The sequence below is a fragment of the Rubellimicrobium rubrum genome (assembly GCF_006152115.1).
Lineage (GTDB): Bacteria > Pseudomonadota > Alphaproteobacteria > Rhodobacterales > Rhodobacteraceae > Rubellimicrobium > Rubellimicrobium rubrum.
The window spans coordinates 1-57145 of sequence record NZ_VDFU01000017.1; the positions used below are offsets into that span (position 1 = coordinate 1).

Sequence of the window (57145 nt, forward strand, 5' to 3'; positions counted from 1 at the left end):
CAGGGTCAGGGGCAAGTGCCCGAAAAGTTGCTGTCAGACTGGACCAGGTTTCCGGGCCTGGCCAGCACCAGGCGGACGGTAGCGGACGGGACTGGACGTTGGAAGCAGCAAATCTCTAAGCCTGCTTGGCTATTCTGGACGTTTCAGGATTACGCTGGACGTTAGTTAGGCGGACTTCGTCTCCGCCACATGCTCGCATGCTAGCTAGGATGCTGCAAAGCAACCTGATATCCTGGGTGAGCTCTGTGGCGGAACTCGGCTTTAGGCGCGCTCATCCTGAGCTTTATGCCACGCATGCCATCTCGGGCATGGCTAGGGTGGTGAAGCGGTTGAGGAGGCCGGCCTGGATCTGGTGCTCGGCAGTTTGGCGGTCGAAGGGGCGGGCTGAGAGCCGCTCGCCCAGCAACTTCATGCATTTCGTCGTGGCGTCGATGAGACACCGCCGGTGGGTGCCGCTCCAGTGTCGCCAGATCGCCCGACCGATGGGACGGCTTGCGCGCAGGATGTCGTCGCGCGAGTTGGAGGACTTGGATGCATCATGCGGCGTCAAGGGTCACCGTCGGACCTTCTCGCCGAGATGGTGCCATGACGGCCCAGCCGAGTGAAGCACCTGACAGTACCGATCCCCACTGTCATGAAGCGCAGTGTGCTGGCCAGGAGCAGCCCAAGGCTTGGAAACAACCGGCTTGCAATCATCGACGCGGGGCCGATGCCTGCTTTGCGGGTCCGGTCCAGCTGACCTTCGTCGGTCGTTCCCGGCTTGGTACGGACCTTGGGCCAGGCTGCAATGGCAGTCCCGCGCAGATCTACTGCCCGGCGGCAGGGCCTAGCTAAGGACCCAGCAGCGCCCGACTTTCGAAGCCTAAGGTTCTACTGAGCCCCCGAACACCGGACCGCTCACCAACGTCACGATGTCGATCGGATTGTAGGGTTTCGACAGCACGGCGACGACGGCAGGGTTGAGGCCAACGGCCTCCGAGGCCGCGACATAGCCCGAGATGATCACCACCGGCAGGCCAGGCCGGCGGTCGGCGAGCCACGCTGTCAGCCCCAGGCCGTCCATGCTTCCTGGCATTCGCACATCGGTCACGACAGCCGTGACCTCCAGACCGGCCTCTAGCAGCGCGACCGCCTTGTCTGCGCTGCCGGCTTCATGCACCTCGAAGCCCCCGTCCTCGAACTCGCCCGCAAGCATCATGCGGATAAGGGCTTCATCCTCGACAAGGAGCACTGAACGTCGCTGATCCTGCATTTTCCGGTCTCTGTGGGTCATTGAGCCAGCCGCATGACGACTGTCGTGCCGCTCCCTGGCGTCGTCTGGATGTCCACCTGCACCGCCGCTTCCAAGGCGAGGGCGCGGGTGATCTGGGTGCCAAGGCCTGTCGGGGTGTTGCCCGTCAGGAAACCGACGCCGTTGTCGGAGATCCGAAGTTCGGCTGTGGGGACCGTGGCTCGGAGCCCGACCACGAGCCTGCCGGCCTGGCGGTCCGGCCAGGCGTGCTCGAGCGCGTTGAGGATTGTCTCGTAGCAGAGCAGACCAAGAGGCATCGCCTGGGCGACGTCCAGAACCAACGGCCCTTCAAGGTGGAGGGCGAGCTCCACATGGCCGTTGCCATGAATACGTGCGAGCTCGCCGGCCATATCGCTGAGCACGCCCGCAAAGTCGACATGCTGGAGAGACTCGGTGTCGTAGATGCGGGACTGGACAAGGGCCAGGGCCCGCATCCGTCCTGCGAGGTCGTTCAGTTCAGCGGCGAGCTCGCCGCCCCGGGCGCGGGCGCGAAGTCCCAGAAGGCTGATCATCGTCTGGAGATTGTTCTTCACCCGGTGGTGGAGTTCGCGCACGATCGTCTTCTCGTGCTCGAGAGCGTTCGCCAGCTGCCGCTCGCGGGCCGAAAGGGCGACCCGATTGCGCGCGCCCTCGACGACGATCTTCATGGACGCGCGCAACCGGGCCAATTGGCGCGCGGACTTGACCACGTAATCGTCGAGTCCCGCCTTCATCAGTTCGACTGCGGTCATCTCGTCGCCGGAGTCGGTGAACATGATGACAGGGCAGCTCGGTTGCAGCGCACGCACCCGGGCGAGGACCTCGCGCCCCGTGCCCCATTTGAGCTCGAGGTCGGTCACGACCAGACCGAACGGCGGACCAGCAAGAGCTGCCTCGAACTCCGCCCGCGTGCCGGCCTCGATGACCTCGCCTTTGGGGAACTGCGCTTCCGCCTCTCGCCGGACCATCGCCCGGTCATCCGGTTCATCGTCAACGGTCAGGACCCGGATGCGTTGCGGGCTCATGGTCCGACCACCCGGTTGAGCTTGATCCAGAACGCTTCCAGCGTCTGCACCAGAGCGAGCAAGGCGTCACGCGAGACAGGCTTGACGAGGTAGGCGTTGGCGCTGAGATCATAGGCCCGCTTGATGTCGGTGTTCTGATCCGACGACGTCAGGATGACGACCGGCGTGTGCCTGGCGACCTCGTTGTCGCGGATGACCTTCAGCACCTCCAGGCCAGAGCGCCGTGGCAGTTTCAGGTCCAGGAGAATGAGCGCCGGCAGCGGATGGAGAGCGCGATCCGCAAAGGGTCCGGTGCCCTCGATGTAGTGAACCGCAGCATCGCCATGGGCCACCCGGGTCACCGGGTTCTCGATCCCGGACTTCTTGAAGGCATAAAGAATGAGATCAGCATCGTCCTCGTTGTCCTCGACCAGAAGGATCGTGCTCAACTCATGCATGGTCAACCTCGTGGCTCTCGTCACGCTCTTGGGCCGTTCTGCCCGCGGCAAGCTCGATCCAGAAGCGTGCGCCGACGCCGGCCATCGACTCCACGCCGACGGTGCCGCCCATTCGCTCGGCGCCGGTCTTGACGATAGCTAAGCCAATCCCCGTTCCGGGATAGGTTTCCTGCCCGTGCAGGCGCTCGAAGGCTCCAAAGATCTTGGCCTGATGCTCGGGCGCGATTCCGATGCCGGCGTCCTCGACCCAGATGCGCACGCGCTTTCCGCGCGTCTCGCCCCAGATCCGGACCTGCGCCGGCTCGCCTTCCTTGTGGAACTTGGCCGCATTGGTCAGCAGGTTGGCGATGATCTGCCCGAGGATCACGGGCTCGGCCATGACGGACGGAATGGGTGCGTCGACCTGGATCGTGACGTCGCCGGCAGAGCTTGCTGCGGCGGCCTCGACCTCCTTGGCGCAGGACCGCGCGATCCTGGTCGGGTCCAGCGTTCTCAGCGCCACTGCGGACCGCTGCAGACGGCTGAACGTGAGCAGGCTGTTGATCAGACCTTCCATCCGTCCGGCTGCGGCGACGATCCGTTCGGCGTAACGCTTGCCCTGCGAGCCGAGGGAGTCGCCGAAATCGTCCAGCAGGATGCGTGCAAAGCCTTCCATGCCACGCAAGGGCGCCCGCAGATCGTGGGAGACGGTGTAGGAGAACGCCTCAAGCTGGCTGTTGGCGGCCTCCAGCTCGGCGGTGCGTTCGGAGATGAGGGTCTCGAGATGCTGGTTCAGGCGGCGCACCTCGGCTTCCGCCTGCCGCTGCTGCGCCTCGCCAGCCTCGGCCCGAAGACGCGCCATGCGCATTCGGCTGGCCAGGAGGGCCACGGCGAGCGAGGCCGCAGCGAAGACGAGGACCTCCAGCGTAAACTCGGCCGACTGGGGCAGCAGGGAACCGCGGGGCGGCACAAAGGTCCAGAGCGCGGCCACGGCGGATATCACCGTCGCCAGAATGCCGACCCGTGCCCCTCCGGTGGCCGATGCGGCGACGACCGCCAGCAGGAACAGCAGAAAGGGAGCCCGATCCTGGAGGACAGGATCGAGCGTCAGGCGAATGCCGAAGGCGGCCCCGACCGAAAGCAGCGCAACGAGGATGGATCTGAAGTTTACGGCACCCTCCGTCGCGGCCAGGCCCAGCATCGCATGCGTTGCTTGAGCCATGAATATGAGCCGAAGTTCGTAAAGTCACTCGGTTGAAGGCGAAAAGGGTTCCGCAGGTGATGGTGGTGCTGCGGCGGACGTGGCGGCCTTAGGCTGGACCTGCGGCGCGCTTACCGGCGGGCATCTCCCCTGACGGGTGAAGCCCCGTAGCCATGATGACGGGCCAGCTTGCATTCGAGGTACGGACCCGTGCCATACGAATGGCGTCGCGTCGAAGCCTCCCCGCCATCGGGTCGAACGACGGGTGAGGGAAGGCCTGAATGGCTCCACGCTCAGGCCGCCCTTATTGCAGTCCCATCCAGGATCGGATGCCTGGCACGTACCTTGAGCCAGTGGTCAGGGTGCTCTGTCCGCCGTCCGTCACCGACATTCCTCCGCAACGGCCAACATGAAGCCAGGGCGAAGCCGGTTTGGGGGGGGGCGGCGATCGGGATCAGCGATGCATTGATGGGCCATGCTGTGGAACACGGATCGGCTTGCCCCGCGTTGTCCACCCTGCCGGAGTCGCACGGAGATTGAGGGTATGGCCAATCGCGAGCAGATGGTGGCCCGCCAGAAGGCGCTGGCGGAGTTCGGCGACCTGGTTCTGCGCAGCGACGATCTGGACAAGGTCCTCCAAGAGGCCTGCCGCATCGTGGGCGACACGCTCGACACCGACCTCGCGAAGATCCTGGAAATCCAGCCCGAGAAGGAGGAGTTGCTGGTCAAAGCGGGTGTGGGTTGGAGGCCAGGCATCGTTGGCCAGATGCGCTTGCCGCTGGGAGAGCGGTCGTCCGAGACCTTCGCCATCGATCTCGCCGAGCCTGTCATCATGAAGGATATCCACCACGAGGACCGCTTCGACATCCCCGAGTTCCTGAAGGAGCACGGCGTCCTAGCCCTCGTCAACGTGCCCATCTTCCTGCCTGGGAAAAGGCCTTACGGTCTCCTCCAGGTGGACAGCCGCGAGCCGCGTGAGTTCGGCCCGGAGGACATCGCGTTCCTGCAAACCTATACGACCATCCTTGGCCCCGTCATCGACCGTCTGCACAAGTCCCACAGCCTGGAGCAGGCGCTCCAGACCAACCAGCAGCTGCTTCAGGAACTGCAACACCGGGTCAAGAACCAGTTTGCCATCGTCACGAGCCTGCTCCGCATGGGCATGCGTCAGGCCCAGTCCGAGAACGCGCGCCGGGAGCTCGCGGCGGTCAAGGAGCGGGTGGAGACGCTGCGGCTCCTCAACGAGCAACTCTACATCGCCGGGAGCGTTGACCGCATAGCCGTGCGCCCCTTCATCACCGAACTGGTCGAGAACCTCGTTCACCTGAGACCACCCCAGACCGGACCGGTGCGGCTCGGGTTCGCGATCGAGGAGATGGAGGTCAGCCCCGATAAGGCCGTGTCGCTGGGCCTCATTCTTAACGAGTTCGTCACCAACAGCCTCAAGCACGCGTTCGACGGACGCGGTGGGGCCATCGAGATCAGAATGGAACGCCAGGAGGATGGCACCATGCGCCTGCGGGTCTGTGACAGCGGCAAGGGCCTGCCACCCGAGCCGCGGGAGGCACTGCCCGGCTCCGGAACCGGCATGAGGCTCATCGAGGCGTTTGCGCAGCAGATCGGGGCCGAGCCCGTCTGGTCGGCCGCTGAGCCCGGCACGGCGCTGTCGCTGGAGTTCAACAGTCTGACCTGAGGGCAGAGCGCCTGGCGGCCGGCGCTTCCGATCAAGGGGTTGAAGCGTTCTGGCCCTCCCATCCCTGCATCTTGGCTCATCCGACCCCGTTGCGATCACGCCGGCTTGAAACGTCTAAGGCTTGGACTGCGACAGGAGGGCGGCCTTGGTTCCTGCTCCGTCCGACCAAGGTTGCGCCGTGGTTGAAAGGCGGGCCACAGCGGACCTGTCGTGCTTCAGGATGCACAGCATCGTCCAGCGGGGCGCCAGCGCAGACCGACCCTTCATAAGGCATAGCACTATGATCCGAGGCAGGCTGCTGCTGTCGCTGAAACGCGGGCGCTCAGCGCCGATTCACACCGGTAGACATTCGGGAGATCAAGACGATCTCGCATTTGTCTGCTAACCCCGCCACTTGCATCAGGCGAGTGCATGAGTTGCTGCAGAGCAGTTCAGTCCCAGTGGCTTCCCTTTCTACCTGTCCGGAGTGCCGGCCGAGCGTCCTTTTGGTTCGCGTCTGAGCGGTGGGTCCTGTCTCACCTCACGACGACAAACCTTCGGCCCCTCAAGCTCGCAACCCGCTGCGCGCCTACAAAGTGGGCCAGGCGCAGCCGTGCTCCTTCCCTTGTTGTCCTTCGCGGCGCTGCCCAGGTTGGCGATGCGCGCCTGCGGACCCGTGACCGCCAAGGGGTCGGCGCCACGGACGTGTGTCACATGCCCCTCCGGGACTGTACTTCGGCGCCGTGCTGGGCCGGACGACGCTTGGCGCAAGGTCCAAAGACCTGCTCATCCAAGTCTCACGAGTGGGGATGGACCGGGGCTCGGGTTGGCGCAGACGCGCTAGCGCGGCCGCCACTCGTGACGCCACACCAGATGGCCTGCATCCGGCTGCGGCAGCCCCTCGGCTCGAACGGTCCTCACCCTTGGCCGATGAACGAACCAGACACCCGGCTGAGGGCTGCATTAACTCTTCATTCACTATGGCTTTCGGAGATCGCCCCCGGACGGATAAGACTAGTCCTCGACGCCATTGCGACAAAGGGTGACGGGCGTCACCCGGCATCGTTCAGGCGGCCATTCCAAAGGTCTGTCAGGGTGCGTATTGCAGGTGCCCGGCCGCAAGGGGCTGGAGTCTAGGAGGACAGCGTGCTGCTCGAAGGAACGGTCAACAACGACAGTCTGGTCGGTGGCATCGGGGACGATCAGATCCTCGGGGATGCCGGCGACGATACGCTTTGGGGCGAAGCCGGCCACGACACGCTGATCGGGTACTTGGGCAACGACACGCTGTGGGGCGGCGAGGGGAACGACAATCTCCAGAGCGGAGAAGGCGCCGACACCGTCCTTGGGGAGGACGGCGACGACTTCATCGATGGCTACATCGGTGACGACTCGCTGTCCGGCGGGACGGGAAACGACACTCTGGCCGGCTGGGACGGAGAGGACATCCTTAAGGCGGACGAAGGCGAGGACCTCCTCTTCGGCGGCAGCGATGACGACCATCTGAACGGCGGCACCGGCAATGATGAGATCTTCGGAGGGGGCGGGGGCGATGAACTCCTTGGCGGTGACGGAGTTGACTGGCTCCATGGCGACGACGGGGATGATGCGCTGAATGGCGGTTTCGGTGATGACATGCTTTTCGGCGGGACCGGAGCCGACGTGATGATTGGCGCCGGTGGGGCCGATCACCTCATCGGTGGCGTGGGTGACGACAGGCTGGACGGCGGCACGGACGATGATACCCTTTTTGGCGAGGGTGGCTCCGACAGCGTTTTCGGGAACTCCGGCGCGGATATCGTCTATGGAGGCCTTGGCGACGATCGCTTCGTGGATGGCGGGGATGGCAACGACCAAGCCTGGGGCCGCTACGGCCACGACACCGTCTTTGGAGGCGCCGGTGACGATCTGGTGTATGGCGATGTCGACCCCCTGGGAACCGGAGCGCGGCAGTTCGCCGTGTTCGCCTTTGACGCCAGCGGAGCGGACCTAGCCGGTCCCAGCGGCACCATCACCGTCCACGACATCAACGGTCCCGTCGTGATGGAAGCAGCAGACGACGACGATCTGTTTCAAGATGTCTCGTCCGAAGGCGGCAGCGATGTGGACGCTTCGGGGCAGACCTTGGCCTACGGCGTTACGGTGGGCGGCATCACCTACGAGACCGGAACGCCGATCTATGCCGTGTCCCAGAGTTTGGTCGCCAATGCCACCACCGGACAGGAGGGGCGAGCCTGGCTGATCCAGTTCGGACTCGACCCGACCGCAAGGGCCTGGGCGTTCGACATCCCCGTGCGGGTGGGTGACCAGATCACTTGGACGACAGCCCCGGATGCGACCGACACCACCGGCCTGTCCTACGAGGATCTGATCCAGGCCGATGGCAGCACCGCCGTGGGGAACGACACGCTTCATGGTGGCGATGGTAACGACACGCTCTTCGGTGCCGATGGCCGGGACCGACTGGAGGGGGATGCAGGAAACGACACCCTCTTCGGAGGAGAAGGCAACGACAGCCTTTCCGGCGGAACCGGCGACGATTGGCTCGATGGGGGCGCGGGGCTGGATGCGGCGGTCTTCGCAGATCCGGTCGCACGCTACGTCATCGAGCCGCTAGCCGATGGCTCGGTAACCGTGACTGACATGAGCGGTGGCCCGAAAGGCAGTGTCGATACCCTTCTCTCCATCGAGCAGTTGCTTTTTGCCGACGCGATCCTGAATGCGGACGGATCGGTGGTCAACTCTGCGCCGGTCGTGGGCAAGGTCGCCGACAGAACCTTTGCCGAGGACACGGCCTTCACGTTCACGGTGCCGGCCTCGACGGATGCCGAAGGAGATGACCTGACCTACGCGGCGAGGCTTGAAGGCGGACAGGACCTACCCTCGTGGCTCAGCTTCGATGCGGCCACCCTCACCTTCACGGGCACGCCCCCGGCTGATGCTGCCTCTGCCTTGAACATCGAGATCGAGGTCTCGGACGGGGTGTTCAAGTCGTCTGCCACCTTCGGCCTCGTCATCGCCGCGGTGAACGACGCCCCTGTGCTGGACGCCATTGCCGACCAGACCCGCGTCGAGGACGCTGGGGCTTGGAGCTTCCAGGTGCCCGCGGCCACGGATGTGGACAGCGTAGTGACCTATACGGCCGCCTTGGCCGATGGCGCGGCGCTGCCCTCCTGGCTCGCGTTCAACGCCAGCACGCGGACGTTCTCGGGCACCCCGCCCAAGGACTTCGCCGGCACAGTGGGCCTGCGCATCACCGCCTCCGACGGGGCACTCTCGGCCAGCCAAAGCTTCAACCTCGTGGTCAGGGGGGTGAACGACGCGCCCACAGACCTGAGCCTCGGGACGTCGCTCGTGCGCGAGTTCGCGAGCAACGGCGCCGTAGTGGGCACCCTTTCTGCACAGGACGTGGACTCGGCCTTGTTCACCTACACGCTGCTCAACAGCGCCGGTGGCCGCTTCACCCTTTCAGGCAACAAGGTCGTGGTGGCCGACGGGCTCCGGCTCGACTTCGAACAAAGCGCGTCGCATGTCATCCGAGTCCAAGTCAGCGATGGGCAGGGCGGAGTTCGGACCGAGAGCCTGACCATCAGCGTCACGGATGTCTCGCCCGAGGTCGTCACCGGGGATGCGCGCGCCAACACCTTTGTCGGTGGCTCGGGCCGCGACGTCCTCGCGGGCCTGGGCGGCAACGACACGCTCCTGGGTGGGGGCGGGGCGGACCGGCTCGACGGTGGAGTGGGAACGGACCGGCTGGAGGGCGGGGCGGGGAGCGACATCTATGTTCTGGCCGCGGCGGGTGACACTATCGTGGAGCTGGCCGGGGGCGGGACGGATCAGGTGCAGGCTTCGGTGGGCGTGACGGCTCTGGCCGCCAATGTGGAGAACTTGGTCTTGACTGGCACGTCAGCCCTCAACGGTGCGGGCAACGGTCTGGCGAACCGCCTGACGGGGAACGGGGCCGCCAATTCGCTCTCTGGATTGGCGGGCAGCGATGCCCTGCTCGGCGGGGCTGGGCATGACCGCCTGACAGGGGGCGTGGGCAATGACGTGTTTGTCTTTGCAAGCCGCGCGGAAGCCGGGGACGTCATCACCGACTTCCACAACAACTCGGGCGACAACGACCGCATCCAGATCGACGCTTCCGCCTTCGGGGGCGGGCTGCTGGCCGGGGCGCGGCTCACCGCCTCACAGTTCCAGGCCGCCGACGACGCCATCCTGCAAGGAACGGCAGAGCGAGGCGTCCGGTTCATCTGGGAGAAGGATGCGACGAAGCTCTGGTTCGACAGCAACGGCAGCGGCGCGGGTGGGCTGACGCTGGTGGCCGACCTGCAAACGGGGGCGGCCGTGACAGCAGGAGACATCTGGCTGATCTAGGGCAACAGGCGCCGGATCGCTCGCGACGCTGCCCAGCGCCGATGCAGTGCCCCGACTGTTCTTGCTCGGACTTCCCCTCATCCTGCACCGTTGTCTGGAAACCGGATCAATCCCTGTTCCGGCACTATGTCAGGCGCTGGGCTCTGGGTTCCCCGAGCTTTGGACCGCAATCCACGACCGTGTCCTAGATCCATCCGGACCGGCACGCCCTGACGCAGGAGTTTTCGCCGGCATCGTCGGGTCCGGTGCCAAATGGGCAAGCTCAACAGGGCCTGAGCTGTGAACGCGCTGATGCGGGTCGACTGTTCGTCGGATGGCCCACCATGGTGTGGAGCAGCATAATCCAGGCTCAGAGCATACCCAGGGTCAGCGGCGGCCCAGAGGCGATGCTGTGACATTCACCATCGAAGACTTGCCCTTGGTTGATCGGCCCCTGTCTCTTTCGCCGTTGGCAGGCTGACGATCAGGGTCAGGGAGGACGGGCGGGCTAGTCCGGAGATCGTCTAACATGCAGGCCTCCCGATCGAGATGCGGCTCTCACAAAAAGCACTACCTTGCGGCCTGTGATCATGCCTCCTCGACGGGCAGGGCTGTTTGTCGTCACACTGGACCGTGACAAGGAAAAACCGGAGTAGCCTATGCGTCTGACTGCCACGATCCTGAGCGTCGTTGCCGCCATCACCGTGTCCACCACCGCGAACGCCCAAGTGGCGGTTTCGTCCAAGATCGACACCGAAGGAGGTGTGCTGGGCAACATCATCCTTCAGGTGCTTCAGAATGCGGATATCCCCGTCACGGACCGCATCCAGCTTGGCGGAACGCCCATCGTCCGCGAGGCGATCATCGCGGGAGAGATCGACATCTATCCCGAATACACGGGCAATGCGGCCTTCTTCTTCGAGCGTGCGGATGAACCTGTCTGGAACGATCCCGCAAGCGCCTATGCCGAAGCCGCGCGGCTTGATCTGGAGGCGAACCAGATCGTCTGGCTGACGCCTTCGCCCGCCAACAACACCTGGGGCGTGGCCATCCGTAACGATGTGGCGGAAGCCAATGGCCTCAGCACCTTCAGCGACTTTGCCAAGTGGGTGTCCAGCGGAGGGGAGGCCAAGCTCGCCGCATCGGCCGAGTTCGTCAACTCTCCGGCGGCCCTGCCGAAGTTCCAGGAGATCTACGGCTTCACCCTGTCGCCCGACCAACTGGTGACCCTGTCTGGCGGCGACACGGCGGCCACGATCGCGGCTGCGGCCCAGCAGACCAATGGCGTCAACGCCGCCATGGTCTACGGCACCGACGGCGGCATCGCACCGTCCGGATTAACGGTTCTCACGGACGACAAGGGCGTGCAGCCCATCTACCAGCCAGCGCCGATCATCCGACAGGAGGTGCTCGAGGAGTATCCGCAGATCGAAAACCTGCTCGAGCCGGTGTTCGAGGGACTGACCCTTGAAGTGCTGCAGGGGTTGAACGGCCGCGTGCAGGTGGGTGGCGAGGCCGCGGCGACTGTCGCGACCGATTACCTGACGCAGAACGGCTTTCTGGAATAGTCTATCTTTTCAGGATGTACCCCTCGGTGGCCTGTCCATGCGATGGGCCACCCTGGTCTTGCCACTGACCATGGTCTGCAGCACCGATGAAGAAAACGCCGGCCCCTCATGTCCGCGTCATTCCGGAGCCTCGATGAGCGTCGTCCGCACTGCCAAGGCCGCCGGTCGGCCAAACTGGCTCGTGTTCGATAAGCTCGGGGTGCTGATCGGGGTGATCGCTGCTGCAGGCGTCATGCTTCCTTTTGCCCTGTTCCGGGCCAATCGCATCGTGGCTGGAGAGGGAAGGGGCTTGGCGGAAGCGCTGCCCAGTGTCGTGTCGGCTGTCCTGATCGGTGCTCTGGTGATTGGCTTCATGGGCGCGCTGTTCCGCGTTGCGCCCTCGGTCAAGCTGGTGGCGGGGGTTCTCGCTTTGATTGGCCTGGCGATATCGATCGGGTGGTCAGCCCGCTACCTCACGCCCCCGGAGGACACGCTTGCCCGTGTTTCCCCTGCGGGTGGGTTCTGGCTGCTGGTCCTGGCGTTCGCGCTGCTCGTTGCCGATGCGCTGATCCGGCTGCGGCCAGGGCCCTGGCTCCGTATCACGGCGCTGGTCACCGTGGGCGTGGCGGTTGCCTTGTTGCTGTGGAGCGGCACATGGGACGACCTGTCGATCCTCAGGGAATATGCCAATCGTGCCCCGGCCTTCTGGCAGGAGGCCCGGGCGCATCTGGTTCTGGCGTTCGGGTCGGTGGCGATGGCCGCTTTCGTCGGCGTGCCGATCGGCGTGCTGTGCCACAAGCTGCAGGCTTTCCGAACCGTCGTGCTCAATGGGCTCAACATCGTCCAGACCATCCCTTCAATCGCGCTGTTCGGCCTGCTGATCGCACCGCTGGCCTGGGTGGCCGCAAACGTGCCAGGGGCGGCGGCGCTCGGGATATCGGGCATCGGAACAGCGCCCGCCATGGTGGCGCTCTTTGCGTATTCGTTGCTGCCGCTGGTGTCGAACACGGTCGTGGGCCTTCAGGCCGTGCCGGCCTCGGCCGTCGATGCGGCCAAGGGCATGGGCATGAGCGGCTCACAGCGGTTCTTCGGCATCGAATTACCCTTGGCGTTTCCCGTGATCCTGACGGGCATCCGCATCGTGCTGGTGCAGAACATCGGACTGGCAACCATCGCCGCCCTGATTGGTGGGGGCGGGTTCGGCGTCTTCGTGTTCCAGGGCATCGGACAGACGGCGATGGACTTGGTGCTCCTGGGCACCGTGCCAACGGTTGCGCTGTCCTTTGCCGCAGCGGTGGTGCTCGACGCCCTGGTCGAGCTGAGTTCGGTTCGGAGGCGCCGATGATCGAGATCGAGGATGTCACCAAGATCTACGAAGGCACGGCTGTGGTCGATCGGGTGACGCTCACCATTCAGCCGCATACGATCTGTGCGGTCGTCGGAACCTCCGGCTCGGGCAAGACGACCCTGGTGCGAATGATCAACAAGCTCGTGGAGCCCAGTTCGGGCGCTATCCGCATCGATGGCGTCGACATCGCCGGCATCCCCGCCTTTCAGCTACGCCGCCGCATCGGTTACGCCATCCAGGGACTTGGGCTTTTTCCCCATCGCACGGTGGGGCAGAACATAGCCACCGTGCCGAAGCTCCTTGGCTGGAACAGGGGGCGCATCAGGGACCGGGTAGAGGAGCTCTTGGACCTGTTCGGTCTTGATCCGGAAGAGTTTCGCGACCGCATGCCCCATGAACTCTCGGGGGGGCAGCAACAGCGGGTGGGCGTCGCGCGCGCGCTCGCGGCCGGCCCCAACATCCTGCTCATGGACGAACCGTTCGGAGCCCTGGACCCGCTGATCCGTGCCAAGGCGCAGGAGGATCTGCTGACCATCCAACGCAGGTTCGGCACCACGATCATGCTCGTGACACATGACATGAACGAGGCCATCCATCTGGGCGATACCATCGCCGTCATGGACAAGGGCAGGCTGCTGCAGGCTGCGCCGCCCCGGACGATCATCGCGGACCCCGCGACACCCTTTGTCGCCGAACTGATCGGGACCGCCGAGCGGCCGTTCCGGCTCTTGTCGTTGGCGCGCGTGTCCGACCATGCCGAACCCGGCCAAGCAACGGGAGAGCCGATCGACGCCGACCGTTCGCTGCGCGACGCCTATGCCGAGCTGCTTTGGTCCGGCCGGGCAGCGGCCCCCGTGCGGCGCAACGGCGACATCGTCGGGCGGATCAGCCTCGACCAACTTGCGCGATTGGCCGCACGACCGCGATGAAGGTTGGATCGATCTTTCGCCTGCTTGCCCTGGTCCTGCTGATCGCCCTTCTGCTGAGGCCCGAGACCTTTGCCGGCCTCTTTGCCCTGTTCGCCGGCCCTCGGCAGCCGCCGATCTACAACCAGGGCAGTCTGCTCGAACTGACCCTGAACCACTTGGCCATCGTCGGCGCCGCGATCCTGGCCTCCACCCTCGTCGCGGTAGGACTGGGGGTCCTGGTGACGCGGCCGATCGGAGCCGAGTTCCTGCCCCTGTCTCGCGCACTGGCCCAAGTCGGGCAGACATTCCCGCCGGTGGCGGTGTTGGCGATAGCGGTTCCCGTGCTGGGCTTCGGCACGGCGCCGACCTTCGTGGCGCTGTTCCTTTACGGGCTGCTGCCCATTTTCGAGAACACCTTGGCCGGGTTGACCAACCTGCCACCCAAGGTGACCGATGCCGCCAAGGGCATGGGGATGACCGGCTGGCAGCGCCTGTTGAGCGTCGATCTACCGTTGGCGCTGCCCGTCATTCTGGCGGGCGTGCGGCTATCGACCGTGATCTCGCTGGGCACCGCGACAATCGGATCAACGGTCGCGGCCCGCACCTTGGGCGAAGTCATCATCGCGGGGCTGCTGTCGGCCAACACCGCCTTTGTCCTCCAGGGTGGCCTGATCGTCGGCCTGCTGGCGGTGCTGATCCATGATGGTTTTTCGGCACTGGAACGGCTGGTCCTGGCGCGCAACGGCCAGGCGGGAGCAGCAGCGGGCTGACCCCAAGGGCTTGGAGACGATGATGCCGCAGGGCGTGGGGCTGAACGGCGCCCGGCTGCACGATCCGATCCGGGGCAGCCCATCAGGGATCTTGGCCCGGAGGGGCCGGCCGCTCCCTCCTGCCATGGCACCATAGGCTGCCTCAGGCCGGACCACCTGCGCCGGTCACCCGCCAGATCACGTCTCCCACATCGTCCGCGACCAGCAATGAGCCATCGGGACCGATGGCAACCCCGACCGGGCGCCCATAGGACACCTTCTCGTCGGGAGCGAGGAAGCCCGATAGGATGTCCCGCGGCGGCCCAGACGGCCGGCCATTCTCGAACGGAATGAACACGACCTTGTAGCCGCTCAGGGTCGAGCGGTTCCAGGACCCATGCTGTCCGATGACCATCCCCTCCGGGAAGCCGGGCAGCGTTCCAGCCGGAAGCCAGCACAGCCCAAGCGACGCCGTATGGCCGCCCAGCGCGTAGTCCGGACTGAGGGCTTTGGCCACCATCGCGGCATCCTGCGGCACCCGATCATCGACGGTCTGGCCCCAATAGCAGTAGGGCCAGCCATAGAAGCCACCATCACGGACGGATGTCAGGTAGTCCGGCGGGGTCTCGTCCCCCAAGCCGTCGCGTTCGTTGACCACGGTCCAAAGCGCTCCGGTCGTGGGCTCCCACGCCAGTCCCACCGGGTTGCGGAGGCCCGAGGCAAAGATACGGCTTTCTCCGGTCTCGAGGTCGATTTCGTAGATCGCGGCTCGACCGACCTCCTTGTCCAGCCCGCTTTCGCCGATATTGCTGAGCGAGCCTACCCCGACATACAGCTTGCGCCCATCAGGGCTGGGCAGCAGGCTCCGGGTCCAGTGACCTGCGGGCTTGACGTCCAGGATCTTACGGCCGGCCGTCCTGATGCGGGTCGCCCCCTCGGGATAGTCGTAGGCATAAACCCCGTCGGTGTTGCCGACGTAGAAAGTCCCGTCGAGCATCGCCATGCCGAGCGGATGGTTCAGCCCTTCCATGAAGACGTGACGCTCTTCGGCCGCGCCGTCGCCATCCGCGTCCCGCAACAGGGTGATCCGGTTGGGGCTGTCCCCCACCGCGGCGGCCCGCTTCATGGTTGTGTGGATCGCATAGTCGAACAGGGTCGTGATCGGCCCTCCGGGCACGCCCAGGGCTTCGGCCGTCACCACGTCGCCGTTCGGCAGGACGTGGATCCAGCGGGGATGCTTGAGGCCGGTGGCGAAGGCGTTCACAGAAAGCCCTGGGGCGGCAGTCGGGGTCTGCCCCGCACTCCAACCTTTGGCCGTCGGCATCTTCAGTGTCGGGATGCCCTGAGGTTTAGCCGCTGGAATGGCCGGGCTGCTGCCGATGGCCGGCTCGCCCGTCGTGGCCCCCCGCCGACGCATGAGGATCATCAAACCGCCGACCATGGCCACGACCTGTGCGAAGATTGCTGACATATCTGCTCCCTGAATAGCCGAGACCGGTATGTCAGGGCCGGCCGGACAAGGGAACCTTGCCTGAGCCTGGTAGGGGGCTGGCCGGGCAGGGGGGGTTCCGGCGCGACCGGTTCCAGTTCCTCAAGGCCTTGCCTGGGTGATCCTCCCGGCGGTGGGGTTCCGCCTGTCCCTGGCCTCCTCCTCAGGGATGTCCAGGGCTTTGGGAACGGCTCAGGCAGTGAGCCGAGCCGCCGCGGGGCAGCACGGAGCCAAGCGCTGAGTGGGTCCGTGAACAGACCGAGGTTGTCGACCGGGGCCCGCTTCCTCTCCGAGCCTGTCTGGATCTCCCACTTCAACTGCTTTTCGGCCCGGGGCTGGGCCACAAGGATCCGTCCACGTCCTGGCGACGGTCGAGGAACATCTCACAAGACGATGCGGCCCAAGTAGCCCCTTGACAGGGCCTGTGCCGGGCAGTGGTGCGGATCGCGCTTAGGACCATGCATCGCGCCGATTGCGAGGCTCATCCTTGAAAGATGCGCGCCATCTCGCTGTCGAACTGCGACCAGCTCATGGTTGCGGCATTGCCGGCATAGCCGTCGTAGTGCGATCGACCCGAAGAGTTTGGTAGCCCAGCCCAGATCTTGGCCAAGTTGTTCATGAAACCGTGCCGCGTCAGCTCGCCCGAGCGGTAGGCCACGAGGCCGGCCTCGTGCAACAGGATGTCGGCAAGGCGGTCCTGCATCGACGGTGAGAAACGGTCATCAGGGCCGGCGCCAAGGATATCGACAAGGCGCGCCAGCGTCGACGGGATGAACTGATACCGCCCGATCGCATGCGGCTGGCCGGGCGTCGCGTCGATCCAGGCGAAGATGTCACCCAGCGTCATGTCTGTGGGAAGTCGGTCAGGCTTGCGTGTCGCGCCATATTGCACCGCGTCGTAGCCGGCCCGACCGGCTTCGGCCTGGGCGATGAGGCTGCGGATCATGTCGGCCTGGGGATCGATTCCAAGTGTCGGAGCGTAGGCGTAGGCGTCGCCTGTTGACCCTGACGGCCTGCGATCCCGCGGCGCATATGGCGCGAACATGCCGCCGGTCGCCCGTCCGACAAACAGGCTCTGGGCGCGGCCCCGCGCTTCCTCGGCTTCGGCGGTGTCGGGAATCTCCGCGCGAGCCCGGATCAGGGGTTGCGGCTCCAGCGTCGGGTCGGACGATGGCTGGTCCGATGACGACTGGTTGAAGAATGACGGCCGGCTGCTCTGAAGCTTGCCTCCGGTAAACAGCGAATAGCCTTGCGCACAGACGCCGCCAGCCGTGAGAACAAGAATTGCTCCCGGCGCGAGCAGGTGGACCAGTGCCGTCATGCGAACCTCGTTCTGAGATCGGTGCGCCGGCACCTTGACCGCTACGGGGTTTGCAATCCGTTACCGCCTGACAATTAGACCGGCATCAGCCGATCTGTCGCAGGAACGCCTGCGCTGGCTGCCGCAGCCCGGGGCCGTGCGTAGGGCAGGCGACGACTCGTCAGGAGCGTCTCTGCCCTGCGCACCCCTCGGCCAGATCGGCCGTCCTGCATCCGAGCGGGCGATCGGCTGCCGTGGGGCCGGTCCGGATTGCAGATCCCAGGGCTGGCAGGGCCGGAACAACCATCAACGTCTGGTCGAAGGACCGGCCCTGGGGTGGGCCGGTCCCTTCCGTCACGCAGGTCAGACGCCGACCCTGATCATCTGCCAGGAGTAGGGCGGCAGAGTGAGATGCAGGATGCCACCCTCGACCGCCGCGCCAGTGCCCGGTTTGGGCGCAATCAGGTCGGGCTGCTCCATCGTGTTGACGGCCCTGAGGTCGGGATGGGTCATCACCTGATGATCGACGACCTTGGCGGCTGCGAAGCCTTCCAGCGAGACGGCGGTCGTGATCGCCCGATCCGGATGGCGGTTCACGGCGAAGAACGTGATCGTCCGGCCGGCGTCGTCCTGCACGCCCGCGATGTCGAGGTAGGGTACCTCGCCGGCCGTTTCGGTGTCGTAGGTCGGCGAGGCGACGGCCAGCCGCAGCGCCGTTCCCCGCCCGTAAAGCGAGGTGAGGAGGAAGGGCCAATAGGTCGTCTGCCGCCAGACGGGGCCGCCGGGCTCGGTCATGATCGGCGCGATGACGTTCACGATCTGCGCGATGCAGGCGATCTTCACCACGTCGGCGCGGCGGATGAAGGTGTTGAGGGTCAGCCCCACCTGCAGGACGTCTTCGAAGTTGTAGATGTCTTCAAGCAGGCGCGGCGCCTTGGGCCACCCTTCCATGCCCTGCAGGATCGCCTTGTCCTGCTCGTGGCTGTGATACCAGACGTTCCATTCGTCGAAGCAGATGGCAACGTCATGCTTGGACCGCTTGTTGGCCTTCACCACGTTGATGACCGACTGGATGGTGCCGATGTAGCGGTCCAGCGTCTCGCTCAGCGCCAAGTACTCGGCGGTGTTCTTGGCCTTGTTCTGCGAATACATGTGCAGCGACAGGTAATCGACCGACTCGTAGGTATGCTCGAGAACGATGCGCTCCCATTCGGGGTAGGTGGGCATCTTGGGATTGGACGAGCCACAGACCACGAGTTCCAGGCTCTTGTCGAAGGCCCTGAGGGCCTTGGCGACCTCCCCGGACAAGCGGCCATATTCATGCGCGGTCTTCTGGCCGATCTGCCAGGGGCCGTCCATCTCGTTGCCCAGGCACCAGAGCCGGCAGTTCCAAGGCTCTGCGCGCCCGTTCTTCTTCCGCAGGTCGCCCCAGTAGGCGCCGGTCGGCCCGTTGACGTATTCGACGAAGTTGCGCGCCTCATCCAGGCCGCGCGACCCGAGGTTGAGCGCCAGCATGGGCTTGGTGTCCACGATCTCGCACCAGTCCATGAACTCGTGGATGCCGATCTCGTTCGACTCCGAGGTATGCCAGGCAAGATCGAGCCGCGTGGGCCGGTCCTCCCGGGGACCGATGCCGTCCTCCCAGTTGTAGGAGGACACGAAATTGCCGCCCGGGTACCGGACGAACGGCATTTGCAGCGCCTTGACGACCTCTGCGACATCCCCTCGGAACCCCTGGGCATCGGCCGTGGGATGACCGGGCTCATAGATGCCTGAATAGATGGCGCGGCCCAGATGCTCGAGGAAGCCGGAATAGATGCGGTCGTCGATCTTGGCGATCGTGTAATCCCGGTGCGCGGTGACACGGGCCGCCAGCACCTCGCCCGCCTGCGCGGCCCCGCTGCCCTGGCCTTCAACCATGACGTTCATCGTTCTTCCCCTCCCGGCGTGCCTTGGATGCACTCTTTGTATCGCGATACCCGATATCTATCTGGAAGTGGAATGCTGCGGTCAAGCACCCTGTCGTATCACCGGCGTGCGGTCACCCTCAGGATGATGTCCTGATCGTAGTTGCCGAAGCCCCGCCCGAAGATGTTGATGCCGCCGGGATGGCGGGCGTCCTCGCGCACCGCGACCGTGAGCCGGATGGAGCGGTGGTCCGCCAGGCTCAGGTCCTTGATGCTCACCGGCGAGATCTTGACCCCATCTACGAAGGAGCCTTCGGGCGTTACCCGGAAGCTCTTGAGCATGCCGTACTGGCTGCCTTTCAGCTTCCACCAGTCAGGTGTGTAGACTCCGCGCTTGTCGCCGAAGTCACCGGGCGAGGTCCAAGTGCCGATCTCGATACCGTTGATCGAAACGGTGATGTCCGATGGCCAGTCGGGCGAGGTTCCGGGCACCTCGGAGGAAAGCTCCATGGCAACCTCCAGGGCGGCCACATCCCCACCCAAGAGGCGTGCGTTGTTGGGGAACTGGTAGTCGACGTAGCCCCGCATGAACCAAACCAGCGCCGCTCCCATCCGGCCGGGGTCGAGAAAGCTGTCCGGCACGTCGAGAAGGCCCACCACACCGTGAGGCGAGCAGAGGCCGCAAGGCGCGCTCACCTGACAGCTTGTGTAGAGCCCGAGCGGCATGGCGGTTTCGATGGTGTCGGAGTCGGATGGCCGGGGCGGATCCTTGAACGTGACCAGCACCTCGTCAAAGAGTGTGTGGCAAACCTTTTGCGTCCCCTTGCGAGCGCGCTGGTTCTCGGACCGGACGAGGCCGGCCTCCTCAAGGATTTGGATATTCGCCGAGACGCTGGATTGCGGTAGGCCGGTCGCCGTCGAGATGTCGTTGACGTTCAATGGGCCGGCGCGCAGGAGCTTGAGGATCCGGGCTCGCGCCGGGGAGGCGAAGGCCCGCAGCACCGCCTGATCCTCCTCGGGGTCCACGATGAGGAAGTCGCGGGACATGGCCCTTTACCTTCGCGCTGACGGGTTCGGTCCGTGGACGGTAACAGCTTTTCAGGTATGATCAATCGGAGTCAGCATTTTCGAGCCGCATACTGGCGAATCTGCTGAGTTGCCACTCGCCTAACGGGTTCAGCTGGCCCCAATCGCCCGGCCTGACCGGCTGCAAACCTGACTGGCCAGTACGTAGCATGAAAACTGTTGAGAATGATGGCCGACCGGTTAGAGTGCTGGCAACAATGCGGCCAACCGCCGCGAAAACGGGAGGAGCACATGAACGCAGTGTGGAGATTCGGCGCGGTCGCCGGGGTTGCTGTCCTGATGGCCGGCTCGGCCGCTGCTCAGGAAACGGTCGTCTGGTGGGACTTCCTGTCGGGCGGCGACGGCGTCCGGATGAAGCAGCTCATCGAGCAGTTCAACGCCGAGCATCAGGGCGAGGTCGTCATCGACGCCACCACGCTTGAGTGGGGGACACCCTTCTACTCCAAGGTCCAGACCTCCGCCGCTGTCGGCGAGGCGCCCGACCTCATGACCTACCACGCCAGCCGCATCCCGCTCGCGGTGCAGCAGGGCATCCTCCAAGAGATCACGGCGGCCGACTGGGAAGCCATGGGCCTTTCGCCCTCCGATTACGACCCGGCCACGCTGGACGCGGTGACGAGCGACGGCAAGCAGTATGCCGTGCCCTTCGACACCCATCCCATCGTCCTTTACTACAACAAGGACGTCCTGGGCGAAGCGGGCCTCCTGACCGAGGATGGATTGCCAAAGGGCCTCGAGTCGGCGGAGGCCTTCACGGCCACCCTGCAGGCTCTCAAGGACGCCGGCGTGCAGTTCCCGATGGGAAGCGTCACGGCAGACGGCAACTTCATGTTCCGCACCATCTATTCGCTGATGGGGCAGCAGGGCGGGGAGTTAATGACCGACGGGGAGTTCCTCGCCGGAGACAACGCCGAAAAGCTGCAGAACGCCCTTTCGGTCCTGGCCGGCTGGACCGAAGCCGGGCTTCAGTCCACCTACACCGACTACCCCGCGACGGTGGCGCTGTTCACCTCGGGCGAGGCGGCCATGATGATCAACGGCGTGTGGGAGGTTCCCACCATGATGGACCTGCAATCCCAGGGCCAGCTCTTCGAGTGGGGTGCCGTTGAGTTGCCGGTCATCTTCGAACAGCCCACGACCTATGCCGACAGCCACTCCTTCGCGATCCCGGCCAACCAAGGCAAGGAAATGACGCCCGAGAAGCGCGCCGCCGTGCTGGAAGTGGTCGGCTGGATGGCGAAGAATTCGCTCTTCTGGGCGACCGCGGGGCACATCCCGGCCTATGGGCCGGTCACCCAGTCCGAGGACTACAAGGCGATGCAGCCCAACGCGACCTATTCCGCGCTGACGGCCAACATGATCTTCGACCCCAAGACGCCGCTGGCCGGCGTCGCCGGGCCGATCTTCGACGTCATGTCCACCTACTTCGTGCCGACGCTCAACGGCGAGATGGACCCGGCCGAGGCGGTCGAAGCCATCCGCGAGGAACTGAACGACTTGAACTGACCCGTGCTCCGGGGCGAGCCCGCGCGCGCGCGCGCCCCGGACCCTTCTCTGCCCTCCGAGGAGATGCGGATGCTGCGGCATACGACCAAGGAGACGCTGATCGCGCTGGCATTGGTGACGCCGTTCGTCGCCATCTATGGGCTCGTCTTCGTCTACCCCACGATCAAGATGTTCCTTCTGAGCTTCACGGACGCCCCTCTGATCGGTCCGGGAGAGTATGTGGGCGTCGAGAACTACACCCGGCTGACCAGCGACCGCCGCTTCGACACCGCCTTCTGGAACACTGCCTATTTCGTGCTCCTCAGCGTGATACCCGGAACCTTTGCCGCCCTGGGCATCGCCCTGGGTGTCGAACGTCTCGGTGGTCGGCTGCAGTCGCTGGTGCTGGCCCTCTTCTTCCTGCCCTACATCCTGCCCGTATCGGTCGTGTACCTGATCTGGGACTGGACCCTGAATTTCCAGTTCGGCATCGCGATGCACGTCTTCGACCTCCTCGGCATCCAGCGCGTGCCGATCTTCAAGTCGACGGCCTGGTTCATGCCGGCCGTGGCCCTCGTGACCATCTGGTGGACCTCCGGCTTCTCGGTCCTGCTGTTCCTGTCGGGCCTTCGAGCCATTCCCAAGGAGATCTACGAGGCGGCCGCGCTGGACAATGCGAGCCGCTGGACGACCTTCCGCCGAGTGACCTGGCCGCTGCTTTGGCCCGTGACGGCGCTGGTCCTGACGATTGGGCTCATCGCGCAGCTCAAGATCTTTGACCAGGTGTACCTGTTCTCGACCGGCGGACGTCCGAACGACAACATGGTCATGGTCTATTACATCTTCCAACGAGCCTTCCAAAGTGACCAAGGCGGGCGCGCCGCCGCCATCGCGGTGGTCCTTTTCGCGATCGTCATGATCGTCTCGGTCCTCAATTTTCAGCTGATGCGGCTGAGCCGCGGGAGGGCCTGATGACCGCCATGCCCCTGGCCGGCGCCCCTTCGGCAGCCCGGATGCGTCGGTTAAACATCGCTGGCGGCATCATCTCGGTCCTCACCGTGGCCGCTGCCGTCATCTGGGCCTTTCCGATGTATTGGGCCGTCATCACCTCGCTCAAGCCCGAGAACGAGACCGTCCGTCCCTTTATCGAGCTGTGGCCCGAGACGCTGACCTTCGAACATTACAGATTCGCGCTGTTCGAGACCCAGATCGGCCGCTGGTACCTCAATTCCGTTATGACGGCGCTGGGGGTGACCATCCTCACCGTCGCATCGTCGCTCCTGTGCGGTTACGCGATCTCGCAGCTCCGGTTTCCGGGGCGGCGGCTGCTCTGGTGGCTCATTCTGGCCAGCTTCATGGTCCCGACGCAGGTCCTGATCATCAACCACTTCGAGCTGGTCGCGGGGCTTGGGCTTCTGAACACCTGGGCGGGGATCATCCTGCCGCAGCTGATCCACCCGGTCGTGATCATCGTCTACAAGCAGTTCTTCGACAACGTGCCCAAGGATTTCCGCGAGGCGGCCGTGATGGACAACGCTTCGGAATGGCGGATCCTGACCCGCATCTACATTCCGATGAACTGGGGCGTCACGACGGCGCTCTGCATCGTCAACTTCATCTGGGCGTGGAACGCGTTCCTGTGGCCATTCCTGGCCGTCACCAAGACCGAGGCGATGACCATCACAGTGGGGATCACGCAGGTGAACGACGCATTCGGGGTGTACTATGCCCGGCAGCTTTCGGCCGCCGTGCTCGCGGGTCTGCCCGTGGCGCTGGCCTATCTGCTGTTCCAACGCCGCGTGACCGAGGCCATCACCCTGTCGGCCGGCATCAAGGGCTGAGGCCGGCAGCGGGGTTCCGCTACCGGCCGGGGCTCCTCAGGCCGTCTCGGTCGCGCGGACCGCCTGCGCTTGGGCAGGGTGCCAGGCGCGGCCCGACGCGTCGAACAGATGCATCTCGGCCCTGTCGATCCCAAGAGCAACCCGGTCGCCCGGCGCCACGTTCGACCGCCCCGAGTCCTGTGCCGTGAGCGAGCGCCCGTCGGCCAGGCGGACATGGATCAGCGTTCGGTCGCCCAGACGCTCGATAATGACGGCCTCGCCGACAAGGTCGCCCCCGCTCGGGACGACGCGCAGGTTCTCGGGCCGCACCCCAAGCTCGTAGCGACCATCGTTGGGAAGGTCGATCGGCACCGGCAGCGCCGCGCCAGAAGGCAGCGTCACGAGCCGCTCCGCGCCGCGACGGCTGACGTCCACCTCCAGGAAGTTCATCGCCGGGCTTCCCACGAAGCTGGCAACGAAGCGGGACACGGGGCGCATGTAGACCTCGAGCGGGGTGCCGATCTGCTCGATCCGCCGTTCGTTCAGGATCACGATCCGGTCGGCCAGGGTCATGGCCTCGGTCTGATCGTGCGTGACATAGATCATGGTCGAGCGGAGCCGCTGGTGAAGCTCTGCCAGTTCCACCCGTGTCCTCACCCGCAGAGCGGCATCAAGGTTCGACAAAGGCTCGTCGAAGAGGAAGGCCCGCGGTTCCTTCACGATGGCTCGGCCGATGGCCACGCGCTGCCTCTGACCACCAGACAGTTCGGCCGGGCGGCGGTCCAGCAGGGCCCCGATCTCGAGGATGCGGGCCGCGTCGGCGACGCGGCTGGCGATCTCGGCCTGCGGCAGGTTGATGTTGCGCAGGCCGAAGGCCATGTTTTCGCGCACGGTCATGTGCGGGTAGATGGCATAGTTCTGGAACACCATGGCCACGCCGCGCTGCCCCGGTGGCAGCTGCTCGCATCGCTGCCCGCCGATCGTCAGAGTTCCCGAGTCGATGGTCTCAAGTCCGGCGATCATCCGGAGGAGAGTGGACTTGCCCGAGCCGGATGGCCCCAGGAACACCACGAACTCGCCCGAGCCGATGGCAAGCGAGACGTCCTCGATGACGGGAACGGCTCCGTAACTCTTTGACACGTTGGCCAGCACGATCTCGGCCATGAGCGGCATCCTCCCCTTTTCTTCTATCATTATGGATATGGATCACGAGTCAAGAAATGAAGCCGTGATGGTCCCGGGCCGTTCCGACACTGACCCCTAGGCCGCAGACTTCTCTCGCCCCCACGAGGGCCCAGACATTGGACGGCTCAGAGGCAGGTCGAGGTCAAGGCGACCGGCATCGAAGTCCAGGCGGCGGCCAGGAGCGATACGGCGGCAAGCGCAAGGCTCGTGCCCTGGACGAAGCGCGACGGGGACGGATCCCGCGAGATCAGCCAAAGCAGGACGGCTTGGAGCAGGACGGCCAAGGCCCAGCCGACAAGCAGGGCAGGTCGGGCGGGCAGGTCTTCGGGCCAGTGCCGCGAGCAGGTCAGGCCCTGGAGCGCATAAACGCCGCTGAACCCCGCGAGCCATAGGGCCAGAGGCACCGAAAGGCGAAGCACGTCCCTCATGCGAAGACACCCGGCAACCAGGCCGCGGCAAGGGCGACGAGGCCAGTCGAGCCGGCGAAGTCACACCAGAGCTGCGCGATCCGTGTTTCCCCGATGCGGACGGAGGAGGCATATCCCGCCGCCACCCGGAAGCAGACATAGGCGAGGATGATCGCGGCCAAAGTCGTGTGAAGCGCCACAAAGCCGCCGAGAAGCCAGAGCGTGGCGTCGTAGGCGTGCGAGGTCGGGTCGGGGCGGGCGGCCCAGATCGAGGCGGCGGCGGCCGTCAGCGCGCCCGCACCAGCAAGAGCTACAAGGAGACCGATCCAAGGCCCGCGACTGGCAAGGAGGGCTCGGGCTGCGAGCCGTGGTCCGGCAGCGAGGGCCGCCGCCCCGACGAGCGCGAGGAGAACGTCCAACAGGCCGGGCGCCACGTAGGACGCCGGGGGCCAGGCTGGGGCCACGGTCCAAAGGAAGGCATAGCCGAAAAGCAGCGAGCCGAACATGGTGGCATCGGCCAGAAGCAGGAACAGCGATCCCCACCAGCCGGGCGGGTCTGGAACCTCCCAAGCCGAGGGAAGGCTGGTTCCCCGGCCGGCATCCAACGGACCTTCGTCGCGCGTGCTCCCGTTGCTCCACGCCCAGCGGAGCGCGAGCGCGATGACGACGAGCAGGGCGACCCCGGCGGTGCGGTAGGCGTCCCAGAGCGGGGCCAGAAACACCACCGCCGTCGCCACGGCCATGACGAAGGGAAGGCCATCGTTGCCCGGCAGCACGGCCACCTGGAGCGGTTCTGCGCGGGAGGTTCCGACGACCAGCGTCTCGCGGCGCTTGCGCGTGGGCCAGGACAGGTAGCCTTCGCCGCGAGCGATGCGGACGGCGATCTCCGGGTCGTCGTGGAGGGGGTAGCGGCCCCGCACCTCGGGGATGGAGGCCACGTTGTAGGATGGGGAAGGAATGGCCGTCGCCCATTCGAGGGTGCCCGCGCCCCAAGGGTTGCGGCGTCCCCGGCTCGCGACGGCCGCGTTGACGGCGATGTCCACGACAATGAGGGCGAAGCCGATCGCTGTCACGAATCCGCCCACGGAGGCCACGAGGTTGATGATCGCCCAGCCATCTTCGGGGGCGTAGGTCCAGATGCGACGGCGCATTCCCAGAAGCCCGACCAGATGGACGGCCAGGAAGGTGACATGGAAGCCCGGCACCACCAGCCAGAAGGCGACTTCGCCCAGCTTGAAGAAGCGAGTGCGCCCCGTGATGATCGGCAGAAAGTAGTATACCGCCGCCACCATCGGGAACACGTAGCCGCCGATCAGGACGTAGTGAAGGTGGGCCACCACGAAATGAGTATCGTGGACCTGCCAGTTGAACGGCACCACGGCCAGCATCACCCCGGTGAGCCCGCCGATCACGAAGGTGGCGAAGAAGCCGAGGATCCAGAGCATGGGCAGGTGCAGCTCGGGCCGGCCCTTCCAGAGCGTGCCGATCCAGGCGAAGATCTGCACCGCCGTGGGCACTGCCACCAGCGTGGAGGCCGCCGAGAAGAAGGCGAGCCCCATATGGGGGATGCCGGTCGTGAACATGTGGTGGACCCAGAGCCCGAAGCTCAGCACCGCGAGCGAGACCGCAGCCCCGACCACCCAGCCGTAGCCCAGCAGGGTCGTGCGGGCCATGACCGGCAGGATCGTGGCGATCATGCCGGCGGCGGGCAGGAAGATGATGTAAACCTCCGGATGCCCGAACAGCCAGAACAGGTGCTGCCAGAGCAGGGCGTCCCCGCCCTTGTCGACTTGAAAGAAAGGCCAATCCAGCGCTCGCTCGGTCTCGAGCAGCACGCTTCCCAGGATCATGGGTGGGAAGGCCGTGAGGATCATCACGGCGACCACGAGGATGTACCAGGCAAAGATCGGCATTCGCGACAGCGACATGCCGGCGGCCCGGTAACGCAGCACGGTGACGACGACCTCGACGGCGGCGGCAATGGCCGACACCTCGATGAAGGTGATGGCCAAGAGCCAGACATCGGCGTTGATGCCGGGCGAGTACTCGGTAGAGGTGAGCGGCGGATACATGAACCAGCCATCGGCCGGCGCGAGGCCGAGGACGAGGGCCACGACCATGGTGGCGGCGCCGATCAGGTAGCACCAGAACCCATAGGCCGAGAGGCGCGGATAGGCCATGTCGCGCGTCCCGAGCATCCCCGGCAGGAGATAGACGGTCATCGCCTCGAAGAAGGGGATGGCGAACAGGAACATCATCACGGTGCCATGCATCGTGAAGACCTGGTTGTAGACCTCCGGGCCCATGAAGGCCGAGTGCGGGCTCGCGAGTTGGGCGCGGATCAGCATGGCGAGCACGCCGCCCAGAGCGAACATCAGCGCCGCGGTGATCAGGAAGATGCGACCGATGTCGTTGTTGTTGTTCGTGGTGAACCAGCCACGCAGACGGGGGTCCGCAGCGTAGATGGGCTCGAGCGCGCGGTGAAGCCGCAGCGCCGTCGCGCGGGGCCGTGCAGGCGGTGCATCAGGGGCGGCATCGGTCGGTGAAGGCGTCAGGGCGCGTCTCCTCGCAGGAAGGCACCCCAGGAGGCGGGGTCGTGGGCTTCCACCCGGAATGTATGGCCTAGATAGCCTTCGCCGCTGAACTCGGCGGACAGGCCGCGATAGGTGCCTGGCCTCGTGGCCTCGATGCGCAAGACATTGACATGGCCCGGGATGGCGTCGAGCTTGCCGGCAAGGCGGGGCACCCAGAAGCTGTGGATGACGTCCAGGCTGGTGATCTGCACATCCACAGGCCGGCCCGCGGGGATGTGGAGCACGTTTTCTGTGGTCTGGCCGGGGCGGTCGGCATAGCCGAAGCGCCATTCCCATTGCCGCGCCTCGGCCGTGACCGTCACGAGGTCGGATGCCGCGTGGGGCAGGAGGCGCTCGCCCACGACAAGGCCATAGCCGGTGAGGGTCGCAAGCACCACGGAAGGAAAGGCGAGCCCCAGTCCCCACAGCCAGAGCCGCTGACGCCTGTCGTCCGGCGCGGCACGGGGCTCTCGGCGGCGGAACGCCGGAAGGAGCAGGGCCATGACGAGAAGGAAGATTGCTGTGGCCCCGGCCAGGAGCCCCCACCAGAGCGTCGCGATCGTTTCTGCGGCGGGTCCGGCGGGGTGAAGTGCGGACAGGCGTTCGACGCAGGCGGGCAGGAGCGCTAGGCTTGTCAGGGCAACGACGGTGGAGTGGCTCGGATGGCGCAGGCGATGGAACAGGGCCCCAAGGAAGCGGGGGAGTTCGACGATCCGATTAATGACGCTCCCGGATTTCAGGAAACCGAGAGTCGGGTGGCGATCTGGGGCCATCCCCTTCACGCCATGAGCGTGGCCTTTCCGGTGGCGCTCACCTTCTGCGCCTTCGGAGCGGACGCGCTCTTCTGGTGGTCGGGGGCCGAACGCTGGGCCTGGGCGGCGCTCTGGGCTTCGGGCACGGCATTCCTGTTCGGACTGGCGGCTGGTGCCACCGGGACCATGGAGCTTCTCATGGTGCCGGGCATCAGGATCCGGGCGGCGGCTTGGACCCATTTCGTGATCGCGGTGATGCTGCTGTCGTTGTTGGGCCTCAACTGGGGCTGGCGTCTCACCGGCTATGTCGAAGCGGTGCTGCCCTGGGGGCTTCTCATGTCCGGGTTCGCGGTCCTGGTGGTCTCGGCGACGGGATGGCATGGGGGCAAGCTCGTCTTCGACTATCGGCTGGGGACGTCGAAGGGCAGCTCTCCCCCGACCGGCTGACTGAGCCAAGCGGGGATCGGCAACTCCCCGAGTTCTGGCTTGGACAGCACAAGGGCGAGGACGCCGAGCGAGGCCAGGACGAGTGCGAGGTTCGGCAGGAACGGCCCCGGCGGGTCGTGTCGGCCCTCGGTCTCGGCGACGGTGACGATGGTGTGGCCGACCCAGGCGTGGATCACGACCAGTCCCGCGACAAGGACCAGCTTGGCGAACATCCAGCCCGTGTAAACCTCGCGCAGGAAGATGAGCACCGTCCCCGAGCCGATGGCCAGCACGGCTGCCGGGGTGATGACCCAGACATAGCCGTAATGGGTGGCATGACGGATGCGGGCGAAATCGGCCTGCCCTATGGCCGGGTCATGCCGCGCGAGCATCCGAGGCAAAGCCAGCAACCCGGCCATCCAAAGGCACAGGAAGCCGATATGGAACACCTTGATGTGGGGAACGAGCGTTTGGAGCCAACTCACGCGGGCTCCTCCGCTTGAGCCCAGGCCCGCCGTGCGAGGAGAGCACCCCAGAAGGCGAAGGGCAGTCCCGCAGGCACCCACATGAGGAATCCCGCGAGCTGCTGGTCGGCCAGTGCGGTGAAGTCCCAAAGGAGGGGCGTGGTCGCGTGGGTGGCGTAAAGGGGCTGGGGCGCAAAGGCGATCAGGGCGCCGAGCAGGCCCATCGCCATGTAGGACAGGAGAACCCAAAGAGCGCCCGCTCCTCCGGGCTGCGAAAACGCCGCGCGCCAGAACAGGACGGCGGTCCCCAGGAGGCTCGCCTGCATCAGCGCATACAGCCCCTTGTGGGACAGGGCGGCGTCGTAGGGGGCAGGGGCGTGCCAAAGCCAGAGAGCGGCCGTGGCGAGGAGAAATGGGAGGCCTGCCCCACGCGGCGCTTGGGCGGGCCGGGCCAGGGCAAGGAGAGGCGCGGCCACGGCCACGAGCAGGACATGGTGCAGGATCCGCGCCGAAAAGAGAGCCGAGGACAGCGCGCATAGCGGCGACACGAAGGCCAGGACAAGGACTGCGAGTGCCGCGACGCCAGGGCGGCTTCGACCGACCCAAAGAGCGAGGAGGGCAAGGACAGCCAGCAGGATCGGGTCGAGGTTCCAGCGGGACATCAACTCGGCTGGCGAGGGCGCGGGACCGCAATAGGCGCCTTGCCAAGTCATGCCGGTGCCTCGGGTCCAAGGCAGACAGGCGCGCCGTTGCCGGCCGATTCATCCGGGCAAGCTGTATTGCCGACGGGCGAGAGCGACCAGTCTGGTTCGCAGCCTGAGGGGACAAGGTCGCCGCCTAGTGCAGTGCCCACTGATCGGTGCCGATGCATCGCCGGCCTCGTGTCGGGCACTCCAGTCACACTGATCCCACGCCGTTCGCTCAGCCATGTCGGGCCCGACAACCGGTCGAACCGGCCATGGGAGCACATTTCGGCCCCGCGCCGCTGAGATGGCAGCATAGACTTGACCATGAGGCTACTTGCAGGGACAGCCTGCCCCCCGGATCGGCAACCAGGAGCGCTGCGGAGCCGAACTCCGACAGAGCTAGGAGTGGCGCAGGCGCGCCTGACTGCTCTGTTTCCGGAGCGGGACGATCTCATGCGGCGAGGCCCACTACGGATGCAAAGGCACCGACGACCGGCAAATGCATGGGATCTCCGAAAAAGCAGCGGAACATAACGTTTGTAGAACGTAGGGCTGCAAAGCGGACTGCAAGGCGCTGTCGCTGTCTTTATGCGGCCCAACGATCATCCGAATGCCATCCGACGGGGCACCAAGCCCATGAATCGAGCAGATTTGGTCAGGGGCCGCGGGTGACCGGCATGTCGGACCTTGACGTGGCCTCTGCCACTCCGATCAATGGCAACAGATATCGGGCATCGCCCGAATGGCATCCGAGCCTCGCACCGTGCCCTCCTCTTCAGGCGCGGTGCGAGGCTTGTTCGTTTTTGGGGACTCAATGCGGCAGGTCGAGATTGGATTGCTGTTCTCCCGGTCCGGCAGCTATCGGCTGATCTCGGAGGCCTGCCGCATGGGGGCTCTTCGTGCGATCGAGGAGGCCAACGCCGATCCCGCCCTCGGCCTGACGCTCGTCCCCGTGGAGCGCGATCCGGCCGGAGAGGCCGACGCCTATGCCCCGCTCTGCGCCGAGATCCTGACCTCGGGCGCGCGGCACGTGGTGGGCTGCGTCACCTCCTGGAGCCGCAAGGAGGTGATCCCGACCCTGGAACGGATGGGCGGCATCCTCTGGTATCCCTGCCCCTACGAGGGGTTCGAGGCTTCGAGCCAGGTCGTCTACACCCATGCCTGCCCGAACCAGCACCTCGTGCCGCTTCTGCGCTGGGCCTTTCCGCGCTTCGGGCGGCGGGGGGTCCTGACCGGCTCCAACTACATCTGGGGCTGGGAGATGAACCGGGTGGCCCGCGACCTCATCAACGAGGCCGGGGGCGAGGTGCTGGCCGAGCGTTACCTTGCCCTGGGCGACACCGATGTGGACCGCATGGTGGCCGAGATCCGGGCGACCCGGCCGGACTTCGTGCTGAACAACCTCGTCGGGGTGTCGTCCTACGCGTTCCTTGGGGCGATGGCGCGGCTCGGGTGCGAGGACCCGGCCTACGGTCCGGAGCGCTGCCCGATCCTGAGCTGCAACCTGACCGAATGCGAGTTGCCGGCCCTGGGCGAGGCGGCGGAAGGGCTGGTCTCGGCCGGGCCCTACTTCCGCGACGGTGCCGGGGCTGGCTCTTCCTTCGAGGCCGCCGCCCATGCTGCGGTGATGTTCCTGGCTCGGCGGCTTGCGCGCCAGCCCGAGGCCCAACTGGACCGGCTTCTCGCGATGGCGGGCGAGGGGCTGGCCATCGATCCGGCCACGCATCATGCGACGTTGCCCGTGCTCATCGCCCAAGTCGAGAGCGGCGCCTTCCGGCTGCGCCAGCGCAGCGAGGCCGTGCCGCCCGATCCTTACCTTGCCCGGCGTGACCGTTTCGCGATCACGCGCCCGTCGCTCGCCGTGGTGGCGCCGTGAGGCGGCTCAGGGTTCCCGACCTTGGCGGCGCGCAGGCTGTGATCCTCCATCGCCCGCACCCGACCGTGCAGGCGCTGGTGCGTCAGCTTTCCGCCATCGGCCTCCAAGCCGAATCCCACTGGCCCGACCTGCCGTCCTCGGCGCTCGGGGCGGACTTCATCTTCTTCGACGTGGACATGGGTCATGACGAGCAGTTTCCCTGGAAGCCGGGGCAGGCCCCCATGCCCATGATCGCGCTGATCGGCTCCGAAACGCCGGGGCGCGTGGAGTGGGCGCTGGGCATGGGCGCGGACGCGCAGATCCTCAAGCCCGTGGGCGATAGCGGCGTTTACAGCGCGCTCCTGATCGCGCGGGCAGGGTTCGAGGCGCGCAAGGCTCTTGCCTCCGAGATCGACGGGCTCCGGGCGCGGCTTGCCGAGCGGCAGACGGTGATCCGCGCGGTGACGATCCTGTCCGTCGGCCAGGACGACGAGGCGGCCTATGCCGAACTTCGCCGCCTCGCCATGTCCTGGCGCGTGACCATCGAGGAGGCGGCCGCGCGCGTGGTGGCGAACGGGGAGGCTGGCCGTGTCAGACGCCGCCCTTCCTGAGCCGCGCCGCCGCACTGCGCTGGGCCGCCTCGCGCGCCGTCCGCTCGCCCTTCTCGGCTTGCTCATCATCCTGGCAACGGTGCTGGCCGCCATCGCCGCGCCCTGGATCGCGCCCTTCGGACGGGACGAGCAGCTTTTCGAGGGGCTGACGCTGGAGGGCGCGCCGATGCCCCCCGGGGCTCCGTTCTATCTGGGGACGGACCTCCTCGGGCGGGACCTGCTGACGCGCATCCTTTACGGTGCGCGGACCTCGCTGGTGATCGGGGTGGTCGCGAACGGCATGGCGCTGCTGCTGGGAACCCTCGTGGGGGTCACGGCCGGTTATTTCCGGGGCTGGCTGGGCAGCATCCTCATGCGCTTCACCGACCTGATGATGGCGTTCCCGGCGCTGCTCCTGGCCATCTGCCTCGCCGCGATCTTCACGCCGTCCCTGTGGATCGTGGCGCTGGTCATCGCGCTGGTGAACTGGGTGCAGGTGGCCCGCGTCCTTTACACCGAGACGACCTCGCTGGCCGAGCGCGACTTCATCGCGGCCGAACGCGCCATCGGGGCGGGGCACGGGCGCATCCTGTGGCTCCACATCCTGCCGCACCTCGTGCCCACGATCATCGTCTGGGGAACGCTCGGCATCTCCACCACAGTGCTCCTGGAGGCGACGCTGAGCTTCCTCGGCATCGGCGTGCAGCCGCCCGAGCCGTCCTGGGGCAACATCATCTTCGAGAACCAGACCTACTTCCAGGCCGCGCCCTGGCTCGTGTTCTTCCCGGGTATGGCGATCCTGCTGCTGGCGCTGGCCTTCAACCTCTTGGGGGACGCGCTGCGCGACGTGCTCGACCCGACGCAGAGGGGGCGCAGCTGATGGCGGCCTATCTCGCCCGGCGGCTCGTGGAGTCGGTGCTGATCCTCCTTGGCGTGACGCTGGTCACCTTCTTCCTCTTGTATGTCCTGCCCGCCGATCCCGTGCGCCAGATAGCCGGGCGTTCGGCCACCGCGGAGACGGTCGAGAACATCCGCCAGCAACTCGGCCTCGACCAGCCGTTCTGGGTCCAGTACGGGCGCTATCTCTGGAACCTGCTGCATCTCGAGCTGGGGCGCAGCTACCTCCAGCGGTCCAACGTGTCCGAGCTGATCTGGGCGCGGCTGCCTCCGACGCTGCTGCTCATGGCCGGGGCCATCGTCTGCGAGCTGGTCCTGGGCCTCACCATGGGCATCGTCGCCGCGCTGCGCCGGGGCACCGTCGCGGACAACGGCCTGATGATCGCGAGCTTCGTCGGCGTCTCGGCCCCGCAGTTCGTGGTGGGGCTGCTGATGCTCTACCTCTTCGGGGTGAAGCTCCAGTGGCTGCCGATCAGCGGCTACGGCAGCTTCGCGCATCTCGTGCTGCCCTCGCTGACCTTGGGGATCCTCGGGGCCGGGTGGTATTCGCGCATGATGCGGTCCTCCATGGTCGAGGTGATGCGGCAGGACTTCATCCGCACCGCCCGCGCCAAGGGGCTGGCCCGCCGCCGCGTGATCCTGCGCCACGCCCTGCCCAACGCGATCCTGCCCATCATCGCCATGATCGGCATCGACATCGGCATCTTCATGGGCGGCATCGTCGTGGTGGAAAGCGTCTTCGGCTGGCCGGGCATCGGCCAACTCGCCTGGCAGGCCATCCAGCGCGTGGACATCCCGATCATCATGGGGGTCACCCTGGTGTCTGCCGTGGCCATCGTCCTGGGCAACCTTCTCGCGGACCTCGTCACGCCGCTGATCGATCCGCGCATCCGACTTCGCTGAACAACCAACAGGGAGACAACAATGAAGAAACTGCTCGCCTCCTCCGCGCTTCTGGCGGCCCTTGCGGCACCTGCCTTCGCCCAAGCCACGGACACCTACACGCCCGACCCGAACGCCAAGCCCGGCGGCGCGATCACCATCACCTACAAGGATGACGTGGCGACGCTCGACCCGGCCATCGGCTACGACTGGCAGAACTGGTCGATGATCAAGTCGCTCTTTGACGGGCTGATGGACTACGTTCCCGGCACGACCGACCTGCGCCCCGGCCTGGCCGAGAGCTACGAGATCTCCGAGGACGGCCTGACCTACACGTTCAAGCTCCGCCCCGGTGTCAAGTTCCACAACGGCCGCGAGATGACCGCCGAGGATGTGGCCTATTCGCTGAGCCGCGTAACCAACCCGGCGACCCAGTCCCCCGGCGCGGGCTTCTTCGGCATGATCGAGGGCTTCGACGCCATGATGGACGGCTCGGCGACCGAGCTGTCGGGCGTCACCGCCGTCGATCCGCAGACCGTGCAGATCAAGCTGTCGCGGCCCGATGCGACCTTCCTGCATGTCATGGCTCTCAACTTCGCGTCGGTGGTCCCGCGCGAGGCGGTCGAGGAGGCGGGCGAAGACTTCGGACGCCAGCCCGTTGGCACCGGGGCCTACCGTCTGGCCGAGTGGACCTTGGGCCAGCGCCTCGTGTTCGAGAAGAACCCCGACTACTGGCGCGAGGGCGTACCCTATCTCGACCAGATCACCTTCGAGGTCGGCCAGGAGCCCGTGGTCGCGCTGCTGCGGCTCCAGAACGGTGAGATCGACGTCCCCGGCGACGGCATCCCGCCCGCCAAGTTCCAGGAGGTCATGAACGATCCCGCGCAGGCGGAACGGGTGGTGCAGGGCGGCCAGCTCCACACCGGCTACATCACCATGAACGTGACACAGCCGCCCTTCGACAACGTCCAGGTCCGGCAGGCCGTCAACATGGCCATCAACAAGGACCGGATCACCCAGATCATCAACGGCCGCGCGGTCCCCGCGAACCAGCCGCTGCCGCCCACGATGCCGGGCTACACCGAAGGCTACGAGGGCTACGCCTACGATCCCGAGGGCGCGAAGGAGCTGCTGGCCCAGGCCGGGCTCGCGGACGGCATCGAGACCGAGCTTTACGTGATGAACACCGACCCCAACCCGCGCATCGCGCAGGCGATCCAGCAGGACCTTGCGGCGGTGGGTATCACCGCCTCGATCCAATCCCTCGCTCAGGCCAACGTCATCGAGGCGGGCGGAGCGGGCACCGCGCCTATGATCTGGTCGGGCGGCATGGCCTGGATCGCGGACTTCCCGGATCCGGCGAACTTCTACTATCCGATCCTGGGCTGCGCGGGCGCCGTCGAGGGCGGCTGGAACTGGTCCAAGTACTGCAACGAGGAACTGGACGCCAAGGCGACCGAGGCCGACTCCATGTCCGACCCGGCCATGGCCGACCAGCGCCTCGCGCTCTGGTCCGACATATACACCAAAGTCATGGAGGACGCCGTCTGGGCGCCCGTCTTCAACGAGGAGCGCTACACGATGCGGTCCGCGCGCATGGGTGGGGCCGACAACCTGTATGTCGATCCGGTGTCGATCCCCGTCAACTACGACTACGTCTACGTGACCGAGTAAGGATCATGTGCAAAGCCTGCGACTACACGATCCACGGGCATCAGAGCCACTTCGGCTGGGACAACTCGCTTGCTCCGGCCGAAAGGGTGGCCCCCGGATCGACCATCCTGTTTCATTGCCACGACAGCTCGGCGGGCCAGCTTGGCCCCAAGTCGGTGCTGCAGGACGTGATCGACCTCGACTTCGGCAAGATCAACCCGGTCTCCGGGCCGATCTACGTCGAAGGGGCCGAGCCCGGCGACGCGCTCAAGATCACGCTCGACAGCTTCGCGCCCTCGGGCTGGGGCTGGACGGCGAACATCCCGGGCTTCGGGCTGCTCGCCGACCAGTTCAAGGACCCCGCGCTGATCGTCTGGGAGTATGACGCCCAGACGATGGCCCCCGCGATGTGGGGGACGCAGGCGCGGGTGCCGCTCAAGCCCTTCACCGGCACGATCGGCAACGCGCTGGCCGAGCCCGGGCACCACACGGTGGTGCCGCCCCGGCGGGTGGGCGGCAACCTCGACATCCGCGACATGGGGGTGGGGACGACGCTCTACCTGCCCGTCGAGGTGGCGGGCGCGCTGTTCTCGGTGGGCGACACCCACGCGGCGCAGGGTGACGGTGAGGTCTGCGGCACGGCCATCGAAAGCCCGATGGACGTTGTCCTGACGCTCGATCTGGTGAAGGGCGCGAACCTGCGGACCCCGCGCTTCGTGACCGACGGGCCGGTGACGCGGCATCTCGACGCCAAGGGCTATGAGGTTACGACCGGGATCGGCCCGGACCTGATGGCCGGGGCGCGGGACGCGGTGGCGAACATGATCGACCATCTCTGCGCCACCCGCGGCCTGTCGGCGGTCGATGCCTACATGCTCTGCTCCGTTTGCGGTGATCTCCGGATTTCCGAGATCGTGGACATGCCCAACTGGGTGGTGAGCTTCTACTTCCCCCGGGCCGTGTTCGAATGACGCTGGCCGAGGCGACACGGGTGGGGGCTGGCACGGCCCCCGCCGACCCGGTCCTCTCGGTCGAGGGGCTCACCGTCTCGGTCGCGACCGAGACGGGGCTCCGCCCGCTCGTCCGAGGCATCTCCTTCGCGCTGCGGCGGGGGGAGACGCTGGCCATCGCGGGCGAGTCGGGGTCGGGCAAGTCTATTACCTCGCTTGCCGTGATGGGCCTCCTGCCCGCGAACGTGCGGGCGACGGCCGGCGCGGTGCGGCTGGCCGGCACCGACCTCCTGCGGCTGCCCGAAACACGGATGCGGGCCATCCGGGGCGACCGTATCGCCATGATCTTTCAGGAGCCGATGACCTCGCTCAACCCGGTGATGACCGTCGGGGCGCAACTGGTCGAGGCCATTCAGGCCCACGAGCCGCTGCCCCGCCGCGAAGCGCAGGGCAGGGCACTCGAGGCTTTGAAGGCCGTGCGGCTCTCCGAGCCGGAACGGCGGCTCCGGCAGTTTCCCCACGAACTCTCGGGCGGGATGCGTCAGCGCGTGATGATCGCCATGGCCATCGCGCTCCGCCCCGACGTGCTGATCGCGGACGAGCCGACGACCGCCCTTGATGTGACGGTGCAGCGCGAGGTGCTGGACCTGCTGCGGGACCTCCGGAGCGAGATGGGCACGGCTATCGTCCTCATCACCCACGACATGGGCGTCGTGGCCGAAATGGCCGACCGCGTGATCGTCATGAAGGACGGCGCGGTGGTCGAGGAGGGGCCGGTCGCCCAGATCTTCGGCGCACCAGCCAAGGATTACACCAAGGCGCTTCTTGCCGCCGTCCCGCGCATGGGCCAGCGCGCCCTGACAGACCCGGCGGCACAAAGGCCCCCGGTCTGCACCCTGCGCGATCTGACGGTGCGTTTCGATATCGCACACGGTCTGCTGGGCCGAACGACCCACCGCGTCCATGCGGTCGAGGGCGTGTCGCTGCAAATCCAAGCCGGCGAGACCTTCGCGCTGGTGGGGGAGTCCGGCTGCGGCAAATCCACCATCGCCAAGACCATCGCGGGCCTTGTTCCGTTCGAGGGCGAGATCGACCTTGCGGGCCACCGATTGCGCGGGCAGTCCGACGTGACCCGCGCCGTGCGCCGCGATGCCCAGATCGTGTTCCAGGATCCCGCCGCCGCGCTCGACCCCCGGATGCGGGTAGGCGACCTCGTGGCCGAGCCGCTGGTGATCCATGGCATCGGCACAAAGGAGGAGCGCCGCGCCACCGTGGAGCGGCTGTTCGAACGGGTGGGCCTGACCCGCGCCCAGATCGACCGCTACCCGCACGAGTTCTCTGGCGGGCAGCGCCAGCGCATCTGCATCGCGCGCGCGCTGGCGCTGCGCCCCAAGCTGATCGTCGCGGACGAAAGCGTCTCGGCGCTGGATGTTTCCGTGCAGGCGCGGGTGTTGCAACTCCTCAAGGAGTTGAAGGAGGACACCGGCGTCGCCTTTCTTTTCATCTCGCATGACATGGCGGTGGTGGACTCCATCGCCGACCGCGTCGCGGTGATGTTCCTGGGCCAGATCATGGAGATGGGAACCCGTGCGCAGGTCTTTGGCGATCCCCGCCACCCTTACACCCGCCGCCTGATCGAGGCGGTGCCGATCCCCGATCCCGGCCATGTCCGGCCGTCCCGTCCCCGCATGGCGGCCGAGACGCCAAGCCCTGTGCGCCGCGTTGGCGATCCTCCCGAACGGCTCCGGCTCGTGGACGTCGGGGGTGGGCATCTGGTGGCAGAGCAGCCGGGGCGGTCCGACCCTTTCTGACAGATGACGAACAAGGCTGGACAAGGAGCGGCCAATCTTTTCCGTAATGCGAAAGGGCCTGCATTCCCGATAAGCCGTGCTGCTCGTCAACGGCCGGTCGCTTCGGGTTCGGCACTCTGCAAGTGGCCCGGGATGGTGACCGGCTATCCAAAGCGTGGTCTGTGCGACCGCGAACAGGATTGGATCATGCCGGTCCGACCCGTTAAGCCCGGCCCACCGTCCCAGATCGGCTGCCTTTCATGCTGTCCACCCTGTCCGTCGTCCTGCCCATCTTCGCGCTCATCCTGGCCGGATGGCTGGCCCGGCGGTTGGGCGCGCTTGGCGCCGCGGCCACGACGGAGCTGAGCCGCTTCGTGGTCTCCCTCGCGCTGCCGGCTCTGCTGTTCGACATCATGGCCCATGCGCGATGGGCGGATCTTTGGCAGCCTGGTTTCGTCGCGGCCTTTGGCCTTGGATCGGGGGTCGTCTTCGGCCTGACCCTGATGCTGCGATTGCGCCAGTCCCGCCCTTTGACCGACGCGGTTCTCGACGGCTTGAACGCCGGGTATGCGAACACCGGTTTCCTGGGCTTTCCGCTCGCGATGGTGGCGCTGGGCCGCGATGCCTTGGGACCGACGTTGATCGCCACGATCCTGACGGTCTGCGTCCTGTTCGCCGTGGCCATCGTGATGATCGAGATCAGCCTCCAGCCAGAGTCGCGCCCGGTTCGCCTCGTGGCCAAGGTGGGCCGATCCCTGCTGCGCAATCCTTTGCTGGTCGCCCCGGTCCTGGGAAGCCTTGTTCCCCTCGCGGGCCTAAGCCTGCCTGGGCCGGCCGAGAGCTTCCTGCGCCTCCTGGGCGGTGCGGCATCGCCTTGTGCCTTAGTGGCGCTAGGCCTGTTCCTTGCCGATGCGCAAAGCGCAGGCCTGAAGCGCGACACCAGGTCCACGGCTCTTCTTGTGGCCTTCAAGCTGCTGCTCCAGCCGGCCGTCACCTGGACCCTTGCGGTCGGCGTGTTCGGGTTGTCACCGGCGATGACCCAGACAGCGGTCCTTCTCGCGGCGCTGCCCACCGGAACCGGCCCCTTCATGCTGGCCGAACTCTATCGGAGGGATGCCACCACCACCTCGGGCGTCGTGCTGGCCTCGACCTTGGGCTCGGTTCTCACCATCACTGCGTATCTGGCCTGGATCGGGTGATCCGCAAAGGGGTCGGCTTGGGGCGGCAACGCCGATTATCCCCTTCTGCGAAACAAGTCATGGTCACCCTCGGCACGCGCCTTGGGCCCGGATGCATCAGTGTCGTCGACCGCGCTCGCGGGTCGGAATCGTTCCAGTCTCGCGAGAAGCGCATGCTCTGAGCGGTCCGTTACCCGCAGCCGCCACGCTGAAGGACCGTCGGGGAGGGCCCTGTAGTTCGGAGCATCCTGCCGCTCCACGAAGCCCACGCGAACCGGCTCTTCATCGTCGTACCACACTTCGACCGCGTTCGGATCGTACGGATTGTCATGGACGGGCTGCAGGCGCAGCAGGGTTCCGAGTCCGATCCGACCGGCCACCAGGGCGAATCCGCCATAAGGCAACCCCACGATGGCCGTAGCGGATCCCAAGGGGGCAGCGGTGTCCGATCCCTCGCTGCGGGGACCGGCTCGCAGCAGGTCGGGATGATCCAGGGGCTCGACCTCGCCCCAGGTTCGGGGCGTCAGGGATCGCGGAACCAACAGATGGTCGCGCGCCTCCAGCAGTGCCGCGGGCATGGCGGCCAGCCCGACGCCCTGAGTTACGTCGAGGTCGCGAATCCTTACCAGATCGCCCGCGAGGTCGTTGGCCCACAGAAGAACCGTCTGATCCACATAGGTCGGGAACGCCGCTTCGAAGATCAGGCGAAAGTCTTGGGGCTCCGGCGAAGCTCCCTGTCCTGCGTAGCTTTTCAGCGACCACAAACCGTTCCGGCTGACCGTCAGGCCCAAGGGGCCAGCTTGGCCCAGAGGCAGGAACGGGGGACGCTCAAAGGTGGGCTCGTCCCGGTAGAGCCCCAGATCCTCCTCGAAGGTAGCCAGTCCCACCACGGGATGTCCGAAGCCCTCGTCAGGGAGGGCGGCTCGCAGGAACGGCACCGACAGGACGGGGAGAGGGGACACCGGATTTCCCACCCCGAGCGTCCGCCGGTAGATCGCGAGCAGGCTGTCCGGCAGCGGAACGCCGCAATGCCCGAAGACCGCCTGGATCATGTCGGTTTCCGTCTCTCGGGCGGGGCGCAGGATGTCGTGGAGGCCCTCCCGCTCCCGATGAACCCGGAAGGCGACATGGGCTCGCAGCAGCCGTTCCAACGCTTCGGCGACGGCTCGGCGCGGTCGCGCGCGGGGGCCGGCCTTGGGGCCGCCGATGTCCAGTTCCGTGTGATCCATGAGCCTTGGGTCGCCTGTGTCGGCTCGTACTCGAGCCGGATCGGTCAACTGCAGGCTTTATCACGCGACGTCGCAGGGGTCAGCCACGTCCCGGGCCACCTCGCGCAGATGTTCAGGGCGGCCTGTTCGGGGCGCGGTCCTGAATGCCCAGCGTTGCAAGGAAGCAGGCTGCCATCCTGTCCGGCACGACGACCGCGCATGGTTATCCCCGACAGGCGCGCTCGGCTGCGGAGGGTCACGGGACCTTCAGAGTTGCTCCTCGGGTCCGCGTTCCCCGAAGCGTCGGTCGCTGTTCCTTGGGAGCCGGCATGCATTGAACACCCCTACGGCCCAGCGCATCCGGGCCATTTGGCTGGATGGCCAGCGGGACCGTGAGAGGCTGGTCACAGTGCGTCCCTGAGAAACAATTCACAGTTGCAAGTTGGATTGACTCAGTTAAATGCCGTCCCAAGGGTCGTGACGGGGATTGGGGACGCTACGGCTTGATGACGGCGCAACGGGATCGACTGCTGTACATGCTGATGTTGCGGCAGCTCGAGACCTCGTCTCGGGAACTGCGCGCGGCGTGCTCCCGGCTTGAGGAAAGTCTTGAAGCCGCCTCTGACCGGGCTCCCCAGACCGTGATCCTCGACTGGCTGCAAAGTGAACTGATGGCGTTGCATCACGCCGGCGATGACACGGACGTCGGGGCGCAGCTTCTCAATGCGGCCGTGTCGTTCTCCAACTCCATCAAGGACTAGGCCAGCAGGGCTTGACCTAACGTAAGATCAACTAGGATGGGATCCGAGTGGGTGGCAGCCTGCGATTCAGGTCACCTGAACCTTGCGGGCCGTGTTGTGAAAGAGTTGCTGTTTGGCGTGACGGCGTTCCTGATTGCAATAACCTCGGTCAATGCTCTTGGGGGATGGCTTTTGCCCTGGATGGGCATGGACGAGCCGCTGAGCGGGCTGATCGCCATTGCTGTTGCGCTCTTCCTCGTAATCCTTCTGTATGCCGCCTTCATGCGATCGGGCTGACGTCGGTCCGCGCCGGACTTTCGCTTGCTTGGGCCGCAGGCAGGAACCTCTGCCACCTTGGCGGGTTGTGCTGCAGTGCGGCATAAACGGACATCCCCGAGCCGCCTCCCCCCTGCTCAGAGGCCCGGCATGAACGCTCATTCCCATACGAAACCCGACACCAAGCATTCCTCCCGTCTTGCGGCTCTGTCGCGCGGTCTATCTGAGAACAAGACCGTGAAGGAGCTGGCCCGGCCGGCGGTTCTGGGCGCGCTTGGACTTGCCACCCTCGGGGCCCTGGCGGTGCTGAACCAGCGGAACGCGAAGGCGGCCGAACGCCGTTACCCGCCGATCGGCCAATTCCTCGAAGTCGATGGCGTACGCCTGCACTACATCGATCGCGGTACCGGCCCCGTGCTCGTGCTGCTGCACGGCAACGGCGGAATGATCCAGGACTTCCTTTCGAGCGGACTGGTGGACGAGGCCGCCCGGACGCACCGCGTCATCGTCTTTGACCGTCCCGGCTACGGCTACAGCACGCGGCCGCGTGGCACGTTGTGGACCCCGGACGCGCAGGCGGACCTCCTCGCCGCTGCCCTCCGACAGCTGGAGGTTGCCCAGGCCACTGTCCTTGGTCACTCCTGGGCCGCTGCTGTGGCGGTGGCAATGGCCGAGCGTCATCCCGACGTCGCGGGCAGTCTCGTGCTGGAAGGGGGCTATTTCTACCCGTCGGCCCGCCTGGATGTCGTGCCCATGTCGCTGCCGGCCATTCCCGTCGTAGGCGATGTGCTGCGCCATACCGTGTCGCCGCTGATCGCCCGCCTGGTTTGGCCGGTCATGATGCGCAAGATCTTCGGGCCGGCGCCCACGCCGGACAAGTTCAAGCAGTTCCCTCGCGACATGGCCCTGCGCCCGTCGCACCTCCGGGCCAGCGCCGAGGAAACCGGGCTCATGATCCCCTGCGCGGCTGTCGCTAAGGACCGCTATGCCCGCCTGAACATGCCGGTCGCCATCATTGCCGGCGAAGGGGACCGGATGGTCACCGTTCGCAACCAGTCGGCCCGCCTGCACCGGGAGATCCCGCAAAGCAGCTTCGCCTGCCTGCCGGGCACGGGGCACATGGTGCACCAGACGGCGACCGCCGAGGTTCTGAGCGCGGTGGAACGGGTGACGGCCGAGGCCGCCTGATCCCGCTGACGCGATTGCAAGCGCCCGGGCTCGGCCGATCCGTGTCCAGGGGTTTCAGGGCGGACCGTGACGATCGGTCTTGAGAGTGGGATGTGTTCCGTGGCCTGATCCAAGGTCTGTGGTCACGGACAGATCCCGCGAAACCTGCGATGGGGCCCGAGGCCGCTGGACCGACGATGACCTGCCAGCCCGGAGCCGCCCCTTGACCCTTCGCGTCGCCCTTGTCCTGTCCTTGTCCCTTTTGACCGGTCCCGCCCTCGGTCAGGACCGCGTCGACGTCGAGCAGCAGTTTCGAGCCTGGCTTGAGCAGACGGTCTGGCCCCGCGCGCGGGCCGAAGGGGTGACGCGGGCAACCTTCGACACTGCGCTCGGGGGCGTCGCGCTGGACTGGGATCTCCCCGACCTTTTTCCGCCCGGAACGTCGGGTCAGACCCCGCAGCGGCAGCACCAGGCCGAGTTCAATTCGCCCGCCGACTATTTCAGCCGCGGCGCGGTCGAGGGCGCGGCAGCGGTCGGGCGGCAGATGGCGTCGCGGCACGCGGCGACGCTTGATGCCGTGGAACAGGCCACAGGCGTTCCCGGCCGTATCATCCTGGCCATCTGGGGCCGCGAGAGCGGCTACGGCCGCGTGCCCATTCCGAACGACGCCTTCGAGGTGCTGGGAACCAGGGGCTTCATGGGAGCCCGCCCCGACTACTTCACCGACGAGCTCATCGCGGCACTTCGGATCGTCGAAGGAGGGAGCGTCGCGGCGGGCGACATGAGAAGCAGCTGGGCCGGCGCTCTGGGGCAGCCGCAGTTCATGCCGTCGAGCGTGCTCGACTTTGCAGCGGATGGCGACGGCGATGGGCAGGCCGACATCTGGAACTCGGACGCCGACACCATCGCATCCATCGGCAACTACCTCTCGCGGCACGGCTGGGTAAAGGGACGTGACTGGGGGTTCGAGGTCACGGTTCCCTCCTCGGTGTCCTGCTCTTTGGAGGGGCCCGACCAAGGCCGTCCGATCGCCGAATGGGAAGGAATGGGCATCCGCCGGATTGGCGGACGGGCGTTCCCAGAACACGAGCAGCAGGCCGAGGGGTTTCTGCTGATGCCCGCGGGTCGGCATGGACCGGCCTTTCTGGTGACGCCGAACTTCTATGTTCTGAAGGACTACAACACGAGCGACCTTTATGCCCTTTTCGTGGGCCATGTGGGTGACCGCATCCAGTACGGCTCGGGCGACTTTGCGGCATCCTGGGACGATGTCGGCGGACTTGTCCGATCCGACGTTGCGGCGATGCAGCGCGCTCTTGAAACGCTCGGGCATGACGTCGGCGGGGCCGATGGGCTGCCGGGCTTCAAGACCCGCCGGTCGATCGGTCGTTGGCAGGAAGCGTCGGGCCGTTCCCCAACCTGCTTTCCCGAACTCGACCTCGTGCAGGATCTTGTGCGCTGATCCTTGGACTCGGCCAATGACGGTAGCACCCGGGTGGTGGCAGCCCGGTTCCTAAGTGTCGCTTGCCCGCTCGACGACGGACAGGTTGCGCGGTCGGCCAACGCCTGATCTGTCTGGTGCAGCCCTTTCCGACCCCCGAGGTTCCATGACCGCCGACGTGATCATCACCAGCGCCCGAGTGCTCACCATGGATGAGGTCGCGCCCCGGGCCGAGGCCGTGGCCGTCGCAGAGGGCCGCATCATCCATGTGGGACGGTCCGCCGAGGTGGAGGCCCTGCACGGTCCCCTGACCGAGGTCATCGACGCCCGTGGGGCCACGCTTCTGCCCGGTTTTTTCGAGAACCATTGCCATGTCTTTCAGGGTGGGGCCGAGCTTGGGCACCTTCAGCTGACCGGCGTCATGGGAACCGACGCGGTCACGGCTGCCGTTCGCGCCTTTGCCGCTGCGCGGCCCAGGGAAGGGATGCTGGTCGCCCAAGGCACGGATTATGCGGTGTTCGGACGACCAACGACGCGCGCGGATCTGGATCGCATCCTGCCCGACCGCCCATTCGCCATGGTCTCGGGCGACCACCATACCGTCTGGGCCAACACCGCCGCCCTGACGGCCGCCGGGCTGCTCGGGGGTGCCGCGACGCCGCCAGGGTCCGAGGTCGTGATGGGATCGGACGGCCTCGCCACCGGTGAGTTGCGCGAGCGGCCGGCCTTCGATCCGGTCATGGCGATGGCGGGCATCGTGCGGGCGGGCCTGGGACTCGCGACCGGGGGCGAACCCGACCCGGCACCCACGCCCGAGGAGCGCGCCGCCGACCGTGCGATGCTGTCGGCAGGTCTTGAACATCTGGCTGCGCACGGCATCACCAGCGCGGTGAACATGGACGGCAACCTTTACACACTCCAACTGCTGCGGGAGCTTGAGGATGCGGGCCGCCTGCCGGTCCGGGTCAAGGTGGCCTTCCATTTCAAGCCCTGGATGAAGCTTGGCCTGCTCGACAAGGCCGACGCTATGGCGCGGGACTGGCAGGGCGACTGGCTGACATCGGGCTTCGTCAAGATGTTTATGGACGGGGTGATCGACAGCGGAACGGCCGTGGTGACCGAGGATTACCCCGGTCGGCCTGGCTGGCGTGGCGAGCCGCTGTTCGACCCCGCACGTTTTGCCAAGATCGCTACCGAGGCGGATCGCCGGGGCCTGCAGATCGCGGTTCATGCCATCGGCGACGGCGCGGTCCGTGTCGTGCTGGACGGCTACGAGGCCGCTCGTGCCGCGAACGGCCCGCGCGACAGCCGCCACCGCATCGAGCACATCGAGTTGATCCATCCCGACGACGTGCCCCGGTTGCGGGCCTTGGGCGTTGTGGCGTCGGTCCAGCCACCGCATCCGCCGGGAGCGATGGACCTGCCGCTCGAGCCTTCGGTCAGTCAGATCCCGCGCCATCGCTGGACGGACGCCTATCGCTGGCGGACGCTCGACGCGCCCTTGGTCTTTGCCTCGGACTGGCCGGTCTCGGATGTGGCCGTCCTGCGCGGCATCCGGGCCGCCCTATGCCGGACGCCCTGGACCGATGACTTGCTCGACGAGCGGATCGGCTTGATGGACACGCTGGCTGCCTACACGAGTCGGGGCGCCTGGGCCGCCCACGTGGAGGATCGGACCGGACGGCTGCGCGCGGGCCTGCTGGCGGATATGGTGCTGCTGTCCGGCGACATTGAGGCCACCCCCGCCAACGAGGTGGACAGCCTTTCGGTGGCGCTGACGATTTGCGGTGGCCGGATCACCCACCGGGCTGTCTGATTGTGGCAGATCCCGGCGTTTCTGGCAGGGCTGTGGCCGCAATTTTGGCCGGTGTGCGCATTTACGGCGTCTTCGGCTTTGACTTCCCTGGGCTTAGCGGTTAGGGGCGGCGTTCGGCTCCAGGACTCCGGGGCGGCGGGCGCAGGGAGGCCTAGCCGCGAAAGGGAAAAGGTCGCCGCTCATCGGGTGCAGGCCACCCCCTTTCCTGGCGAAGACCATGACCGATCTCAAGATTGCTGCGCCGCTCGCTGCGGCGCTTTCTGCCAAAGGCTATGACAGCCTCACCCCCGTGCAGGAGGCCGTCCTCGCCTCCGACGCCTCGGGCCGCGACATGCTCGTCTCCGCGCAGACCGGATCGGGCAAGACGGTGGCCTTCGGGCTTGCCATCGCGCCCGAGATCCTGGCCGACGACGAGCGGCTGAAGCCCGTAAGCACGCCCTTGGCCCTGGCCATCGCCCCCACGCGGGAACTGGCGCTTCAGGTCGCCCGCGAGCTGGGCTGGCTTTACGGCGAAGCGGGCGGGCAGGTCGCAACCTGCGTCGGTGGCATGGACTACCGCACCGAACGCCGCGCGCTGGAGCGTGGTCCGCACATCGTCGTGGGCACGCCGGGCCGCCTGCGCGACCATATCGAGCGGGGCAGCCTCGACCTGTCGGGGCTGAAGGCCGCCGTGCTGGACGAAGCGGACGAGATGCTCGACCTGGGCTTCCGCGAAGATCTGGAATTCATCCTGCAGGCTGCTCCGGCCGAGCGGCGCACGCTCATGTTCTCGGCCACCGTGCCCCGCGCCATCGAGGACCTGGCGCGCACCTTCCAGACCGATGCGCTGCGCATCCAGACGGGCGGCGAAGCGAGGCAGCACGTCGATATCGAGTATCGTGCGCTGAGCGTGACGCCGCGCGACCGCGAGCATGCGATTTTCAACATGCTGCGCTTCTACGAGGCGCGCACGGCCATCGTCTTCTGCAAGACCCGCGTGAACGTGAACCATCTTCTGGCACGGATGACCAACCGGGGATTTCAGGTCGTGGCGCTGTCCGGAGAGTTGAGCCAGCAGGAGCGTACCCACGCGCTGCAGGCGCTGCGGGACGGCCGGGCGCGGGTGTGCATCGCGACGGACGTGGCGGCACGCGGGATCGACTTGCCGGGCCTTGATCTTGTCATTCATGCGGACCTCCCGACGAACTCCGAAACGCTGCTGCACCGCTCTGGTCGCACCGGCCGCGCAGGGGCCAAGGGGGTGTCGGCGCTGATCGTGACCCCAGCCGAATACAAGAAGGCCCAGCGGCTCCTGCAGGGGGCAAAAGTGGTGGCCGACTGGGGCCGGGCGCCTTCGGCCGACGAGGTGCGCGAAAAAGACGACGTCCGTCTGCTGGAGCATCCCGCCCTGGCCGCGGAGCCTGACGAGGACACGGGCCTTGCCCCCGCTCTGCTCGAACGCTTCGGCCCCGAGCGGGTCGCAGCGGCCTTCATCCGCCTTTGGCGCGAGGGGCGCTCCGCACCCGAGGAACTGACGGACGCTGCCACCCCGGCCTCCACGGCGCCCCGCGATCGGGGTGCGTTCGGCGATGCGGTCTGGTTCTCCCTGTCCGCTGGCCACGAACAGCGGGCCGAGGCGCGTTGGCTCTTGCCCAAGATCTGCGGGGCCGTAGATATCACCAAGGACTCGGTCGGGGCGATCCGCATCCAGGGGGACCAGAGCTTCGTCCAGATCTCCAAGGCCGTTGCCCATCTGTTCGGCACGAGTTTCGAGATCGGGCCTGATCTGGTGATGCGTCGCCTGGAAGGCGAGCCCGTGCTGGAGCGTTCGAGCCGCCCCCCTCGCATGACCGATCGCCGCCCGTCGCGCGATGGCCAGAGCGAGGGGCGCCCCTCGCAGCCCCCGCGGTCCGAATTCATGGGCGGCGAATCCGGATCCGAGCCGCGTGAAACCGCCCCTCACGACGGGTCCACCCGGCCCGCCAGCTCCAAGCCCCAGGAAGCAGGGCGCAAGACCCCTGCGGCCCGAACTCAAGCGGCTCCCAGAGTTGACCGGGAGGGTGCTGTGACCAGCAAGTCCTATGGTGGGCGACGTTCCGCGCCGTCGAAGAAGCCGAGGGGCTGACCGCCCTTTCGGCCCCCGCGCGGGCGCGGGCGGCCCCCTGGGGATGCTGGACAATGCCCTCCCCTGTCAGTCTGCAGAGGGCGTTTGATCATAGGAAGCCAAGCACCAGGACCCGTAGTCCCGGTGCCTCGACGTCAAAGGCGCCGGGCAGGAGCCGCTCGGCGCTCCTGAACCTACTGTGCGTTCTGGATCGTGTAGCTGGCCATCTCGCAGACATCGACCTGATCGGTCAGCTCTTGTCCGTCCTCGAACACGAACTTCACGTCGAAGGCGCAGGTCGAACTGGCGTCGAACAGGGTCACTGTGCCGCTTTCACCCGAGGCGAGCACGTTGTCGCCCAGGAAATCCTCGCTCCACTCTGGGTCCGACACCGGAGACGTATAGAAATAGACCAGCGTGAGGTCGCTGTTGTTGATCAAGTCGTAGGACACGTCAGCCGCCTTGGCAGGCAGTGCGGCGGCAGCCAGCACGGCGATCAGTGAAAGGCGATGCATCATGGTCGGGGCCTCCTGGGCTATGGGTCGCGGCCGGCGAAGTGTCGCCCTGCCTTGCTGCGCCCATTCGCGGGTGAACCACGGAGCTTTCGTGTCTTTGTTGGGGAGTTCTCGTGATTCCCCAAAGAAATATCCGTAAACCCAAGGGATCGAAGGATGAGGGATCCACGAAACGCCTTCAGCGCGGTCGAGGGTCAGGGGCAATGCTGCAAAAGCTGGGTGGCGCAGGATGCCCCCGAATACCCTCTTGGATCAGGACTGGATCGTCGCAAGGTGGCCGAATCGAACAGCCGGGTGCCGTCCCATTCAGGCCTCAAAGCCGGGCGGGGTGCCCAACCCACGAGCTAAACCACGCGCTCCCGTCAGCCGTGGGAGGTCGCGTCCGTATAGAAGATGTGATCGTCGATCCGGATGATCCGCATCATGTCCTCATCCCACGAGGGATCGACGGCTGGGGTATGGTAGTGGTCGGCTCCCCCGACGACCGGACTGGGCCCCCGTTCGATCGCCTCGCGCGCCATTTCCACAGCGACCGCCCAAGCCTCGGGTTCGTCGATCGGAGGAAAGCGGGCCTCGCTGGTCAGGAAAGAGAACTGGATGGGTTGGACGACGGCACAGGGACTGTCACCCCAGCGGGCGGGGCTTCCGGTCCGGTTGAGGATCACAGAGGCCACAGCCAGTTGGCCGTCCAAGGGCTGGTCGCGAGCCTCGTGGTAGATCGCGACCGCCATGCACAGAAGATCGTCCGCCCCGGACAAGCTCGTCGGCGGGTCCGGCACCAGAAGGTCGGCTGGCCGTGCCTGAGGGCGGAACAAAGGCTCGGCCGGCCGGGCCTTGGGACCAAAGGACGGATCCGCCGCGAGAACCACGAGCGGGTCGAGGGTGACGAACGGTCGGGCGCGCGGCCGGGACACTCCACCGTGAGCTGCATTGTCCGGTCCGGCCTTCGGCTGCAGCGCCGGCATGCGGTAGGGCGCTTCTTCGTGCAGAGCCCACTGGGCGAGGCTGTCCGCCCGGACCGGGACGATGCTGCGATCCCGGTCTGCCACACCCCCGTCGGCGGAGTGCTGCGGCTGGTCCATCGCAAGATCATAAACCGGCAGATCCGGCCCGGCACCCATCGGGTCCATCATGGCCAAGCCGATCACGGCCAAGTATGCAGTAGCACGGATCATGTCGGAGCCCCGATTCTGATTGGACCAGCGCCCTTGGGCGCAGGCCGAGAGGCTTTCTCGGCCGAGATCCAGCCGAGCCTGTTGCCGTGACGCCTGCCATGCCGACCGGCGTGATGTTAAGGTATTGCGTTCCCTGGCTCGGCCCAGGCTCGGGTCGCGTTCTGGGCAGAATCGTGCTCAGGAACTGTGCTCATCGATCAAAGGAGATGCTGCTGCGACGAGCAACGGGCGCATGAGGCGCGGCTGAGGGTTGTCCATCCTACAGGCATCGACAGACTATCGGCGAGAGGGGAGTTCCCAGCCGCTCCGGATCGGACTCCGCCGTCTCCGGCTCCTGGCTTGTTCGGACTGTCAGACGATCCTTCTGATCGAGAGCGGGCGTGCGGCTCTGGGAAGGTCTGAGAAGGACCCGGAGGCCCAGCGCATGGCAGGTCCAAACGCGCTCCGTCGTCCCAATCGCAAGGATTTCGCCTTGGGGCAGGGAGGGGGCGTCAAGAAAGCATCAGTCGGGTGCCTGAAACGTTGCAGCGGGCCCGGCTCGAAGGACCTTGTCCTTGATCACCACCGAAACCAGGCAGGATGCTCCAACGGCGACGGCTGCATGCGCCGAGTCGCGCCGTGCCCAGGGAGGAGGGGCGGCGTGACGCCGGAACTTGAGGTTGTCCAGATCGGCCGAGGCGAAGCCTTCACCGCCTGGAACCAAGGCTACCCTTGCAGGGCCGCCCGCTGGCACTTCCACCCGGAATCCGGGATCCACTACGTGGTCGCCACGACGGGACGCGGCTACCTCGGGGAGTTCGGGCCGGGCAATCTCGTGATGACCGGGCCGAAGCTGCCGAACACCTGGATCAGCCACGTCAGTCCAGCCATGCCGGTTCCCTTGCGCAGCCGTGTCATCCAACTGGCCGACACGTTCCTCGCCGGACCGCCGAACTTCCCGAGCTCGGGGTGTTCAGCCCCGTCCTCGACCTGAGCTGCCGTGGCGCGCTGTTCGGAGCAGGGACTGCCACCATCGTGATGCCCACGGGGGGAGCTGATGGGCGGGGCGGCGTACGCCGGGTCAAACTGTTCGCAAGCATTCCCGAGGCTCTGAGCCTCGATCTCAAGTTCTGCCCCCTTGCGAGCGCGGGACGGGCGACGTCATCACGACAAGGCCGGTAGCCCATGGGGGAGCCGATCTACACCGACTCCAAGTTCGCGGTGCGGACCATTGTCCAGACGGTTCGCCGGCGGGTGTCAAAGCACGGACAGCGCGTCGGCGCGGTGCTGTCCGGTCCCGTGCTGACGGCGCTCCTCGACCACTGGCCCAAGGCCAAGATGGAGGAGGCGCTCGCAAGGCACCCTGAGGAGGTGGCCCACGCAGTCCTGTTCATGCCGAAGCGGCCCCTAAGCATTGTGATCCGGAATCTCGTCATCCTGCCGAACAGCGTGGGCCTGTAAGCCTCAGGCGGTCCAAGTGCGGCTGGGGCCCGAATCCACATGGGTGAAGTTCGACCCATAGTAACGACCGACGCCGCCGATCTGCAGCCACTCGGCGTAGTCGGCGATCTGCTCGACCGTGGTACCCTCCAGCCGGATGTCGGCGGCGCGCCGGCGGGTGTGGTAGCTGTTCGATGCGGCTCCCGCCCCCTTGCTGCGCAGCATATTGTTGGTGCGCTTGGTCCGGAACCCCGACAGCAGGGTGATCTGGCCGGAATGGCCTTCCTCTCGGGCCGCGTTCGAGATGGCGGCCAACGCCCAGAACAGGCGCGGGTCGATCTCGGGATCCTTGTTCTCGCGCCAGTCGCGAAAGATCCAGTTCAGCCGGCGCAAGGCCCGGCGATCGTAGTCGCCATCATCGGCGAAGCGCAGCGCCACCCGATCTCCGGTGTTGGAGTTGGTGATGTCGAGATAGGGATCGATGGTGGAAACCATGCCGTCCAAGCGGCTGCCCGGTCGCCATGGGGAGGGCAGGGGTTCGTATCCGCCGCCGCAACCGGACAGAAGCGGCAAGGCGAGCCCGGCGCCCAAGGCGCCCAGGAGGTCACGCCGACCGAGGCGGCTCGTGGCCGCGATAGTGGGAATCATTCTTGTTATCTCCGAGGAGTCTGCTCGTTTGCCCCCAGGCCATCCTTAACCGGGCGAAGGGCAGACGAGAATGTCCTCGTCAAGATCGGGCTGCGCATCCGGCCAAAGCTGTTGCGCCTCCCCCACGAAGAGGGGTCATTTGCGGCAGGGCTGCCACAGCCGATCGACCCGGCCGGTCACATCCCGTCCGGTGCCGACCAGCACGGCCCTTGCGCTCCGATTCGCGTCACCACTCGGCAAAGCTGCCGTCGCGGGCGCGCCAGACCGGATTGCGCCAGCGGTGCGGCGTGGCATGAGCCTCTCGGACCGCAGCCTCGTCGATTTCGACCCCAAGACCCGGTCCGGTCGGAATGGGAAGGAACCCGTCCACTGGCGTCAGCACCTGAGGGTTGGTGACAAAGGTCAGCAAGTCGTGGCCGACATTGTAATGGATGCCTAGGCTCATCTCCTGGAGCGCCACGTTCGGCGCACATCCGGCAAGCTGGAGGCAGGCGGCCAGCGACAAAGGCCCCAAGGGGCAATGCGGCGCGACCGCGACGTCGTAGGCTTCGGCCATCGCGGCGATCCGGCGGCATTCGCTCAGGCCGCCCGCATGCGACAGGTCGGGCTGGATGATGTCGACCGCGCCCCGCTCCAGGAATGGTTTGAAGTCCCAGCGCGAGTAGAGCCTTTCGCCCAGCGCGATGGGGGTCGAGACCAGTCTGGCGATCTGCTCCAGCCCCTCGGGGTTCTCGGACAGAAGCGGCTCCTCGATGAACAGCAGGCCCAGCGGTTCGAGCAGCTTCGCGAGTTGCTTGGCCATGGGGCGGTGCACGCGACCATGGAAGTCGAGCCCGACATCCACGCCCTCGGCCTGGGCCGCCTGTACCCGCTCCACCACCTCGGCCAAGAGCTTGGGTGTGCCCAGGAAGTCCAGTTCGGCGGTCGCGTTCATCTTCACGGCCCCGAACCCCTGCTCGCGGCGGGCACGGGCGGCAGCGGCGATCTCGTGCGGGCGGTCGCCGCCGATCCAGGCATAGGCGCGGATGCGGTCCCGGACGAGGCCACCCAGCATGTCCCAGGCCGGCAGGCCACAGGCCCGGCCCTTGAGGTCCCACAAGGCTTGGTCCAGCCCGGACAGCGCCGACATGAGGACCGGCCCGCCGCGATAGAAGCCGCCCCGGTAGGCGACCTGCCAGATATCCTCGATCCGCCGCGGGTCATGGCCGATGAAACGATCCCTGAGCGCCTCGAAGGCGCCGTCCACCGCCTCGGCATAGCCCTCGAGGCTGGCCTCGCCCCAGCCGAAGTGGCCGTCATCGGCCTCGATGCGGACGAACAGCCAGCGCGGCGGCACGTAGAAGGTCTCGATGCGCGTGATCTTCACTGGGATGTTTCCTTTGCTTCAGCCGTTCCACGGTGGCCCGACTCGGGCGAGATGGAAGAAGAACGGGTTTGCCATGCCGTTCCGCTCCATGAGTCCGACCAGACGATCCGGGCCGGCCAGGCGAAGGTGATCGGTGATCGGCTGCTCATGGTAGATCAGCGCGGTGCCCTGTCGCCCGCGAAAGTCGCGCAGGCCAAGCGTTGCGCCGTGCCTCCTTGCCCGGAGAACGGGCTCAAGCGCGGCAAAGGCCAGACGGACCGGCAGGCTGCGGGCGAACCCGGGCCGGTGAAGGGCGACGGCCGTGGGCATCAAAGCCGGGTTCAGGGCGACGATCCGCCCCGAGGAACGACGGAAGAGGAGGGGATGGACGCGATCGGAGTCCTCGATGGACTTGCCATACCAGCCCAAACCCTCGAGCAGGCTGTCGAAGGGGTGTCCGGTCGGCAGCGTCCGGCCCTGCCACAGGCCGATCAGGTGGCCCGGCCCGATGCCGGGCAGTCCGTCGAAGCGAGCCAAAGCCGCGTCCGTCCCAAGCGGCTCAGCCAGCCAGTCCGTTAGCCACGAAGGCTCCGTGTCCGTCATCGATGCTCCGATTTCATGGGCATGCGCTCGGCGCTCGGGGCCAGGTCTTGGACGAGTCTCCGGGTTCATGGAACGCCTGGATCGCTTCGCGGTTCATCTGATGAGATCAGGGAAGAGGAGGCGAGGCGATGGCCGATGATCGCGAGCAACGCATCCGGGAGCGTGCCCACGCCATCTGGGAGCAGGAAGGCCGCCCGCATGGGCGCGACGAGGACCACTGGCGGCAGGCCAGCCAGGAAGTCGGCAGCGACATGTTCGACCAGCCGGGCGTGACCGAGAACCAGGAAAGGGCGGGGTCGCTTGACGGCGGACTCCTTCCGGCGGGCGGTCTGGTCGCAGCGGGCGGTCCGGCGGGACTGGGTCTTGCGGGGCTTGGCATGACGGGTGCCCCGGCCGACGGCGACGGGGAGCAGACCGAAAGGTCGGACTAGCGCCCCGAACTTGGACCTCTTGGCAGAGGGCGGTCAGGCGAGCGGCTGCTGCCGTGTTTCCTGATCGATCAAGGACGCGGCCACTGCACCAAGTAGCAGGAAGGCGGCAAAAAGGCCGACGGCGGCCGCAAAGCTTTGCGCCACCAGCAGGGCCAGGGCGGACGGCGCCAGCAGGCCCCCCAATCGGGCCATCGCGCTGGCCGCCCCCATCCCCGTCGCCCGGCTCTCGGTCGGATAGAGTTCGGGCGTGAACGCATAGAGCGATCCCCAGGTGCCCAGCAGGGCGAAGCTCATCACCAGGATGGACGCGCCCAAAGTATAGGAATCGCGCGCCACCACGAAGAGCAGGCACGCGGCCGCACTGAGGAGCAGGAAACCGATCAACGTCGGCTTGCGGCCCCAGGCCTCGACGCCATAGGCCGCGAGCGCATAGCCCGGCACCTGGGCCAAGGCCACGACGACAAGGAAGCCGTATCCGCGCACGAAGCCAAAGCCTTCGCCGGCCAGGCGGGCCGGCATCCAGGTGAACACCCCGTAATACGAGATCGAGACCAGGAACCAGACCAGCAGCATCAGCAGGCTTCGCCGTCGCAGCGCGGGCGAGAACAGCCCCGTCGCAGCCGGAGGCGGAGGAGCGGCGACCGTGGCTCCGGCCTCTAGGAGTGCCTTCCCGTTCGTGCGAAGGACGCGGTCCAGGACCGCCTTGGCCTCAGCCGCCCGGCCAGTCCGAACGAGGAACATGGGTGACTCTGGCACCCAGAAGCGCAGCCAGACGCCGATCAGGGCGGGCAGGGCGGTGACGGCGAAGATGATGCGCCAAGCGTCCTCGACCCCCGCCACGCTCGCGATCCAGGCCGCGACGGCCACGGCAATAGTGCCGATCGCCCAGAACCCCTCGAGCATGACGAGCCATCGGCCCCTGTTGGCGGGGGGCAGGAACTCGGCCATCAGCGCATAGTCCACGGGCAGGGTGCCGCCCACCGCAACGCCCGTCAGGAACCGGAGCAGCAGCAGGGCGCCAAAGGACGGGGCGAACACGGACAGGAGACCGAACACGGCATCGCAGGCCACCGTGACCAGCAGCACCCGCCTGCGTCCGTAACGGTCGGCCAGACGCCCGAAGCCGCTGGCCCCGATGAGCATGCCCAGGAAGAACAGGGTTCCGGTCTGCAAGGCCTCGGGCACCGTGAGCCCAAAGGTCTGTGCGACCGAAGCGGCGGTAAAGCCCACCGCGAGCACCTGCATGGCATCGGCGGCCCATACGAAGCCGAAGATGCCCAGGAGGCGACGTTGGAACGGGCCGGGGCCGGCCTGCGTAAGGATGTCTTCGACCAGCACTGTCATGCCGGAGCCAGATAGTCCCTTGCCCCTGAAAGTCCCGCCGCGCGGGCGGTCGACACTGCGAACCTGTGCCGGCCGCCTTGCCCTCGGGATCAGGGATCACCGGTCTGCTCAGGACGCGAGGCCGAGACCCGCCTGCCAGGTGAGCATTTGCGCGGCCTCGGCCCTGCAGCCGACGTTCAGCTTGGACAGAACGCGCTTTGCGTAGGTGTTGAACGTCTGCTCCTTGATGCCGGCGATGAAGGCGGCCTCTCTGTTGGGCAGGCCAAGCTGCATGAGCGATGCGACCCGCGCCTCGGCCGGCGTAAGGCCCATGATCTGCGCAAGCTTCTCGATCCGCTTGGGATCGGGTCGCTGCGGGATCACCAGAACCGCGAGAGACGCACCATCGCCGCCGTCGAAACGGGTCAGCGAGAGGGGCAGGCGTCCCGGGCCGTCGGGATCATCGATCAGCAGAATGACTTCGGACGCGCCGCTGTGTCCGGCCACGCATTCCGATACCGCCTGGCGCAACGCACGGGTGTCGGACGGCGTGGCTGCGGACAGGCCATCGGACACGCTGCGCAGGAGACGACGCTCGGCCAGGAGATCGGCCCCAACGCGGTTGGTTTGCAGGATGTGCGCATGCTCATCAAGCACCATGACAGCCGCGCCGAACCGATGCGAGATCGTCCAAAGCAGCGCATCCGCCGCGGCCCTGCGGCTTCCGGTGAACTCCCGCAGGCAGCTTTCGCGCAGCATCGACCAGATGGCGCGCAACACGCCTTCGCAAAGGCTCTCCCCCTGGTCGCCATCGCACAGCAAGGCGACCTGATCGACGACACCCGACGCGAACCGGATCTCATAGGCGGACCAGGCATCCGCGTCGTGACCGGCCCGTTCGATCCAGCCCTTGTCTTCGGCTGGCATGGGTCGCACGCTCTCCACCGGGCCGGGGTTCACCTCGACCCGCTCCGCCCGTCGCAGGGCCGAGGACCACCGGCGCGGGTCGGGCTGGCCCCGGCTGCCCAGGCACAAGCAGGCCTGGCGGCTGTCCAGCCTTACCAGGGCCTCGCGGCCCAGCGAGGTCA

General features: G+C 66.5%; 49 protein-coding genes and 1 pseudogene (1 of these 50 cut by a window edge). 27 read left to right on the forward strand and 23 right to left on the reverse strand.

All coding sequences use genetic code 11. The features are described from left to right. Positions 1-283: 283 nt before the first annotated feature. From FHG66_RS13810 to FHG66_RS13830, 5 genes are all read right to left on the reverse strand, one after another. Positions 284-550, reverse strand: coding sequence for a hypothetical protein (locus FHG66_RS13810; protein ID WP_139077647.1), 267 nt, complete (start codon positions 548-550; stop codon positions 284-286). Between the two features lie 312 nt (positions 551-862). Continuing rightward, positions 863-1252 (reverse strand): response regulator, encoded by a 390-nt coding sequence (locus FHG66_RS13815; RefSeq protein ID WP_176556258.1) that lies wholly within the window; start codon positions 1250-1252, stop codon positions 863-865. 17 nt (positions 1253-1269) lie between these two features. Then, positions 1270-2295: a sensor histidine kinase gene (locus FHG66_RS13820; RefSeq protein WP_139077649.1), complete on the reverse strand. Its 1026-nt coding sequence runs from the start codon at positions 2293-2295 to the stop codon at positions 1270-1272. After that, positions 2292-2732: a response regulator gene (locus FHG66_RS13825; RefSeq protein WP_139077650.1), complete on the reverse strand. Its 441-nt coding sequence runs from the start codon at positions 2730-2732 to the stop codon at positions 2292-2294. The genes FHG66_RS13820 and FHG66_RS13825 overlap by 4 nt, the downstream gene beginning before the upstream one ends. Beyond that, positions 2725-3933, reverse strand: coding sequence for a sensor histidine kinase (locus FHG66_RS13830; RefSeq protein ID WP_139077651.1), 1209 nt, complete (start codon positions 3931-3933; stop codon positions 2725-2727). Before FHG66_RS13830 ends, FHG66_RS13825 begins: the two co-directional genes overlap by 8 nt. 523 nt (positions 3934-4456) lie before the next feature. Between FHG66_RS13830 and FHG66_RS13835 the strand changes: the two genes are divergently transcribed. The 6 genes from FHG66_RS13835 (at position 4457) to FHG66_RS13860 (ending at position 14513) form a co-directional block, all read left to right on the forward strand. Then, a complete protein-coding gene (locus FHG66_RS13835; RefSeq protein WP_139077652.1) occupies positions 4457-5605 on the forward strand; it encodes a sensor histidine kinase in 1149 nt (382 codons plus the stop codon). Between the two features lie 1125 nt (positions 5606-6730). Next, complete coding sequence (locus FHG66_RS13840) at positions 6731-9961, forward strand: calcium-binding protein (protein WP_139077653.1); 3231 nt, start codon at positions 6731-6733, stop codon at positions 9959-9961. A 638-nt stretch (positions 9962-10599) separates the two neighbouring features. Beyond that, positions 10600-11508, forward strand: a complete 909-nt coding sequence (osmF, locus tag FHG66_RS13845) for a glycine betaine ABC transporter substrate-binding protein OsmF (RefSeq protein ID WP_139077654.1) — start codon at positions 10600-10602, stop codon at positions 11506-11508. Positions 11509-11641: 133 nt separating this feature from the next. After that, complete coding sequence (locus FHG66_RS13850) at positions 11642-12832, forward strand: ABC transporter permease (RefSeq protein WP_139077655.1); 1191 nt, start codon at positions 11642-11644, stop codon at positions 12830-12832. Further along, complete coding sequence (locus FHG66_RS13855) at positions 12829-13764, forward strand: ABC transporter ATP-binding protein (protein WP_139077656.1); 936 nt, start codon at positions 12829-12831, stop codon at positions 13762-13764. The genes FHG66_RS13850 and FHG66_RS13855 overlap by 4 nt, the downstream gene beginning before the upstream one ends. Continuing rightward, the gene (locus FHG66_RS13860) at positions 13761-14513 is read left to right on the forward strand and encodes an ABC transporter permease (RefSeq protein ID WP_139077657.1); all 753 of its coding nucleotides are present in this window, start codon (positions 13761-13763) and stop codon (positions 14511-14513) included. Before FHG66_RS13855 ends, FHG66_RS13860 begins: the two co-directional genes overlap by 4 nt. Positions 14514-14655: 142 nt before the next feature. Here FHG66_RS13860 and FHG66_RS13865 read toward each other — a convergent pair whose 3' ends face one another. The 4 genes from FHG66_RS13865 to FHG66_RS13880 all read right to left on the reverse strand — a co-directional run bounded on the left by FHG66_RS13865 (position 14656) and on the right by FHG66_RS13880 (position 20235). After that, entirely contained in the window at positions 14656-15963 is a 1308-nt protein-coding gene (locus FHG66_RS13865; protein ID WP_139077658.1) for a PQQ-dependent sugar dehydrogenase, read from the reverse strand. A gap of 499 nt (positions 15964-16462) precedes the next feature. Beyond that, positions 16463-17302: a lysozyme family protein gene (locus tag FHG66_RS13870; RefSeq protein ID WP_139077659.1), complete on the reverse strand. Its 840-nt coding sequence runs from the start codon at positions 17300-17302 to the stop codon at positions 16463-16465. A 342-nt stretch (positions 17303-17644) separates the two neighbouring features. Further along, positions 17645-19210, reverse strand: a complete 1566-nt coding sequence (gene arfA, locus FHG66_RS13875) for an arabinosylfuranosidase ArfA (RefSeq protein ID WP_281282934.1) — start codon at positions 19208-19210, stop codon at positions 17645-17647. A 98-nt stretch (positions 19211-19308) separates the two neighbouring features. Next, positions 19309-20235, reverse strand: coding sequence for an ArsR/SmtB family transcription factor (locus FHG66_RS13880; protein WP_139077660.1), 927 nt, complete (start codon positions 20233-20235; stop codon positions 19309-19311). 270 nt (positions 20236-20505) lie between these two features. Here FHG66_RS13880 and FHG66_RS13885 point away from each other — a divergent pair, with 270 nt between their 5' ends. From FHG66_RS13885 to FHG66_RS13895, 3 genes are all read left to right on the forward strand, one after another. After that, positions 20506-21780, forward strand: coding sequence for an extracellular solute-binding protein (locus FHG66_RS13885; protein WP_139077661.1), 1275 nt, complete (start codon positions 20506-20508; stop codon positions 21778-21780). Between the two features lie 69 nt (positions 21781-21849). Beyond that, positions 21850-22731, forward strand: a complete 882-nt coding sequence (locus tag FHG66_RS13890; protein WP_139077662.1) for a carbohydrate ABC transporter permease — start codon at positions 21850-21852, stop codon at positions 22729-22731. Further along, entirely contained in the window at positions 22731-23600 is an 870-nt protein-coding gene (locus tag FHG66_RS13895) for a carbohydrate ABC transporter permease (protein WP_246082610.1), read from the forward strand. The genes FHG66_RS13890 and FHG66_RS13895 overlap by 1 nt, the downstream gene beginning before the upstream one ends. Positions 23601-23636: 36 nt before the next feature. On the opposite strand, the gene FHG66_RS13900 is transcribed toward FHG66_RS13895, so the two are convergent. The 4 genes from FHG66_RS13900 to FHG66_RS13915 form a co-directional block, all read right to left on the reverse strand. Beyond that, positions 23637-24743: an ABC transporter ATP-binding protein gene (locus FHG66_RS13900; RefSeq protein ID WP_139077663.1), complete on the reverse strand. Its 1107-nt coding sequence runs from the start codon at positions 24741-24743 to the stop codon at positions 23637-23639. 146 nt (positions 24744-24889) lie between these two features. Further along, complete coding sequence (locus FHG66_RS13905) at positions 24890-25192, reverse strand: hypothetical protein (RefSeq protein WP_139077664.1); 303 nt, start codon at positions 25190-25192, stop codon at positions 24890-24892. Then, positions 25189-27726: a cytochrome c oxidase subunit I gene (ctaD, locus tag FHG66_RS13910; protein WP_139077731.1), complete on the reverse strand. Its 2538-nt coding sequence runs from the start codon at positions 27724-27726 to the stop codon at positions 25189-25191. Before ctaD ends, FHG66_RS13905 begins: the two co-directional genes overlap by 4 nt. After that, positions 27723-28517, reverse strand: coding sequence for a cytochrome c oxidase subunit II (locus tag FHG66_RS13915; RefSeq protein WP_139077665.1), 795 nt, complete (start codon positions 28515-28517; stop codon positions 27723-27725). Before FHG66_RS13915 ends, ctaD begins: the two co-directional genes overlap by 4 nt. On the opposite strand from FHG66_RS13915, the gene FHG66_RS13920 reads away from it, so the two are divergent. Next, the gene (locus FHG66_RS13920; protein WP_139077666.1) at positions 28419-28943 is read left to right on the forward strand and encodes a DUF2231 domain-containing protein; all 525 of its coding nucleotides are present in this window, start codon (positions 28419-28421) and stop codon (positions 28941-28943) included. The genes FHG66_RS13915 and FHG66_RS13920 overlap by 99 nt on opposite strands. On the opposite strand, the gene FHG66_RS13925 is transcribed toward FHG66_RS13920, so the two are convergent. Then, positions 28898-29407: a CopD family protein gene (locus FHG66_RS13925; RefSeq protein ID WP_139077667.1), complete on the reverse strand. Its 510-nt coding sequence runs from the start codon at positions 29405-29407 to the stop codon at positions 28898-28900. The genes FHG66_RS13920 and FHG66_RS13925 overlap by 46 nt on opposite strands. Then, positions 29404-30099: a cytochrome c oxidase assembly protein gene (locus FHG66_RS13930; protein WP_139077668.1), complete on the reverse strand. Its 696-nt coding sequence runs from the start codon at positions 30097-30099 to the stop codon at positions 29404-29406. The genes FHG66_RS13925 and FHG66_RS13930 overlap by 4 nt, the downstream gene beginning before the upstream one ends. 787 nt (positions 30100-30886) lie before the next feature. On the opposite strand from FHG66_RS13930, the gene FHG66_RS13935 reads away from it, so the two are divergent. The 8 genes from FHG66_RS13935 to FHG66_RS13970 all read left to right on the forward strand — a co-directional run bounded on the left by FHG66_RS13935 (position 30887) and on the right by FHG66_RS13970 (position 39888). After that, positions 30887-31948, forward strand: coding sequence for a transporter substrate-binding protein (locus FHG66_RS13935; RefSeq protein ID WP_139077669.1), 1062 nt, complete (start codon positions 30887-30889; stop codon positions 31946-31948). Beyond that, positions 31945-32538, forward strand: a complete 594-nt coding sequence (locus FHG66_RS13940) for an ANTAR domain-containing response regulator (protein WP_139077670.1) — start codon at positions 31945-31947, stop codon at positions 32536-32538. Before FHG66_RS13935 ends, FHG66_RS13940 begins: the two co-directional genes overlap by 4 nt. Continuing rightward, complete coding sequence (locus tag FHG66_RS13945; protein WP_176556259.1) at positions 32516-33397, forward strand: ABC transporter permease; 882 nt, start codon at positions 32516-32518, stop codon at positions 33395-33397. Before FHG66_RS13940 ends, FHG66_RS13945 begins: the two co-directional genes overlap by 23 nt. Continuing rightward, complete coding sequence (locus FHG66_RS13950) at positions 33397-34317, forward strand: ABC transporter permease (protein ID WP_139077672.1); 921 nt, start codon at positions 33397-33399, stop codon at positions 34315-34317. Before FHG66_RS13945 ends, FHG66_RS13950 begins: the two co-directional genes overlap by 1 nt. 21 nt (positions 34318-34338) lie before the next feature. Next, the gene (locus FHG66_RS13955; RefSeq protein ID WP_139077673.1) at positions 34339-35970 is read left to right on the forward strand and encodes an ABC transporter substrate-binding protein; all 1632 of its coding nucleotides are present in this window, start codon (positions 34339-34341) and stop codon (positions 35968-35970) included. 5 nt (positions 35971-35975) lie between these two features. Beyond that, entirely contained in the window at positions 35976-36920 is a 945-nt protein-coding gene (locus FHG66_RS13960) for an acetamidase/formamidase family protein (protein ID WP_139077674.1), read from the forward strand. Further along, the gene (locus FHG66_RS13965; RefSeq protein ID WP_139077675.1) at positions 36917-38710 is read left to right on the forward strand and encodes an ABC transporter ATP-binding protein; all 1794 of its coding nucleotides are present in this window, start codon (positions 36917-36919) and stop codon (positions 38708-38710) included. The genes FHG66_RS13960 and FHG66_RS13965 overlap by 4 nt, the downstream gene beginning before the upstream one ends. Before the next feature lie 239 nt (positions 38711-38949). Beyond that, a complete protein-coding gene (locus tag FHG66_RS13970) occupies positions 38950-39888 on the forward strand; it encodes an AEC family transporter (RefSeq protein WP_139077676.1) in 939 nt (312 codons plus the stop codon). Between the two features lie 35 nt (positions 39889-39923). On the opposite strand, the gene FHG66_RS13975 is transcribed toward FHG66_RS13970, so the two are convergent. Continuing rightward, complete coding sequence (locus tag FHG66_RS13975; RefSeq protein WP_139077677.1) at positions 39924-41096, reverse strand: hypothetical protein; 1173 nt, start codon at positions 41094-41096, stop codon at positions 39924-39926. A 485-nt stretch (positions 41097-41581) separates the two neighbouring features. Here FHG66_RS13975 and FHG66_RS13980 point away from each other — a divergent pair, with 485 nt between their 5' ends. From FHG66_RS13980 to FHG66_RS14005, 6 genes and pseudogenes are all read left to right on the forward strand, one after another. Next, positions 41582-41836, forward strand: coding sequence for a hypothetical protein (locus FHG66_RS13980; RefSeq protein ID WP_139077678.1), 255 nt, complete (start codon positions 41582-41584; stop codon positions 41834-41836). A 51-nt stretch (positions 41837-41887) separates the two neighbouring features. Then, positions 41888-42112 carry a hypothetical protein gene (locus FHG66_RS13985; protein ID WP_139077679.1) on the forward strand — a complete coding sequence of 75 codons (225 nt, stop codon included), beginning with the start codon at positions 41888-41890 and terminating at the stop codon, positions 42110-42112. Between the two features lie 129 nt (positions 42113-42241). Further along, a complete protein-coding gene (locus tag FHG66_RS13990; RefSeq protein ID WP_139077680.1) occupies positions 42242-43279 on the forward strand; it encodes an alpha/beta fold hydrolase in 1038 nt (345 codons plus the stop codon). Positions 43280-43481: 202 nt separating this feature from the next. Then, the gene (locus FHG66_RS13995) at positions 43482-44720 is read left to right on the forward strand and encodes a lytic murein transglycosylase (protein WP_139077681.1); all 1239 of its coding nucleotides are present in this window, start codon (positions 43482-43484) and stop codon (positions 44718-44720) included. Positions 44721-44865: 145 nt separating this feature from the next. Continuing rightward, on the forward strand, positions 44866-46515 hold the full coding sequence (locus tag FHG66_RS14000) for an amidohydrolase (protein WP_139077682.1): 1650 nt from the start codon (positions 44866-44868) through the stop codon (positions 46513-46515). A gap of 217 nt (positions 46516-46732) precedes the next feature. Beyond that, a pseudogene (locus tag FHG66_RS14005) lies at positions 46733-48613 on the forward strand (DEAD/DEAH box helicase); the annotation flags it as partial. Positions 48614-48792: 179 nt separating this feature from the next. Here the strand turns inward: FHG66_RS14005 and FHG66_RS14010 are convergent. Beyond that, the gene (locus FHG66_RS14010) at positions 48793-49116 is read right to left on the reverse strand and encodes a hypothetical protein (RefSeq protein ID WP_139077684.1); all 324 of its coding nucleotides are present in this window, start codon (positions 49114-49116) and stop codon (positions 48793-48795) included. A 359-nt stretch (positions 49117-49475) separates the two neighbouring features. After that, on the reverse strand, positions 49476-50288 hold the full coding sequence (locus FHG66_RS14015) for a cell wall hydrolase (protein ID WP_139077685.1): 813 nt from the start codon (positions 50286-50288) through the stop codon (positions 49476-49478). Positions 50289-50928: 640 nt separating this feature from the next. On the opposite strand from FHG66_RS14015, the gene FHG66_RS14020 reads away from it, so the two are divergent. Together FHG66_RS14020 and FHG66_RS14025 are read left to right on the forward strand one after the other, a co-directional pair. Further along, positions 50929-51261, forward strand: coding sequence for a cupin domain-containing protein (locus tag FHG66_RS14020; RefSeq protein ID WP_139077686.1), 333 nt, complete (start codon positions 50929-50931; stop codon positions 51259-51261). A gap of 191 nt (positions 51262-51452) precedes the next feature. Next, entirely contained in the window at positions 51453-51728 is a 276-nt protein-coding gene (locus FHG66_RS14025) for an SDR family oxidoreductase (RefSeq protein WP_139077687.1), read from the forward strand. Positions 51729-51731: 3 nt separating this feature from the next. Here the strand turns inward: FHG66_RS14025 and FHG66_RS14030 are convergent, their stop codons facing one another. The 3 genes from FHG66_RS14030 to FHG66_RS14040 form a co-directional block, all read right to left on the reverse strand. Further along, complete coding sequence (locus FHG66_RS14030; RefSeq protein ID WP_139077688.1) at positions 51732-52355, reverse strand: YcbK family protein; 624 nt, start codon at positions 52353-52355, stop codon at positions 51732-51734. 226 nt (positions 52356-52581) lie between these two features. Continuing rightward, entirely contained in the window at positions 52582-53721 is a 1140-nt protein-coding gene (gene dgoD, locus FHG66_RS14035; RefSeq protein WP_139077689.1) for a galactonate dehydratase, read from the reverse strand. 18 nt (positions 53722-53739) lie between these two features. Then, positions 53740-54303: a GXWXG domain-containing protein gene (locus tag FHG66_RS14040; protein WP_176556260.1), complete on the reverse strand. Its 564-nt coding sequence runs from the start codon at positions 54301-54303 to the stop codon at positions 53740-53742. Positions 54304-54431: 128 nt separating this feature from the next. On the opposite strand from FHG66_RS14040, the gene FHG66_RS14045 reads away from it, so the two are divergent. Beyond that, positions 54432-54734 carry a DUF2934 domain-containing protein gene (locus FHG66_RS14045; protein ID WP_139077691.1) on the forward strand — a complete coding sequence of 101 codons (303 nt, stop codon included), beginning with the start codon at positions 54432-54434 and terminating at the stop codon, positions 54732-54734. A gap of 33 nt (positions 54735-54767) precedes the next feature. On the opposite strand, the gene FHG66_RS14050 is transcribed toward FHG66_RS14045, so the two are convergent. Both FHG66_RS14050 and FHG66_RS14055 read right to left on the reverse strand, forming a co-directional pair. Then, positions 54768-56078, reverse strand: coding sequence for an MFS transporter (locus tag FHG66_RS14050; RefSeq protein WP_139077692.1), 1311 nt, complete (start codon positions 56076-56078; stop codon positions 54768-54770). Positions 56079-56186: 108 nt separating this feature from the next. Further along, positions 56187-57145 carry the 3' portion of a helix-turn-helix transcriptional regulator gene (locus FHG66_RS14055; RefSeq protein WP_139077693.1) on the reverse strand. Its footprint extends 70 nt past the window's final position, so the window shows 959 of its 1029 coding nt (coding positions 71-1029); the start codon falls outside the window, past its right edge; it ends in the stop codon at positions 56187-56189.

Excerpts from the sequence above, each read along its gene's own strand:
- osmF (WP_139077654.1), top strand. The coding sequence starts at position 10,600 with ATGCGTCTGACTGCCACGATCCTGAGCGTCGTTGCCGCCATCACCGTG.
- FHG66_RS13900 (WP_139077663.1), bottom strand. The coding sequence starts at position 24,743 with ATGGCCGAGATCGTGCTGGCCAACGTGTCAAAGAGTTACGGAGCCGTT.
- FHG66_RS13915 (WP_139077665.1), bottom strand. The coding sequence starts at position 28,517 with ATGGCCCCAGATCGCCACCCGACTCTCGGTTTCCTGAAATCCGGGAGC.
- FHG66_RS13820 (WP_139077649.1), bottom strand. The coding sequence starts at position 2,295 with ATGAGCCCGCAACGCATCCGGGTCCTGACCGTTGACGATGAACCGGAT.
- arfA (WP_281282934.1), bottom strand. The coding sequence starts at position 19,210 with ATGAACGTCATGGTTGAAGGCCAGGGCAGCGGGGCCGCGCAGGCGGGC.
- FHG66_RS13970 (WP_139077676.1), top strand. The coding sequence starts at position 38,950 with ATGCTGTCCACCCTGTCCGTCGTCCTGCCCATCTTCGCGCTCATCCTG.
- FHG66_RS13950 (WP_139077672.1), top strand. The coding sequence starts at position 33,397 with ATGGCGGCCTATCTCGCCCGGCGGCTCGTGGAGTCGGTGCTGATCCTC.
- FHG66_RS13965 (WP_139077675.1), top strand. The coding sequence starts at position 36,917 with ATGACGCTGGCCGAGGCGACACGGGTGGGGGCTGGCACGGCCCCCGCC.
- FHG66_RS14045 (WP_139077691.1), top strand. The coding sequence starts at position 54,432 with ATGGCCGATGATCGCGAGCAACGCATCCGGGAGCGTGCCCACGCCATC.
- FHG66_RS13815 (WP_176556258.1), bottom strand. The coding sequence starts at position 1,252 with ATGCAGGATCAGCGACGTTCAGTGCTCCTTGTCGAGGATGAAGCCCTT.
- FHG66_RS13955 (WP_139077673.1), top strand. The coding sequence starts at position 34,339 with ATGAAGAAACTGCTCGCCTCCTCCGCGCTTCTGGCGGCCCTTGCGGCA.
- FHG66_RS14030 (WP_139077688.1), bottom strand. The coding sequence starts at position 52,355 with ATGATTCCCACTATCGCGGCCACGAGCCGCCTCGGTCGGCGTGACCTC.
- FHG66_RS13890 (WP_139077662.1), top strand. The coding sequence starts at position 21,850 with ATGCTGCGGCATACGACCAAGGAGACGCTGATCGCGCTGGCATTGGTG.
- FHG66_RS14010 (WP_139077684.1), bottom strand. The coding sequence starts at position 49,116 with ATGATGCATCGCCTTTCACTGATCGCCGTGCTGGCTGCCGCCGCACTG.
- FHG66_RS13930 (WP_139077668.1), bottom strand. The coding sequence starts at position 30,099 with ATGACTTGGCAAGGCGCCTATTGCGGTCCCGCGCCCTCGCCAGCCGAG.
- FHG66_RS13825 (WP_139077650.1), bottom strand. The coding sequence starts at position 2,732 with ATGCATGAGTTGAGCACGATCCTTCTGGTCGAGGACAACGAGGACGAT.
- FHG66_RS13935 (WP_139077669.1), top strand. The coding sequence starts at position 30,887 with ATGCGGCAGGTCGAGATTGGATTGCTGTTCTCCCGGTCCGGCAGCTAT.
- FHG66_RS13855 (WP_139077656.1), top strand. The coding sequence starts at position 12,829 with ATGATCGAGATCGAGGATGTCACCAAGATCTACGAAGGCACGGCTGTG.
- FHG66_RS13835 (WP_139077652.1), top strand. The coding sequence starts at position 4,457 with ATGGCCAATCGCGAGCAGATGGTGGCCCGCCAGAAGGCGCTGGCGGAG.
- FHG66_RS13905 (WP_139077664.1), bottom strand. The coding sequence starts at position 25,192 with ATGAGGGACGTGCTTCGCCTTTCGGTGCCTCTGGCCCTATGGCTCGCG.
- FHG66_RS13860 (WP_139077657.1), top strand. The coding sequence starts at position 13,761 with ATGAAGGTTGGATCGATCTTTCGCCTGCTTGCCCTGGTCCTGCTGATC.
- FHG66_RS13880 (WP_139077660.1), bottom strand. The coding sequence starts at position 20,235 with ATGTCCCGCGACTTCCTCATCGTGGACCCCGAGGAGGATCAGGCGGTG.
- FHG66_RS14015 (WP_139077685.1), bottom strand. The coding sequence starts at position 50,288 with ATGATCCGTGCTACTGCATACTTGGCCGTGATCGGCTTGGCCATGATG.
- FHG66_RS13990 (WP_139077680.1), top strand. The coding sequence starts at position 42,242 with ATGAACGCTCATTCCCATACGAAACCCGACACCAAGCATTCCTCCCGT.
- FHG66_RS14040 (WP_176556260.1), bottom strand. The coding sequence starts at position 54,303 with ATGACGGACACGGAGCCTTCGTGGCTAACGGACTGGCTGGCTGAGCCG.
- FHG66_RS13975 (WP_139077677.1), bottom strand. The coding sequence starts at position 41,096 with ATGGATCACACGGAACTGGACATCGGCGGCCCCAAGGCCGGCCCCCGC.
- FHG66_RS14025 (WP_139077687.1), top strand. The coding sequence starts at position 51,453 with ATGGGGGAGCCGATCTACACCGACTCCAAGTTCGCGGTGCGGACCATT.
- FHG66_RS13865 (WP_139077658.1), bottom strand. The coding sequence starts at position 15,963 with ATGTCAGCAATCTTCGCACAGGTCGTGGCCATGGTCGGCGGTTTGATG.
- FHG66_RS13850 (WP_139077655.1), top strand. The coding sequence starts at position 11,642 with ATGAGCGTCGTCCGCACTGCCAAGGCCGCCGGTCGGCCAAACTGGCTC.
- FHG66_RS13960 (WP_139077674.1), top strand. The coding sequence starts at position 35,976 with ATGTGCAAAGCCTGCGACTACACGATCCACGGGCATCAGAGCCACTTC.
- FHG66_RS13870 (WP_139077659.1), bottom strand. The coding sequence starts at position 17,302 with ATGACGGCACTGGTCCACCTGCTCGCGCCGGGAGCAATTCTTGTTCTC.
- FHG66_RS13980 (WP_139077678.1), top strand. The coding sequence starts at position 41,582 with ATGACGGCGCAACGGGATCGACTGCTGTACATGCTGATGTTGCGGCAG.
- FHG66_RS13920 (WP_139077666.1), top strand. The coding sequence starts at position 28,419 with ATGGAACAGGGCCCCAAGGAAGCGGGGGAGTTCGACGATCCGATTAAT.
- FHG66_RS13885 (WP_139077661.1), top strand. The coding sequence starts at position 20,506 with ATGAACGCAGTGTGGAGATTCGGCGCGGTCGCCGGGGTTGCTGTCCTG.
- FHG66_RS13895 (WP_246082610.1), top strand. The coding sequence starts at position 22,731 with ATGACCGCCATGCCCCTGGCCGGCGCCCCTTCGGCAGCCCGGATGCGT.
- FHG66_RS13830 (WP_139077651.1), bottom strand. The coding sequence starts at position 3,933 with ATGGCTCAAGCAACGCATGCGATGCTGGGCCTGGCCGCGACGGAGGGT.
- FHG66_RS14000 (WP_139077682.1), top strand. The coding sequence starts at position 44,866 with ATGACCGCCGACGTGATCATCACCAGCGCCCGAGTGCTCACCATGGAT.
- FHG66_RS14050 (WP_139077692.1), bottom strand. The coding sequence starts at position 56,078 with ATGACAGTGCTGGTCGAAGACATCCTTACGCAGGCCGGCCCCGGCCCG.